Raw genomic sequence first — 56,536 nt, forward strand, 5'->3', positions numbered from 1 at the left:
CTAGCTGCCTTCAGCGACCGCCTGGAGCAGCGGCCCTCGTTTCGGAACTCGGTGCCCTATGCTCAGACCATCACCGACCGTGTGATGTAGGCCGGGCTACTGTTCGCGACCCCCTTTCGCTAGCCGGCAAAAAGGCGCTTCCGCCTCCCGATGAGTCGGCGATTTGGCTGGCGCCAAACTGGCGACCGATTGCCTTTCCGGTTTCCCGGAAGGGCACGCCTTCCTGGGCCGCAGCGTGGCAGGGCTCTCCGCGCGCTCCGCGTCTGAGGGCGGAGCGGTAGATGCGCGCTGCAGCGATACGGTGGGGCGAGGGCTACAGGTTTGCGCCGTCACCCAGCTGACCGGACATGCCGTTCTCGCATGCAATGGCCGCTCAGCGTCGGATTTCGATCCGACAAAATCGAATAGTCTTTATTCGAGCGTCCATCGCGTCGGACGTCAAAGCCCGACCATGTTCCGGAAAGCATGGGCAGCGTGGCGCTCAGGGAGGCGGTCGCCCGCGCCGAACAGCTTCCGCCGAAGCGATCCGGGCGCATACGCGGTCTTGTAGAGGCTGCGATCCTGAAGTTCGGGGATCACGAGGTCGATGAAGTCCGAAAAGCTCTCCGGCACGACGATCCGGCTGAGATTGAAGCCGTCCACCTCGCCTTCTTCGACCCAAGATTGCAGCTCATCGGCGACGGAAACGGCGTCGCCAGTCAACACGGCGTAGCGCCCGCCCAGGCCAAGTTCCGCCAGGAGGTCGCGCTTGGTCAACCCACGTTTCGCCGCTGCTGCCGTCGCCGACTGGATCGCGTTACCGGGACCATAGGGGATCGGCTCGTCGAGGCCGTAGCGGGCGAAGTCGATGCCTGTAGAGGCCGAGAAATGCGCGAGCCCGGCCTCGGCGCTGGCGTAGCGCATGTATTCGGCGCGCTTATCCTCGGCCTCCGCGCGGGTACGGCCGGGGATGACCGCGATGCCGATGAACACCTTCACGTCCTGCGGGTCGCGTCCGGCCGCGGTGGCCTCAGCGCGGATGGCGCGCACGGCCTCTCGGGCGGACGGCTTGTCCCGGGCCGAGATGAACACGCATTCGGCGTGCCGACCCGCGAAGGCACGGCCACGGCCGGAGGCGCCCGCTTGGTAAAGGACGGGCGTCCGCTGAAGTGAGGGCTGGCAGAGATGGGTTCCCTCGACCGCCAGGAACTCGCCGCGATGAGAAACCGGCCGGATCTTCGCCGGATCGCTGAAGACGCGTGCTGCGCGGTCACGGCGCACCGCCGCATCGTCCCAGCTTCCCTCCCAGAGCTTGTAGAGCACCTCCAGATACTCGTCGGCGTAATCGTAGCGGCGATCATGGGCCGGGAGCGCTTCGCCCCGGCCGCGATGGGCGCTTTCGAGGTAGCCGGTGACGATGTTCCAGCCGACCCGGCCGTCGGTGAGGTGGTCGAGGGTCGAGAACCGCCGGGCGAAGGTGTAGGGCGCCTCCGCGAAGACGTTGACAGTGACGCCGAAGCCCAGATGCTCCGTCACCGCCGCCATGGCCGGGACGATCAGCGTTGGGTCATTGACCGGCAATTGCACGGCCTCCCGCGCGGTCACGTCGATGCCGCCGCCGTAGATGTCGTAGACGCCGAGGATGTCGGCGATGAACATTCCGTCGAACAGGCCGCGTTCCAGAAGCTGCGCCTGATCGGTCCAATAGCGCAGCGTGTTGTAGGCGCCGGATTGGTCGCGCGGGTGGGTCCACAGGCCGTGGTGGATGTGTCCGACGCAGTTCATGTTGAACGCGTTGAGACGGATCTGCTTGCGGGGGGCCGTCATCGCGCCCGGAGCCTGCGCACCACGCTGTCGCCGGCGATCTGCACGAGACACACCAGGACGATCAGCATCGCGATCACCACGGACATCACCGGCGTGTCGAAGCGCTGGTAGCCGTAGCGGATGGCGACGTCACCGAGTCCGCCCGCACCGACCGCGCCGGCCACCGCCGAAGCGCCGATCATCGATACGACCGTGATGGTGAAGCCGCCGACGATCCCCGGCAGGGCCTCGGGCAGAAGCACGTGGAGGAGGATGTGGCGGCGGCGGCAGCCGATGGATTGCGCGGCCTCGATCAGCCCGGGATCGACCTCCCGTAGCGAGACCTCGGCGATCCGCGCGAAGAACGGCGTCGCGCTCACGGCGAGCGGGACGATCGCGGCCCAGACCCCGATGGTGGTGCCGACGACGAATCGGGTGAACGGAATCAGCGCTACGAGCAGCACGATGAAGGGCACGGCGCGGAAACCGTTCACCACCATGCCGACGAGACGGTTGGCCGGCGGCGCCGGAAAGATCCCGCCGGGCTCGGAGGTGACGAGGAACAGCGCGAGGGGAATGCCGGCGAGCACGGCGATCGCCCCGGACACGCCGACCATGAACAGGGTGTCGAACGCCGCCTGCCAGAGTCGGTCAATCATCTGCGGCGACATAGCCGATCCTTTCGACGGTTTCCCCGATGGCCCTCAGCCGGCCCTCTGCCTCGGTGCCGGCGGCGGCGATGAGCAGGTGGCCGACCGCGTGCCCCTGGATCCGCTCGATGCCGGCCTGCAGCAGGTGCACGGGCCCGCCCGTGGCCGCGACGAGAGTCGACAGGTCGGGCGGTGTCCGCCCGGAATAGGTGATCCGCAACACGGCCCTGCTGCCGGGTGTCGGGTAGGGCGTGAGCCGTCCCGCCAGATCCTCCGGCAGGTCGCGGGTCAGGGGGGCGAGCAGCGCCCGCGTCGCCGGGTGCTCCGGCGTGCCGAGAACCCGCCAGACCGGCCCGGACTCGGCGATCCGGCCCGCCTCCAGCACCACGACGTTAGTGCAGATCTCGCGGATCACGCTCATCTCGTGGGTGATGAGGATGATGGTGAGACCGAGCCGCCGGTTGATGTCGCGCAGCAGGCTCAGGATCGACACGGTGGTTTCCGGGTCAAGCGCCGAGGTCGCCTCGTCGCAGAGCAGGATCTCCGGGTCGCTCACCAGGGCGCGGGCGATGCCGACGCGCTGCTTCTGCCCGCCCGACAGGCGGGACGGATAGGTCTCAGCCTTGTCCTCAAGGCCGACGAGGCGCAGCGCCTCCTCCACCCGGTGGGCGATCTCCGCCTTGCCGACCCCCGCCACCGTGAGCGGCAGCGCCACGTTCTGGCGGACGGTCTTGGCCGAGAGCAGGTTGAAGTGCTGGAAGATCATGCCGATGCGGCGGCGCAGGGCCACGAGGCCGTCGGTCCCCAGAGCGGCGATCGGTTCGCCATCGACCAGCACCCGGCCCGATGTCGGCCGCTCCAGTCGGTTGACGGTGCGCAGCAGGGTCGATTTCCCGGCGCCGGAACGGCCGATGATGCCGAAGATCGCGCCACACGCGATGTCGAGGCAGACGTCGTCGAGCGCGAAGACCTCGCCGGCCGCAGAGCGGTATGTCTTCGAAACGTTCTCGAACCGCACGGTGCCGCGCAAGCCTGCTTCGACCCGGATGAGCGGGATCGCATCGGGACCTGCCGTTTCCCGTTGGGCCGGGCGTGCCGTCCCGAGACTGTCCAGAGCCAGGACCGCCATGGTCAATTCCGCCATGCGAGCAGATACAACTTGTCGCTGCCGGCGAAGGAGGTGTGGATCTGCTGCCTCACGGCCTCGGAGTTCTGGAAGAGGGCGACGAATTTCTTGATCGTCGGATCCTCCTTGCGCGACGCTTTGGCGACGAAGCTCACCGCGAACAGCTTGTCCTCGATTCCGGAATAGATCAGACCGCTCGTCGGATCGAAGGCGCCGGCGGCGACTATGAAATGCGGATAGCCTTGCGCGAGATCGACATCGCCGGTGATCCGCACGAGCTGCGGTCCCTCGACCTCGGTGAAGGTCAGCTTCTTCGGGTTCTCGGTGATGTCATCGACGGTGCCGAGGAAGCCGACGCCGTCCTTGAGCTTGATGAGGCCGGCTTTCTGGAGGAGCAGAAGGGCGCGCCCCTGATTCACCGGATCGTTGGCGATGGCGACCTTTCCGCCCGCCGGTATCCGATCCAGGCTCTTATGCCTGAGCGAAAACAGCCCGATATTCTGCAGGATGCCGAGCCCGACGATGTCGAACCGGTAGCCCTTCTGCTTCGCGGCGTTCTCCAGGAAGGGCCGATGCTGGAAGAAGTTCAGGTCGATATCGCCGGCATCAAGGGCGACGTTCGGCGTCGTCCAGTCGCTGAACTCGATCACCTTCAGCTCGATGTCCTGCGCCTTGGCTTCCTTGGCGACGGCGTTGAGCGCATCGCTGTAGGCGCCCGGCACGGTTCCGATCCTCAAGATCTCGGCCTCTGCCGCTATAGTGCCCAGGCACAACAGGGCGAGGGCGACGGTCTTCAGAAAGCGCATCGGTCGTGGACTCCGGTCGACCGGCTCAGGTGAGACACGGCAGGATGTCGAGGGTTCGAACTCAGTGCGGCGGCCGCGTCGCTCAGGACGGGCGGACCGGAAGGACCGAGCCGCGGTAGCGGGTGCGGATGAATGCCGCGACTTCGGCCGAAGTCAGCAACGTCCCGAGGCGCAGCACGCGGGGATCCTTCGCCAGGCCCTCGGTCGTGACGAGGACGTTCGCATACGGGTTGCCCTCGGCGCGTTCGAGCGCGAGCGCATCCCGCGCCGGCTCCAGCCCCGCTTCCAAAGCGTAATTTCCGTTGATCACCGCGAGGGCAACGTCATCGAGGGAGCGCGGTACTTGCGGTGGCGCGATCTCGACGAACCGGAGTTTCTTCGGATTCTCGATGACGTCATCAAGGGTTGCGAGTGCACCCGCGTCCTTCGTGCGCAGCCGGATCAACCCGTTGGCCTGCAGCAGCAACAGTCCGCGATTGGTGTTCGAAACGGTGTTCGACAGGGAGACGAGACCGCCGGTCGGCAGGGCATTGAGCGCTTTGACGCGGCGGCTGTACAATCCGAGCGGTTCGATATGCACCGCCGCGACGACCGCGAAGTGCACCCCCATGGCGGCCTCCTCGGTGCGAAGGAAGGGCACGTGCTGGAAGAAGTTGGCGTCGGCGTCGCCGTCCCGCAGCAGGGCGTTCGGACGAAGATCGCCCGAGATCTCAATGATCTTCAAAGGGAGGTCGGCAGCGAGCTTGTCCGCGACAAAATCGAGGATTTCCACGTGTGGAACGGACGAGGCCACGACCCGCAGCGGCGGCACTGCTGCACGTGCCGGTCCGAGGCTCAAGGCCACGGCGCCGGACAGAAATACACGACGAGTCGATGCAGGCACGGTATGCATTTTTTGAAGTCGTCTTGAAGATAAGCGTTCTTCTTCGTATCCCGAAACACAGCACTTCGTGCAAGAGTAGCAAATATCGAATTTCAACCTGTTTGAGGAGCATCGTTTCCGTGTTCCTCTGTTTGAAACGATCGATGTTCTCCCGCTCGCTGTCGTCATGGATTTCGGGCTTCGACATGAGTCGTTTCCGGGCGGCGGGCAAGTCGGGATCGTCCGCTTCGAAGGCTACCAAGCCAGCGACTGGAAAATCGGTTTTCCGTTAGTTCAGGCGCTGCCGCCGACAACATCCAATCGTGGAGCGGTAACGGCTGCGGCGGGGATTTGCGGCATGATCGGTGGGACGCCGCGCGTGGCCTCCTTGAGGAAGCCGCGATCCTCCCAACGAAATCCGGACGATCCAACGAAAAGGTCTGCCAAATATTGTGGTGCATGCAGAAGGACGTTGCGGATCGAGCCTTTGCGGGAGCAAACCATTTTTCCGCCCTCTGTCTTCGGGCGCATTTGCCGACGGATCGCGCGTCGACAGTTGTGATGGCGGTAACAATAAAATTTTTGATTGCGAGATCAAGAGACGTATAAATTACCCGATATGGTGTAGAATTGGCGGCATCATCCTTTTAATTTAAGTCGACAGCCAGAAAATACTTGGAATATCTAGCCCATGGCGGGTCGACGGGTGGTGATGAGAACATTATCTCCGGCGATTGCGATCCGGGCCGCCCGCCTTGCCGCAATTCCCTGTCCGCGTCGCGACGACACCCGGATCGCGCGGTTGAGGCGCGCGATCTTTGGAATGCCCCGCTGATTGACTTGACCGCCAGATCCTTTCCTGAGCTCTCCCATAGCCGCCGTTTCCGCAGGGCGGTGCTTCTCAAGGTATCGTTGATGTCCGCAACCCGCCGACTCGTCCTGGCCGCCGGCCTCGCCCTGGCGACCCTGCCGGGGTCGTTCGGGCAGATGGCCCGCGCCGAGGATCCGAAGGAGATCCGCCTCGATTGGGCGACCTACAATCCGGTCGGCCTGCTCCTGAAGGAGAAGGGTTTTCTGGAGGAGGCGCTGGCGCCGAAGGGCATCAAGGTCCGCTGGGTCCAATCGCTCGGATCCAACAAGGCGCTCGAGTACCTGAATGCCGGCGCGATCGACGTCGGCTCGGCGGCGGGCGCCGCGGCCCTCGTGGCGCGGATCAACGGCAATCCGATCCGCGCGATCTACGCCTTCTCGCGCCCGGAATGGACGGCCCTCGTCACCCGTAAGGACACCGGCATCGCCAAGCCCGCCGACTTGAAGGGGAAACGCGTCGCCGTCACCCGTGGTACCGATCCGCACATCTTCCTCATTCGCGCGCTCCAGGGTGCAGGCCTGACCGAGAAGGACGCCAAGCTCGTCCTGCTCCAGCATGCGGATGGCCGAACCGCCCTCGATCGCGGGGACGTCGACGCCTGGGCGGGGCTCGACCCAATGATGGCCGCGGCCGAGATCGAGAACGACGACGTGCTGTTCTACCGCGACGCGGCGGCTAACACTTGGGGCCTGCTCGATGTGCGCGAGGCGTTCGCGCAGGCCCATCCTGATCTCGTACAAGTGGTCATCGCGGCCTACGAGCGCGCCCGCGCCTACGCGCTGGCCAACCCGCAGGCGCTCAGCGCATCCCTGGTCGCCGCCACCAAGCTTCCCGAACCGGTGATCGCTCGCCAGTTGGAGCGCACCGACCTGTCGCAGCCGACGATCGGGTCGGCCCAGGCGGAAGCGATCAAAGCGGCTGGCCTTGCCCTTCAGCAGGCCGGCGTGATCCCGTCTAATACGGATGTCGCCGCCGCGGTCGATGCTCTGCTCGACTCGCGCTTCAATCCCGTCGCCGCCCGTTGAGGCGGGGATGCCGGTGTTGCGGCAGGGTGGCCGCTTCGGTCTCGGGGTCGGTCTCGCGCTCGCGCTCCCGATAGCCCTCGCGGTCGGATGGGAGATCGCGGTCGATACCGGTGCGGCATCCGGGCGCCTTTTGCCGCCGCCGAGCCGGATCGGCGCCACGCTTTTTGAACTCGCCGCGTCGGGCGATCTCCTGTCCCACGTCGAAGCGACGCTGATCCGGGTCGGCCTCGGTTTCCTCGGGGGTGCCGCCGCCGGGATCCTGATGGGCACCGCGGTCGCGATGCTGCCGCTGGTGCGCCGGATCTGCGATCCGAGCCTGCAGGCGCTGCGCGCGGTTCCGTCGCTCGCCTGGGTCCCGCTTTTCATCCTCTGGTTCGGCATCTTGGAGACGCCGAAGATCCTGCTGATCGCCGTCGGGGTGTTCTTCCCCGTCTATGTCGGCGTGTCCGGAGCGATCGCCTCGGTCGACCGCAAGCTCGTCGAGGTCGGGCGGATCTATCGGTTGTCGCGCCTCGCCATGGCCCGGCGCATCCTGCTCCCTGCAGTACTGCCCGCGACGCTGGTCGGGCTGCGCACCGGCCTCGGGCTCGGCTTCCTGTTCGTGGTCGCGGCCGAACTCATGGGGGCCTCCGAGGGCCTCGGCTACCTGCTCGTCGATGGCCAGCAACTCGGCAAGCCCGATCAGATCCTGGCCGCCATCATCGCCTTCGCGCTGGCCGGGAAGCTGGCCGACAAGCTCTTCGTCGTGCTGACGCGCCCCTTGACGCGCTGGCAGGATACGGTGCGGGAAAGCCTGTGACGGCCGAGCGCCAAGGTGGTGGCGTCTCGCGCGCTGAGATGTCCCGCTCGTTCCAGGGTTGCCTGTGCTGATCGTCGATTCCCTCTCGAAGACTTATGCGGACGGCACGCAGGCGCTTTCGGACATCGGCCTGTCGGCCGCGCCTGGCGAGATCGTCGCGCTGATCGGCGGATCCGGCTGCGGCAAGACGACCTTGCTCCGGCTGATTGCGGGACTCGATCGTGCCAGCGCCGGGGCCGTGGCGGTCGATGGCGAGACGATCCTTGAGCCGCATCCCCGTGTCGGCGTCGTTTTCCAGGAACCGCGGCTGCTGCCCTGGCTGACCGTCGCCGATAATGTCGGCTTCGGTCTGGGCGGTCTCGGGCGATCGGAGAACCGGGCGCGTGTGACCGAAGCCCTGGAGCGGGTCGGTCTGGCGGAGCATGGCCGGCGCTGGCCACGGGAGTTGTCCGGCGGTCAGCAGCAACGCGTGGCCATCGCCCGGGCGTTCGTCCCGCGACCACGGGTGCTGCTGCTCGATGAACCCTTCTCCGCGCTCGATGCCTTCACGCGCCGCGGCCTGCATGAGCAGCTGCTCGATCTCTGGGCCGCATCGAAACCCACGATCCTGATCGTCACGCATGACGTGGGTGAGGCCGTGACGCTGGCCGACCGGGTCGTGGTGATGCGGCCGAAGCCGGGCCGGCTCGAAGAGACCGTCGCGATTGATTTGCCGCGTCCGCGCGATCCGGTCTCGGCGCGCTACGAGGAGGCGGTACGCCGGGTCATGGCCGCCCTCGATCGCTCATTGCATCCCCCGATCGCGCGCCGTGACCCGGCACCAGAGATGCGGGCCGGCTGGTGGTAGAGGTCCTTCGTTGCGATCTCGAAGTCCAGACGACGATCGCGGATCAACCCGTCGGGATCGGATTGCGGCAATCGACCAAACGCCTCATCCCGGCGCGAGATCGAGGGCGTAGAGATGTTCCTTCGACGTGATGAACAGGCGGGCCTCGTCCGGGCCAAAGCAGCAGTTCGAGCAGACCTGCGGCGTCGGGATCAGCCCGAGCCGATGTCCCTCCGCCGAAAAGACCTGCACCCCGGCCTCTGAACTCGTCCAGATCCAGCCACGGCGATCCACGCAGAAGCCGTCCGGTACTCCGGGCTCGACCGTGGCGAAGACGGACGGCGCGCCGAGGCTCTGATCGTCTCCGACCGGGAAGGCGTAGATCGTGTGGCCGTCGCCGCCTTCCGTGCGCGAGGTGTCGCTGACATAGAGGGTGCGGCCATCCGGTGCGAAGGCCAGCCCGTTCGGCTGGCCGAGATCGGCCATGCGGCGCACGATCCCCGAAGTCGGATCGAAGCGGTAGACGCTGCGATGGTCGAGGTCGGGTTCTGCCAGCACCCCTTGTTTGGGTTGACGCAAACCGTATCCCGGATCGCTGAACCAGAGGGCGCCGTCGGCGGCGCAGATGACGTCGTTCGGCGCGTTGAAGCGGCGCCCCTCGTAGGTTTCAACCAGGGCGCCGTATCGGCCATCCGGAGTCGTCCGGGACAGGCGGCGATTCCCATGTTCGCAATGGATCAGGTCGCCGTTCCGGTCGACGGCGTTGCCGTTGATGAAGGGCGTCGCGTCGATGACGACGCGCACGCAGCCATCCGTATGCCAACCGAGCACGCGACGGCCTTCAATGTCCGACCACACCAAGATGTCCCGGGCCGGCCACCAAGTCGGGCCTTCGCAGAACGTGGCTTGGTCGTAGAGCGAAACCAGGCGCGCATGGTGCGGAACGGCCTCGGAGAAGCGCGGGTCCGAAGCGCGCGGGGGATCGATGTGAGATACGGGCGCCGGCGGGCCGGGCCGGCGCAGAAGGTTCGATGCGGATTGCGCGATCATGACTCCTCGGCAACGCAGCCATCCGGCGGCCGGAACGTGGCCGCCATCGGTCCGATAATCACCCGCACGCGCGGCTGTTCTGTCGCCGATCCGGATTTCCGCTGCAGGGCAAGCTCCGGTGCGAGCGTGCCAGTCGCGGTCACGGATGCGCGCGACGTATCGCCGGCGGAGTGTCCGCGGCGCGCTCCGCCCTATCGGCGCAGTCGATCGCCCCTTGATGGTTCCCGCGTCCGGTGGTCTCGTCAGGCCGTTCTGACGGCCTGCTCGGCGAGCAGGCGCAGGGCCGCGCGGTCGATCTTGTTGGTTGAGGCGAGCGGGAGCGCGTCGACGAACCAGACCCGGCGGGGATGCTGGTAGGCCGGCGCGTGGGCGAGTGCGTGCGCCTTGAGGGCGGCCTCGTCGACAAGGGCGCCGGGCCGGCGGACCACGAAGGCGACGGGCTTCGTGCCCTTGATGGCGTCGTCCACGGGCACCACGCAGGCCTGGAGCACCGCAGGGTGGCGCTCCAGCACGATCTCGACCTCGCCGGGAAAAATGTTTTCGCCGCCGGAGACGAACATGTCGTCGGTCCGGCCGACGAAATAGTAGAACCCGTCCGCGTCGCGGCGAAAAACGTCGCCGGTGTCGTAGAAGCCGTCCGCCGTGATCGGCACCGGCACGTCCGGCCGGTTGTGGTAGCCGAGCATGATCGCGGGGCTGCGCACCTGCAGGATGCCGATCTCCGGGGCGTCCGGCCAGAGGAGGCGCACTGCGACCTGGGGATGCGGCGCGCCGACCGACGCGACCGGCGTCGGCAGGCCGTCCGGATGGTCGCCGAACACGACCGGGCCGCCCTCGGTGGTGCCGTAGGCATTGAGGATGCGGGCGTTCGGCAGGAGGGCGCGGATCTGCCCGGCCAGGGCGTCGTTGACCGGCGCCGATCCCATTCGAACCGTGCGCACGCCGGTGAGGTCGGCCTCCGCGAGGAGATCCGCCTCCCGCAGCATCATGGCGATCATCGGCGGCACGGCGGTGAGCCACGTGCAGCGGTGCCGGTCGATCGCCGCGATGTAGGCCCGGGCCTCGAATTGCGGCAGCAGAACCATCGTTGCGCCGGCCGCGCAGACCAGGAGCGCCAGGGCCAGAGCGTTCATGTGATAGAGCGGCGCCGCCACGAGCAGCCGGTCGTCGCGCAGCTTCGTCTCCGCGGCGCGCGTCCGGGCCACCCAGAGATGGCTGGCATGGCTCAGCCGCACGCCCTTCGGTCGGCCCGTGGAGCCGGACGTGTAGAGGAACAGAGCCGCCTCGTCGGGCTCGGGCACGATCGGCACGAAGGGCCCGGGATCGAGCCAGGCCGCAAAACCGGCCGGCCCGCCCTCATCGAACACGGCGACGTGAATGTTGAGACCGAGCCCCGCCAGCATCGCCCAACGCGGGCCGTCGCAGAGCACGAGCTGTGCGCCGCAATCGTCGAGCACGGCGGCGATCGTGGCCGACGGAAACTTGTGATTGACCGGGACCGGGACCACGCCGGCCCGCATCGCGCCGAGAAGCGCCGCGATGGTGTCGGGCCGGTTGGCCGCGAGGATCGCGATTCGTGTCCCGCGGGCGATCCCGCCACGCGCGAGGCCGCGCGCGAAGGCGTTGGCTCGGTCGTCCAAGTCGGCGCGGGTCATCACCACGGGCTCGCCATCGGGGGCGACGCCGATGATCAGTGGCTTGTCCGGCGGCCCGGACCGGTCGACGAGGTCGCCGAGATTGGTCGCATCGGTGGCCGGGCGCATCATGGGGCTGCCCTGCACGGGAGTTGAAGGCCGAAGGCCGGCAGCGTCAGCTCGGCCTTGTCCGGCCCGTGCCGGACCCACGTTGCCGCTGGGAGGGCAGTCGCGCGGGCCTCAAGGGCATCGAGGCCGCGGAAGCGCAACGCCAAAGTGGCGAAGCGGGCCGCCGGCCCCGGCACGATCGCGATCCGCGTCGTCCCGAGCCGCAGGGTCCAGACGCCGCCCGCGGCCTCGGCCGGCGCGCCGCTCGCGGCCGCGTAGAGAGGGGCGTCAACCTCCGGTGCCGGGCTCTCGATCGTCAGCGCGTCGATGCCCGAAAAGCCGTTCGGATGGTCGAGCCATTCCGGGCGCCAGACGAGATCCGGGGTCAGGTGCTCGCAATGGTAGAGGCGACCCGCCGGAAACAAGTGTGCCGGAACCCGCACCGTGCGGAACCGGGCCGCTTCCTCGTGCCCATCGACTATCACCGGACGCGAGAAGGCGACGGGTGGGCCGGCCGCGAGCCCCAGAGCGGCAAGGCGGGCTTGGGTCACGTCCGCGTCCCGGCTTGCCACCACGAGCCCGTTCAGGCCGAACGGGCTGTCCAGAACGTCCTGTCGCTGCGCGCCGCTTTCGGGCACGCCGACGAGTTCCAGGTAGGGGCCCGGCGTCATCATCAGGTGGTTGATGGAGCCGAGCGAGTGGTGGCCGCGGGGCGTAAGCTGGAAGCCGAGGGCAGCGAACAGGTCCGCCGCCTCGTCCATCCGCCGCACCACGTTGATCACCACGTGGTCGAGGGCCCCGTCCGCCGGGGCGGCGGGGTGCGGCCCGCTCATTTGGCCGGCGCTGTCATGTAGACGCCGCGCCCGCTCGCGAGCAGGCGGCCTGAATCGTCGAGGATCTGGGCCTCGGCCACCGAGAGCTGGTTGCCGAACTTCACCACCGTGCCGCGGCAGGTGAGATCGCCCTGCATCGCGGCGCGGTGGTAATCGACGCGCAGGTCGACAGTCGGAACGCCTCGGCCGGTCCTGGAGACCAACGCCCAGTCGGCGGTGAGATCGACTAGGGTCGCCAGGATGCCGCCGTGCACGTAGCCGCGCTCGGCATTGACGACCCATTCCGGCCGCCACGTCGCCTTCAGCTCGATCGTGCCCTCGCCGACGGCGACCACGGAGAGACCGAGCCACTGGTGGAACGGGCCGCGCAGCAGCAGCGCCTCGACCTGCTCCTTGCTGAGGGGGGTGTCGGACATGGCTTCGGGATCTCCTCGGGCAGGACGCTCCTCCCCCCCTTGTGGGGAGGAGTTGGAGGTGGGGGTGGCTCAGAATGGGGCGCTGCGGTGCCTTCTGCACCACCCCCACCCCTGACCTCCCCGCAAGGGAGAGGGGAAAGCCCCGCGGTGCGAGGCGGCGGTACCGCAGCCGAAGGCGTGATCCCGGGCGGGCGTCAGGGGGTGACGACGATCTTGCCCATGACCTCGCGGTCGCGGATCATCCGCAAGCCTTCGGCGGCCTCTTCGAGGGGCAGGAGCTTGTCGATGGTCGGCTTCAGCGTGCCGGCTTGGATCATCTCCATCAGGGCCGACAGGTCGTCGTCGTAGAAGCTGTTGGAGCCGATCACCTTGAGCTCGAAGCTCCAGATGTAGCGGAGATCCTCCTTTGGATCGTGCCCGGCGGTCGCGCCGCAGACGAGCAGCGTGCCGCCGCGCTTCAGGCATTTGAGCGAGGGCACCCAGGTGTCGCCGCCGGTGAAGTTGATCACTACGTCGACGCCGCCCTCGTAGGTACGGCGCTGGGGCTTGCCGTAGTGCTGGATCGCCCACTTGGAGAAGTCGGTCTCGCGGTAGTTGACGACGTGGTCGGCCCCGAGCGCCTTGAGCGCCGCCATCTTCTCTTCGCTGCCCGCGCAGGCGATCACCTCGGCGCCGAGCTGCTTGGCCAGCATCACGCAGCCCGTCCCAACACCGCCGCTCGCGCCGAGGATCAGGACCGTGTCGCCGGCCTTCACCGTGTTGTGGGTGATCAGCATGCGGTGGGCCGTGCCGTATGCCACCGGCAGGGAGGCGGCATCCGCGTAGCTCACGTCCGGCGGCATCGCGATCAGCTGGCTCGTCGAGACCCGGCAATACTCGGCCATGCCGCCGTCGAGCATCTCACCCATCAGGCCCTTGGCCCGGTTGAGCGGGTTGACCAGCACCCGGTCGCCGACGTGCCAATCCGCAACGCCTTCGCCCAGCTCGACGATCTGCCCGGCCATGTCGAGGCCGATGACCACCGGCATCGGCACCTTGATGCCGGGCATGCCCTTCACGGTGAACACGTCATGGTAGTTGAACGAGGACGCGCCGACCCGGATGACGACTTCGCCCGCGCCGGGGGACGGCTTCGGATAGTCGGCCACCACCTTCAGCGTGTCGATATCACCATGCGCCTCCAGCACGAGCGCCTTCATGGTTTCAGCCATCGTGAAAACCTTCTTCTGCAGGTCGGGAAGGCTACGGGATCGTCTTCGACCGCTCGTAGGGGCCGGGAACCAGGGCCGCGTCGGGCAGGCTGCCCTGGACGACGCCAACGGCCTTGAACACATCGAACTCCCGCTTCAGCGAGGCGATGTCGGCGGGCTCCATGCTGACCGTGTAGATGCCGTCCCAGAGACTCCCGTAGGCTGCGGAGTCGGCATCGCTCAGGTTCGCGGCGGCCTTCAGGATCCCAGCCACGGCTGGCTTGTCAGCCTTACCGAAGGCGTAGGCCTTGCGCATCGCAGCCACGACCTTGGCGGGCGCGTCCGGGTTCTGCGCCATCCAGGCGTTGCGCATCAGGCCGACGCCGAGGACCGGCGGCGCGTCCTGCCGGGTGAGCTGCTTCCACTCGGCGCGGAAGCTGCCGAGCCGGCGCAGCTTCACGTCCGGCAGGAGCGCGAGGGTCACGGTGCGCAGAGCCGCCGCGTCGATGTCCTTCTGGACGAGGAATTGTGCCAGCCGAGAGTCGTTGCCGGGCACGGCCTGGTAATCCGCGGGCTTGAGGCCGTGATTGGTCTCCAGGATCGCCGCCGCGATGGCGGCGGTGCCGCTGCCCGCCGGCGAGGTGCCGATCTTCTTGCCCTTGAGGTCGGCCATCGTCCGGATCGGCGAGTCCGCGGGGACGACGAAGTCGAGATCAGCCACCTGCGTCGCCAGGACGATGCTCATCGGCAGGCCGTCGGCGGTGACGCTCAGCGCCGTTCCCGCGCTTGCCGCGATCGCGAAATCGATCGCCCCGGCGGCCATGGCCTTGGTCGGCGCGTTCACATCCGGGAACTTGATGTACTCGGCGGTCAGGCCCTCCTTCTCCATGAACTTGCCGGCCTCCAGCACGGCGCCGAAGCCGAGGCTGATGCCGGAGCTCCAGTAGCCGATGCGCACCGTCTCGGCGCGCGCGAGGCCGGGCAGGCCGAGTGTGCAGAGCGCGGCGACGGCGAGAATCCGTTTCAAGGCGTTCTCCGGGAGATACGATGGGCGGAACATGCGACGGGCGTGGCCCCGGGCGGTGTCGGCCGTCACGGCTGCGCCACCTTCTTCCAGGCGAACAGGCGCTGTTCCGCCGGTTTCAGGACGAGCGTCTCGACCCCGATCATCAGGGCGACGAGGGTCAGGGTCCAGGCGAAGACCTGATCGGTCTGGACGAGATCCGCCGCCTGCCGCAGGCGGTAGCCGATGCCGCTGCTCGCCCCCAGCGACTCGGCCACGAGGACGACACGCGCCCCGAAGCCGATGGCGAGGCGCGCGCCCGAGAAGAACGCGGGCAGGATCGTCGGCAGATAGATCTTGGTCAGCACCTTGTGGCGCGGCATGCGGAAGGTGCGGGCCAGCTCGAGATGCTCGGTGCTGACCGTGCGCGTGCCCTGCCAGACGTTGGTCAGGATCAGGGGCATCGCGGTCATGAACACCACGAAGATCGTGGTCCAGTTCGAGAGACCGAACCAGATCAGCGCGAAGATCGCCCAGATCGCCGACGAGACCGTGTTGGTCACTGTCAGCACCGGCTCGAAGAAGCGGCCGAGACGGGGGCTCGCGCCGAGCAGCAGGCCGAGCGGCAGCCCCACGAGGGCGGCGAACGCGAGGCCTGCGCCGATCCGGCCCAGCGTGATGCCGAGATCGGCGGCGAAACTGGGCGTGGCCACCAGCCCGAGCCAGGTGTGCCAGACCCGCGCGGGGCTCGGCAGGACGAAGCTCGGCGCCTGCAGCGATCCGATCTGCCACGCGGCCAGCGCCAGGCCGAGCAGGGCCAGCCGCTGCAGCAGCACGCCCGCCCGGCGTCCGACGCCGGAGGTCCGTGCCTGCCGGATCAGGCGCGGCGGGGTCTTTACGAGCATCGCGCGCTCGCGGCGGAGAGGCTGATGCGCAGGCGGCGGACCTCCTCGGCGACCTCCGCGGCAAGGGGGTCGCGGGGATAGGGCAGATCGATCGCCCGGACGGTGCCGATCCGGCCGGGCCGTGGGTGCAGGACGACCACTTGGCTGGCCAGCACGACCGCTTCCTCGACGTCGTGCGTGACGAAGACCAGGGTCATCGCCCGGAGACCCGCGATGCGCAGCAGTTCCGCGTGCATCTGCGCGCGGATCTCGGGATCGAGTTTCGAGAACGGCTCGTCGAGGAGCAGGATCCTGGGCTCGGTGACGAGGCTGCGCGCGAGCGCCACCCGGCTGCGCATGCCGCCGGACAATTCATGCGGGTAGGCGTCGCGGAAGGTGTCGAGCCCGACGAGGCGGAGGGTGTCATCGACCCGCCGCACCCGCTCCGCCCGGCTCATGGTCCCGGCTTCGAGCCCGAAGGCGACGTTCTGTGCGGCCGTGCGCCAAGGGAGCAGCCGGTCCTCCTGAAACATGTACGTCATGGCCCGCCAGTCACGGAAGGCGTGCGACGGGATGCCGTCGAGGAGGATGGCGCCCTCATCCGGTTCGACCAGCCCGGCGATCATGTTGAGGAGGGTGCTCTTGCCGCAGCCCGACGCGCCCAGGATCGCGACGATCGCGTGCTGCGGGATCGCGATGTCGATCATGTCGAGGACATGGAGCGGCCCGCCCTCGCGCCGGTCGAACCACTTGCTGACATGGTCGAGCTCGACGGCGTTCACGGCTCGCCTCCCTCGGCCAGGGGCCGACTCGATGGGGGCACCACGGCGGTGTCGCGCAGGCTTGCGATCACCTTCTCCATCGTCATCGCCCGGAAGGTCTCGACGTGGCGGCGCGCCACGAGCGCTGCACTGTCCGCGTCCCCGGCCACGAGATGCTCGATCAGCGCGGTGTGGTCGTTCTCGATGTTCGGCCGCACGCCCTGAACGCCGAAGCCGAGGGCGACGAGGCGGGTCATCTCGTCCAGCAGGCCCGACAGGGTTCGATACAGGCGACCGTTCCCGGCAGCCGCGGCGATCGCGAGGTGGAAGCCCCGATTGGCCTCGAGGAAAAAATCGATCTGGTTGCCCATCTCCACCGTGATCCGGCGGCGGCAGGCCTGCTCCAGGCGTTCCAGATGCGCCCGGTTCACCCGGCCGGCGGCGGCTCGGGCGGCCAGCGGTTCGAGCTCCATGCGCAGCGCGAACACCTCATCGACATCCTTCACGGTGACCGGGCTGACCCGATAGCCGTGCCGGGGCATCGAGCTGACGAAACCCTCCTGAGCCAGACGCTGAAGGGCGATCCGGCAGCTCGCCTTTCCGATCGCGAAGTGCTCCATCACCTCGGCCTCGGTGAACCGCGTGCCCGGAAGCAACCGGCAGGCGACGATCTCGCGCCGCAACAGGTCGTACGCTTGATTGCCCTTGCGCGTCGCGTCCGGGACGGCGAGCACCCCGACCGCCGGGCGCGTCGACCGAGGTGCAGAAGCGCTCGTCATCCCGTCACCTCGTCAGCGTCCTGTTGGGTCTCTCACAGCGCACTGTGAGCAGCTCACACCTCGCACGACATATGCCAAACGAGTTCGTGAGTGCCTCGCTCGCGCCTTCCCGGTCGATGGACCAGCCGTGGTTCACCGAGGTTCAGGCCGGTCAAGATGCTTCCGATCGGCTGCGTGATCAGCTCAGCACGTGCTGTGAGCATCTCATGCCATATTTATGGGCATTCGCTGCTGGTCATGTAAATGAAACGCGCACCCAATTGCGGCGACGTTTCTAGGAGATCGCTTCTCTCAGCCTCCCATATCGGGAAATAAGCTGTGTCTTGTTCGCCAAGGCGGTGCCTGTGTCCGGCGATCGACAAAAGAGCGATCCGATCTGAGCTGCCGGTCGATTCCCAGCTTATTCGGTCCGGAACGCCGAGGCTGACGCAGAATTGCGAGAGCGCCCGATGGCAGGACGATCGGGGGGATCCCAACGAGCCCTTCATTCTTTCGCGGACGCGCCGCGGGCCACGGAGGACGGCTCCACGGATCGTTGCGGCTTTGGGAGAGCTGCCCCAAGGCTTCCGTTGCGCTCCGGCACCTCGGGATTAGGAAGGTGGTTGGGATGACTGATGAGACACCTCTACTGTGCGTGTCGTGCAACGCGCGGCGAGACAATCCCATCCGCTCAAGCCACGGTGAGGTGCCGGTTCTCGTCGCCAAACCGGCGGCCAATCCCAAGAAACTTGCTCAGAGCTCGGAAGCGTCGTGCAGATGGGCGTCGCGCAGGACGGCTTGAACCTGCCCAGCCGCCACGGCCAGTGCAGTTTCCCCCGGAACAGCATCCGATTCGATTCGCGCAAGTGAGCCAAGCCGGTAGGCGATCCGGTGCTCCACCCCTTGGAGCAGCTCGCGCGCCGGCTCCGCCTCGATGCGCAGCAGCGTCTGCGCGAGATCGAGATAGGCACTCCGAAGGAGGCTGAATGCAAAACGCGTCGCGGCTTCATCCGCGATCGGTGTCATGGTGTTCATGGCGTGCTCCTGATCAAACACGCTCCCCAAGCCGATAGTCTTATAGGCGTCACCACCAAAATTGTAAAACCGGCCCAAGCAGGCCGGTAAAATCGATAATCTCACGCGCTTTTGCGGGCGAAGATTTAACATATGACAGATGCGTATGGTGCCGTCTGCTTATCGCGCGGCGCGCAGGATGCCCCAGCGCCCGACTGGATGACCCGGTCGTCGGCGACGGTCTCGGCGCGCCCGGCGGCACAATTTTTCTGACCTTGGGACGAAGAGTTTTTAAAAGGCGACGCGGCTCCATAATAGATTATCATGTTGGCGGAGACGACGGTCTTGCCGCAACGCCGCATGTATTGATGCGATGCAATAGAATGCGAATGAAAAACTCGAATGGTCTCGCGCCTGGATCCGTCCCGGCCGAGCGCAGTCGGCAGGTGACGATGTCAGGAACGGTCCGTCCTGCGAGCGGCGCCGCGATCGGAAGTCTGGAAGGATCACGGGCCCCATGAAGAAGAACAAGGTGATCTCGGCGCAGGAAGCGATCGCGCTGATTCGCGAGAACGACGTTCTCACCACCACGGGATTCGTTCAGAGCTGCATCCCGGAGGCGCTGCACGCCGCCCTTGAGACGCGGTTCGTCGAGACCGGCTCGCCCAGGGGCCTGACGCTGATCATGACGGCGGGCGCGGGCGACAGCAAAGGTCTCGGCACCGGCCGGCTGCACCATGACGGGTTGCTCACGCGGGTCATCGCGGCGAATTTCGGCCGCATGCCGAAGGTCGCCAAAGCCGCGCAGGACAACCTGATCCGCGGCTACAACCTGCCTCAAGGCGTGATCTCGCAGCTCTACCGGGCCTGCGCGGCCGGTCAGCCGGGCCTGTTTTCAAAGGTCGGCCTCAAGACCTACGTCGATCCGCGCCACGGCGGCGCCAAGGTCAACGAGCTGACCACGGAGGACATCGTCAAACTCGTGGAGGTCGATGGCGAGGAGTGGCTGTTCTATACTGCCACCAAGATCGACGTCGCCTTCATCCGCGCCACCTCGGCGGATCCGTCGGGCAACCTCTCCTACGAGAAGGAGGCGCTGACCCTCGATTGCCTCGCCCAGGCCATGGCGGCCCGCAACAACGGCGGCATCGTCATCGCGCAGGTCGAGCGCATCGTCGATGACGGCTACCTGCTGCCCAAGGATGTGCGCGTACCCGGCATCCTGGTCGACTGCGTCGTGCTGGCCGAGCCCGAGATGCACCGGATGAACTACGGCGTGGTGTACGACGCCGCGCTGGCCGGGGAGATCCGCGTGCCGGTCACCGGCATCAAGCGGATGGCGCTCAACGAGCGCAAGATCATCGCCCGCCGCGCCGCCTTCGAACTACCCCCGAATGGCGTGGTCAATCTCGGCGTCGGCGCGCCGGAGGGCATCTCGTCTGTGGCCAACGAGGAGAAGATCACCCCCTACATCACGTTGACCACCGAGGCCGGGGCGGTGGGCGGCGTGCTGGCCTCCGGTTCGAGCTTCGGCGCGGCCACGAACGCCGACTGCATCATCGACCAGAACCAGATGTTCGACTTCTACGACGGCGGCGGCCTCGACATGACCTGTCTGGGCATGGCCGAGTGCGATGCCGCCGGCAACGTCAACACCTCGAAGTTCGGCGGCAAGCTGAACGGTTGTGGCGGCTTCATCAACATCTCACAGAACGCCCGCACCGTCGTGTTCGCCGGCACCTTTACGGCCGGTGGGCTGGAGATCGCCGTCAACGATGGGCAGGTGCGCATCGTCACCGAGGGCAAGGCGCGGAAGTTCGTCACCCAGGTCCAGCAGAACACCTTCTCGGGTCCTTATGCGGTCGAGCGCTCGCAGCCCGTCCTCTACGTGACCGAGCGTTGCGTCTTCCAATTGACGCCCGACGGGCTGGAACTGATCGAGGTGGCGCCCGGCATCGACATCGAGCGGGATATCCTCGCCCACATGGATTTCGCCCCCGTGGTGCGGAACCCGGTGCCGATGGATCCGCGCATCTTCCGCGACGAGCCGATGGAGCTGATCTCGGACCTGCTCAACCTCGATCTGAAATCCCGCGTCAGCTACGACGCCGAGCGCAACATCCTCTTCATCAACCTGGAGGGCTGGTACTGCCGGGTGAAGGGCGACATGGACGAGTTGCGCATGACCATCGTCGAGGCGTGCCGGAAGGCCGGCCAGCGGGTCAACGCCGTGATCAACCACGACGGCTTCCGCCTGAACGAGAACTTGGTCGATGATTACGCCGGCGTGCTCCAGTATCTCCAGGCGAATTACTACGCGACCACGACCCGCTACGCGACCAGCGCCTTCCTGCGCCTGAAGATGGAAGAGGCGCTGACCAAGCGCGGGGTCGCCCCCCACGTCTTCGAGCGCAAGGAGGAAGCCCAGGCCTTCCTGAGCAGCACCGAGGACTTGAAGGCGCGCAAGCGGATCTCGCCGGCGGTAGCCTCGGCGGCCTGAGGCGATCGGGAGAGCCCGGATACGGCGGGGCGCTGTTCCGGTATACGGTCGAGGCCCGTCCCGTCACGGGCGACGCCGCTGGGCGTCGCCGGGAGCCTCGACCCTGCGCCAGGATGACCGCTTCGCGATGCCGCCCGTCGAGGGCCGAGGGCGCCACGACGGTTCCTGGGCCGAACACTTCGCGGCACGCGCGCATGCTGCGCTGATCGACGAGTTGGAGACCTTTCCGAAACCCGGCCTCGTCAGCCCGGTCGATTCGGGCAGCCACGACGATATGGATGCCGAGACCCTGCGGCGCAGCGCGGCGTCGCTCCGGCCCTTCTTCGCGGACCTTGCGGTGGCGGGCGGGCAGGGCGCCACGATGGCGGAACTCCGCGCGATCGGCATCCGGGCCGAGGCCGCGATGATGCGCGCCACCGGGGGGATCAATGCGCATCGCGGCGCGATCTTCTCGCTGGGCCTGATCTGCGCGGCGGCAGGTGTGATTGGCAGGACGCCTGTCCCCGCGGAGACTTACGCGGAGACGGTCGCGGCGCGCTGGGGCGCGGCGATCGCCGGCATGCCGGCATCCCCGGTGAGTCATGGAGGCCGGGTGGTCCGGCGATACGGGGTCGGTGGCGCGAGCGCCGAGGCGGCGGCGGGCTTTTCCACGATCCGGGCGATCGGGTTGCCTGCGCTGCGGTTGGGCCGCGGCCGCGCACCCGGCGACCCGGAGGCCGCGCGCGTCGATTGCTTTTTCGCCTTGCTCGCCGTGGTCGACGATACGAATCTCCTCCACCGCGGCGGTGTGGACGGTCTGGTGGCTGCGCGGGCGGAAGCCTCGGCCTTCACGGAGGCCGGCGGCGTCGGCACGCCCGGCTGGCGTGATCGCGCCATCGCAGTTCATCGCGCCTTCGTGGCGGCGCGGCTCAGCCCCGGCGGATGCGCCGATCTCCTCGCGGCGACGCTGCTGCTCGATGCCCTCGGGACTTCACAGGCCTGAACGGGCACGCCTCTTCGGTCGCATTCTCCGGGGGGCCGGCCATACCCAGATAGGGTGTCTCGCCGCCTTGCCTTGCCCTCCCCTGCCCTGGCCTCCCCGTGACCCTGATCCGGATCGCGCTCCTTGCGCTTGCTGCCCTCTTCATCGTGCCCGTCGCGATTTCCGCCACCCTCTACTGGCTGCGTGCCAGCGGGGATTGGCGGCTCGCCGACCGCTCCAGCGCGGGTCTTCTTCCGCAGGCCGAGCGCGAGCCGGGCGCGATCGTGCGGATCTTCTCCGCGCGCACGGTGAGCTGGCGCGGGATCGTGGCGACGCACAGCTGGATCGTCATCAAGGGACCGGGTGAGCGCGCCTATCGGCGCTTCGACTACACGGCCTGGGGACAGCCGATCTGGATCGACCGCTTCGTCCCCGACGGGCGGTGGTTCGGCAATCCGCCCGAAACTGTGTTCGCGGCGGACGGAGCGGCTGCCGAGGCGATGCTGCCGCGGATCCGAAAAGCTGTGGCCGAGTACCGCTATGCCCGCCCCGGCGACTACGTTGTCTGGCCGGGTCCGAACTCGAATACCTTCGTGGCCGCCGTCATGGCGGCCGTGCCGGAGATCCAGGCCAGCTTGCCGACCACGGCGATCGGCAAGGATTTTCCCTATGACGGCCGATGGATTGGCCGAACGCCCTCTGGCACGGGTGTGCGGCTCAATCTCGGCGGCTATGCCGGGCTGACGATCGGCTGGGTCGAGGGGATCGAGGTGAACCTGCTCGGCGGCGTCGCCGGCATCGACCTGCGCCGACCCGGGATCAAGCTGCCAGCCCTCGGACGCGTCGGGATCTAGGGCCGATCACGGCATTGCGCGTCCGGAGCGAGGCGTCAGAATCCGCTCCGGACGCAGATCGCACCGCTCAGGGCGCGAGGTCGTGAACCGGCTCCTTCACCGTGCCGGGATTGCTGTTGAGCACCGTGCTGCCGGTGGAAACCGGCTTCAGCACCGCACGGTCGATCTGCGGCGGCGCGGGCAGCTCCAACGCGGCGCTCGTGGCGGCCCATTCCTGCGCAACGCGATCCGGATCGTCATTCAGCTTCGTGCCGTAGCTCGGGACGATCTCGCGGATCTTGGCCTGCCATTCCGGCGTCGCCACGTTCTTGGCGAAGACCTTCTCGAGCACCTGCAGCATGATCGGTGCCGCCGTGGAGGCGCCCGGCGAGGCCCCGAGCAGGGCCGCGATGCTGCCATCCTTCGCGTTGACGATCTCGGTGCCGAGCTTCAGCACGCCGCCCTTCTGCGGATCGCGCTTGATGATCTGCACGCGCTGGCCCGCCTGCCAGAGACGCCACTCGTCCTTCTTGGCCTTCGGGAAGTATTCGCGCAGGGCCGCGATCCGGTCATCGTCCGAGAGCATCAGCTGCCCGGCGAGGTACTCGACCAGCGGGAACTCATCCAGGCCGACGCGCATCATCGGCCAGATGTTGCTGGTCGTGGTGGAGCTGAGGAGGTCGAGATACGACCCCTCCTTCAGGAACTTCGTCGAGAAGGTCGCGAACGGCCCGAACAGGATCACGCGCTTGCCGCCCAGCACCCGTGTGTCGAGGTGGGGCACCGACATCGGCGGCGAACCGACCGAGGCTTTGCCGTAGGCCTTGGCAAGGTGCAGCGTGGCGACATCCGGGTTGTCGTTGATCAGGAACGAGCCGCCCACCGGGAAGCCCGCGTAGTCGTCGCCCTCGGAGATGCCGGATTTCTGCAGCAGGTGCAGGGCGCCGCCGCCCGCGCCGATGAACACGAACTTGGCGTCGACGCTCTGGCGGGACCCGTCCTTGAGGTTCTTCGAGGTCACCCGCCAGGAGCCGTCCGCGTTCTTGACGATGCTCTCGACTTCCGTGGACAGGCGCAGCTTGAAGCTCGGCTGCTTCTGCAGGTAGGCGACGTATTGCCGGGTCACCTCGCCCCACTCGCAATCGGTGCCGAGCGGAGACCACGTGGCGGCGACCTTCTGCTTCGGGTCGCGGCCGTCCATCATCAGCGGCACCCATTTGCGCAGCTGCTCGGGATCCTCCGAGTATTCCATGCCGGCGAAGAGCGGGCTCGCCTTCAAGGCTTCCCAGCGCTTCTTCAGATAGGCGATGTTGTCGTCGCCCCAGACGAAGCTCATATGCGGCGTGTAATTGATGAAGGAGCGCGGGTTCGTCATCACGCCGTTCTTGACCTGATAGGCCAGGAACTGTCGCGTGACCTGAAAGGCCTCGTTGATCTCGACCGCCTTGGGGATCTCGACCTTGCCGTTCTTCTCAGGCGTGTAGTTCAGCTCCGCGAGGGCCGAGTGGCCCGTGCCGGCATTGTTCCAGCCGTTCGAGCTCTCCATCGCGACCTGATCCAGGCGCTCGACCATCTGGATCGACCAATTGGGCTCAAGCTCGTTCAGCCACACGCCGAGCGTGGCGCTCATGATGCCGCCGCCGATCAGCAGGACATCGACCTTGCTGTCGGCCGCGTCGGCCAGCGCGAGGGAGGTCGGCAGCGCAGCCGCTGCCAGCCCGACCGCGGCGGTGCCGAGGATCTGTCTGCGGTTCAGAGGCAGCGCGGCCTGCGGCTGACGGTGGCGGAAGGGCGCGGTCTCATCGTCGGCACGCATGGTCGGATCCCGATTGAAGGGCGGACGTGCTTGGCGAGCACACCCGCGGACTGACACGGACGAAATCGGCGACAGGGAATGTCCCGTGCCGGCCTTCCGGATCGTTTCCTCTGGATCGTCGCGCCACACCGGAACACCGCCCGGGGTTGGCCTGCCGCGCGCGTTGCTTCGGGACTACGCGGCACCGCCTTCAAAGGTGGATGGCCGCATTAACCCGTTTCCCTGCGCGCTGAATCGCTTGCTTTGTTATTGCCCGTACCGGACCGCGGTCCGACCAGCAGGACCGCTTCCGGGTCCGATCCGCTGGGCCGCACCGCGATCGACGACCATCGCAGGTGGCACGTTCTGGCCGGATCGGTACAGCCTCTGATGGGCGTCGTCATAGAGGATGAAGCGCGGCAGGACAATCACCGAAATTCCCCGGCTGTGGCCCGCCGATCGTTGCCCTGTTGAACGGCGATATCCGCTGATCCGGCAAGCTTGCCGCTGCAATGCGATTGCTTGCATCGACGCTGGACCACATGCCCACCCAGCGCGCAGTCACAATCTCGACCGACGCGGCCTTGCTTTGACTGAGCCTGCAGTCTCGGCGTTGGATAAAGGAGATTACGAGATTCGCTTGAATCGGATCAGGCTACGCGACGGGCGGCCCGAATTCCAGTTGGGCATGACGCGCCACGGGGTGGTGACGTCCGCGTAATCACCGTCGAGCCGGACGTCCCGCCGTTGCTCCGTGCCGACCCATTCGGGTGCCCACGCCGTCTCGACCGTCGTCACCCACTGGTCACCTTCGATTCGGTAGCGACCGATATAGGCGACCAAACTCTTCATCAGTTCGGCACGCTCGGTATCCGTCGCGGCCGGTTTCCGGTCACTGCCCTCCAGATTGAACGCCACCCAACCGTCCGGGGTGAAGATCACGCGTCCGCGGGGCGTGTTGCCCATCGCGTCGATGAGCTTGCCCGTTTCCTTGTCTTCGATCTTGTAGGAAACGAGTTCCCAGGTTCCAACGAGGCGCTCCGTCAGCGATGGGCCCGATCGATCGGCCTTGTGATCCTGCGCGTCGGCCTGTGGCGCCGCCAGCGGCAGTGCGAGGGCGGCGAGCGCCATCAGAGCGCAGCGCAAGCCTATCCGTAATTTCGTAGAACTCATGTCGACGACCAGCCTATCGTAGGAACATGGTCATCCTGCGCGGCGCGGCCGTGTTGGCAAGCCCGGTGCGTGACCATCGCGACGCCCCTGTAGCGCGCTGATGCGAAGACGGTGCTCGCGCCGCCACCCTTTCGAGATCAATTGCCGTTGCGCGCCATGCGCGTGCGGCCCCCGTCCGCCATCGCGGGCAGCGGATCCTGCGTGCCGGAGACTACGATGAGGCGCTGGACCTCACCGCGGAGGAAAGCCTGGAGGAACCGCTCGTAGTCGCGGAACGAGACGCAGCCGTTCGAATCACCGCGCGGTCCCAGCATGAACGTATGGGCCAGCAACCCGACACGGCCGTAGATCGACTCGCTGCCGCCCACGGGCGTCAGCCGGATGGCCCGCACGCCGTGAAACAATTGCTCGCGCTCGGTCAGGTCATAGGTCCCGGGCGGCGTCGGTCCACGCATCCGCACATTCACAAGCCGCGGATCGTCCAGACCCTCGCCGAGGCCCGAATGGGCTTCGAGACGCTCGCCGCTCGGCAGCGTCACGCTCCGGGCGGCGATGTTGTAGACCGCAACGCCCCCCGTCGGGCTCGGCTCACGCGACAGGGCAAGCGGCGGAGAGATCCGCCGCTGCGGGGCCACCACGATCGGCTTGCTCTCGAGCGCAGCGTAGGCCAGCGCCGGTGCGGGTGCTGGGGACTGCTTGAGGCCGAACAGTTTCTCCAGGAACGAGCGCTCGTCCGTCGGCGGTGCCGCGGGCTGAGTCAGCGGACCATCGCGCCGGGCCATGCGCCGCTCGGCCCTTCGCGCGAGGACGGGTGCCCCCGGGCTTCGAAATTCAGGGGGACGCGGAACCGGAAGCGGCACGGTCATGGCGATGCGCGGCGCTTTTTCTGGCCCGCTCTCCAATGGCGCTTCCGGATTCGGTACGGCAGGAACCGGCGCCATCGGCATCCAGGCCCAATGCGCCGGCGGGCCGTCGGCGGCTTCGGGGATCGCCTCAGCCGAAGCAAACGCGTCCGGTTCGGATGGGGATGTCCCGGCCTCCGATGCCGCGGCGGTATCGCGCGAAGGTACCGGCTGGTCGGCTACCGCGGTCGACATGCTCCGGCTTGCCGCCGCGCTATCGGGTGCGGATGGCCGCAGATCATGATCTCGGATGCCGGATCCGACCAGGGCCATGGCGAGCGCGCCGGTGAAAACCGTCAGCGGTGCGAGACACGAACGTCGCGACCGTCTGCTGTCCTGGCCGTCCGGCGGCACGGTATCGATCGCCATGCAGATGCCCATGCTCCTCGTCGGGCGGGGGCAGGCCGGTCCGGGATCGTCACGCTTCGACGCGTGGGACGTGCAACCAGACAACCTGCTCCGCTCGGGCCGAAACAGCGGGTCTGAACGGGCTTTTCTGCGGCAAGTCCATGGTCAATCCAGGATCGATCAGGGCCATTTTCAGGCACTATAGGTCTCATCAGCAAGTATTCGGCGTATGATGAGCGCTTCTGATGACTGCCTTCGCCCAGCATCTATTCCGGCACGCTGCGGCGATAGCATCGACGGTCGCTGTCAGGATGGATACCTTGAGGCGCTCTCCGCCGAACGGGATACCGGTTCGAAGTTGGAGAGCGCATCACGGTGACGTCCGGGTCAACAGGACCCGGACGTATGGCTGCGAGCTTGGTTTCAGTCGTTGTCGATCTGGCGCCCCAGGAGCGCGATGGCGCGCTCATAGACCGGCGCGGCGTTCCAACCCTGGATCGCGGCGAAGTTCGGTTCGCCGGGCTGGTAACCCGCACCGGCACGCCACCCGTGCGCCTTCAGGAAGTTGGCGGTGGACGATAGGGCTGCGTTGACATTGTTCAGGTCGCCGGTGCCGTAGGTCAGCACGTTCTTGGGCAGGAACTGCGTATGGCCGACCTCCCCGTGCGCCGCCCCGCGGGTGCTCGGCGTCAGCAGGCCGCGATCGACCAGGGTCAGCGCCGCGTAGAGCTGGTCCGTAAAATACTCAGAGCGGCGGCAATCGTAGGCGAGCGTTGCCACGGCCGAGAGGGTGTTGACGTTGCCGCGCACGGCGCCGAACCCGGTCTCCATGCCCCAGATTGCCAGGAGCGGCCCCGGCGGGACGCCGTAGCGCTGCTCGATCGAGTCGAACAACGCTGCGTTCTGCCGCTTCAGCACCCGCCCCTTGGAGACGATCGTCGGACCGCCGCGCTTGGCCAGGAACTGGTCGAGCGACAGCTTGAAGCTGTGCTGTCCCCGGTCGGCCGAGATCGTGGCGGTTGAATACGTTGTGTTCTGCAGCGCCGCGAGGCTCGCCGCGCTGGCCCGGCCGCGCGCTTCCTCGGAGAATTCCCGCTTCCAGGTCTCGAAGCCCGCGGCACTGTTGCCGCATTGCGCGGCCTGCGCCTGCCCGGCGCTCAAGGCGATCCCGGCGATGGCCGCTACCGCGAGAGTCTGACGCCGCATCATGTCGATCACGAAACACTCCTTCGGCGCGTGCTCGCGCCTCATCCGCCTGGCGATACCCTGCCACATCTCGGCGATATCAGGGCGAGAAGATGTCGAAGACGCGAACTCCCAAATCCTGCCTTCACACTTGCGCATTCGCTTAACGACTGTTGCATGCCGCGGGTGGCCTGGCCGCTCTTCCGGCAGCGCCGGGACGCGCGCCGATCGGATCGATGATCGCTTTGCCGGCAAGATCTTTACCCAATAGACGGCTCATCGATGCGATGACCTGCCGCGAGTTCGCGCCCTGTGAATTGATTTGCCGACGAAGAGCATTCGTTTCGAATAGTTCTTGCTGCCGTCACAACGTTGTCAAATCTCGGTCATAGCTTTGCCGGCGGAAAAATTGGTCTCCGGAGAAGCGGTGTGGGGCTCATCACGAACACGGCAGTTCGACGCCTAACGCTGCACCGCATCTCCTGATTCGCGTTCAGCGTACCGCAATGTCGGCGATCTCAACGGCGGTGCACCGGTCTCCCCGGCATGCCGGCGCGGTGTCGACGCGCTGTCCAGGGCAAGGAACCCTGCGATCGCGTCGGCTGGCCTGATCCGGAGCGAGGTCCGAGCTGGTCGGCCGCGGGCAAGCGCCGAAGACTCGATCCATCCACCTTCATCCCACCAGCTTTCGATCTGGCAGACAGCGAGACTGAACACTCATGGCTATCGGAATGCACGGCACCGGCTCATCGCGCGCAGGCGCGCTCGGCCCCGATCTCGACCGCGACGGTGTCGCCAAGGCCTACGGCCGCTGGGCGCCGGTCTACGATCTGGTGTTCGGGCCGGTCTTCGCCCAGGGGCGGACCCTGGCGGCAGCTGCGGCGGAAAAGGTGGGCGGGCGCATCCTCGAAGTCGGGGTCGGGACCGGGTTGTCGTTGCCGGCCTATCGCCGCGCCCGCAGCATCGTGGGCATCGATATCTCGGCACCGATGCTGGAGAAGGCGCGCCAGCGCGTGGCGCGGCTCGGCCTGCGCACTATCGAGCGCCTCGCCGTCATGGATGCCGAGCACCTCGACTTCCCGGACGCGTCCTTCGACGTGATCGTGGCGCAATACGTCGTCACGGCGGTCCCGAACCCCGAGGCGGCGCTCGACGAATTCGCCCGGGTTCTCCGCCCCGGCGGCGAGATCGTCATCACCACCCGCATCGGCGCCGAGGACGGCCTGCGCCGCACCATCGAGCATGCCCTGGCGCCGATCACGAGCCGCCTCGGTTGGCGGACCGAATTCGCCTGGAACCGCTACGCCGCCTGGGCGGCCGGCGCCCCGGTCGAGATCGTCGAGCGCCGGGCGCTGCCGCCGCTCGGCCATTTCTCCCTCGTCCGCCTGCGCAAGCACGACGCCTGAGTTCCCGCGACGGCACTCCCCCATCATCGTTTCACGAGGACGCACACCATGGCGAGCTTTCTGGAAGCTCTGCGCATCCAGCGCTGGGATGATCACCGGTACTACCACCACAATCGCGTCAACCAGAGCTTGCATGTGGTCAGTGCGATCAGCTTCCTGGTGGCCTACGCCCTGGCGTTCAAGGACCCGGCGACGGCTGCGCTCATCGGCTGGCTGATCGCCATGACGTCTCGGCAGGCCGGTCACTTGTTCTTCGAGCCGAAGGGCTACGACCACGTCAATGACGCCAGCCACGAGCACAAGGAAGAGATCAAGGTCGGCTACAATCTGCAGCGCAAGATCGTGCTACTCGCGATCTGGGCGCTGTCGCCGCTGCCGCTCTACGTCGATCCGAGCTTATTCGGCCTGATCTCGCCGCATCAGACCACGACGGACCTGATCCGCAACGTCGGCTGGATCTGGCTGTGGCTGGCGCTGGCGCTGGCGGGCCTGCTGTTCCGGATGGTGCAGCTGTTCGTCCTGCGCGACGTGCAGACCGGACTCGTTTGGGGCACCAAGATCCTCACGGGCCCGTTCCACGACATCAAGCTCTACCACAAGGCGCCGATTGCGCTGCTGCACGGTGAGTTGGTCGAAGAGCACGAGCCGCACGAGCACGGCGCCTGGGATTGCAGCGGACGCCGGGTGTGGACCCGTCCGGCGCTCCTGCGGCCGGATCAGCCTTGATCCGGTGCGCGCAGGCCGAGCCGGGCGCCGAACTTGCCGAGCCGCAAAGCCGCGACCTCCCGCAGGATCGCGCGCCGGATCGCCTTATCGCTCGGCGCACCCGCCTCCCACCAGCCATCGGCTTGCATCGCCGTGGCCGCCGCGACGAACCGCGCCGCCACGACCTCGAACGCGGCGTCGTCATAGGCGAGGCTGAAGATCAGGCGACCGGTCCCGACCCAGGACAGGGCCAGCCCCTCCGCGCGCAGGTAGAATTGCAGCATCCAGTTGTAGCGCGACGGCTTGGTGTACAGGACCGTCCAGACCGTGGACATGTTCGCGACCTGCACCGGCAGGCCGGCTTCCGCCAGCAGGGCGTTGAGGCGCGCCGCGCGCCGGTCCCAGGTCGCGTCGAGATCGGCGTAGAGGGCGGCGACCTCCGGCGTGTCGAGCCGGTCGAGGAACGCGCTCATGGCGCCCATCACGTAGGGATGGGCGTTGAAGGTCCCGCGGGCGAAGCAGATGTCGACCGGGCGGTCGTCCCGGTAGCGGCGCATCAGGTCGGCGCGCCCGCACAGCACGCCGACCGGCAGGCCGCCGCCGAGCGTCTTGCCGTAGGTGACCATGTCGGCCTGGACGCCGAAATACTCCTGGGCGCCGCCGCGGGCGAGGCGGAAACCGAGGAAGACCTCGTCGAGGATCAGCACGATACCCCGGGCAGTACATACCGCCCGCAGCTCGCGGAGCCATTGCGTGTAGGCGGCCCGGTCGAAGGCGGTTTTGCGCGCGCTGTCGACCAGGGCAGAATCGGCCGGCGCGCCCGCATTGGGGTGCATCGCCTGGAGCGGGTTGACCAGCACGCAGGCGACATCCCGGCGGGATGCGAGGACGCGCAGCGTCCGTTCAGACAAGTCGGCCAGGGTGAGCGTGTCGCGGGTCGGGACGGGGTTGCCGATGCCGGGCTGCACTTCGCCCCACCAGCCGTGATAGGCGCCGCACAGGCGCACGATCCGGCGGCGTCCGGTATGGTAGCGGGCGAGCCGCACCGCCTGCATCACCGCCTCGGTCCCGGACATGTGGAACGAGACCTCGTCGAGGCCGGAGAGCGCCTTCAGCCGCACGACGTTGCCGGTGACTACTGGGTGCACTGGGCCGAGCACCGGGCCGAGCGCAGCAACGCGCGCGGCCCCCTCCTCCAGGCAGGCCCGGTAGAAGTCGACGCCGAACAGGTTCACTCCGTAAGACCCGGCCAGATCGTAGGCGGTGTTGCCGTCGAGATCCGTGACGGTGACGCCCTCCGAGGCCGCCGCGAAGGCGCCGGTGGCGAGATGAGCGCGCACGTGCCGGGCGTATTGAAACGGCACCCGGTACAGGCCGGTGAATTGCAGATCCGACAAGCCGTCGCGCACGGCCTCGGTCTCGGCGCGGGTGCGCGCGTAGCGCGTCCGGAACAGGTCGGAGAGCTGCGCAAAGCCGGCCTCGCGCCGCTGCGCCACCGCTTCGTCCGGATCGTCCGAGCGGAAGAAGGCGCGCTCGGAATAGGCGTAATGCGGAATGAGCCCGGCGACGCGCCGGGCCATCCGGGCATGGCCCGTGAGCGAAGGATGTTTCGCCCGGGACAATCGCAGGCGCTCTGCAGCGCGCGGAAGAGCCAGAACCGCGGTGGCGGCAGTGGCGGACAGGGTGACGAGGAGCGCGGACATCGCCCCGCGCCCTATCGGAGGCAATTCACGGCATGATGACGGTTTCCGGATCGCCGCTGCGGCGGGCCCTGGCGCGGGTCGGCGCCCAGGAGGACCTGAACTTCTTGCTGACCAACCGGCTGCCGCGCCGGCTCGCGACCCGGTTCATGGGCTGGTTCGGCCGTATCGAGCAGCCGCTGGTGCGCGATGTCTCGATCGCCACCTGGCGCCTGTTCTGCGACGTGGACCTCAGTGATGCGCGTGACGCGCGCTTCCCGAGCCTCCACGCGGCGTTCATCCGGGCGCTCCGGCCCGGGGCCCGGCCGGTCGCGGCCGATCCCGCGATCCTCACCAGCCCGAGCGACGGGATCCTCGGTGCCCATGGCCGAATCGAGGCGGGGCGCCTGTTCCAGATCAAGGGGCTGTCCTATCGCCTGGTCGATTTGCTCGGGGGTGATGCGCAGCTCGCCGACGCGCATGAAGGCGGCACCTACGCCACCCTGCGCTTGACCGCCGGAATGTATCACCGCTTCCACGCGCCCCACGATGCGCGGGTCGAATCAGTCCGGCACATCTGGGGCGACACGTGGAACGTGAACCCGATCGCCCTGAAGCGCGTCGAAAACCTGTTCTGCCGCAACGAGCGCGCCGTTCTGCGGCTGCGCGTGAAAGAGGCGGGTCACGCGGTCACGCTGGTGCCGGTGGCGGCGATCCTGGTGGCAGGCCTACGCCTCGGCTTCCTGCCGGAGGGCACGGCCTTGCGCCGGACGGGCGGCCGGACCTTGCCCTGCACGGCCCGCCTCGCCAAGGGTGACGAGATGGGTTGGTTCGAGCACGGTTCGACCATCGTGGTGCTGGCACCGGAGGGATTCACGCTCCTGGCCGAGCTGACCGAGGGCCGAAGCCTGCGCATGGGCGAGCCGCTGATGCGCCTGCCCGCGGCAGCGGGGGCCGGTTGAGGGCCCCCATGGTCGTCAGGCTGCCTGAACGGTTGCGAGATAGTCCGTCACGGCGGCGCTCAGTGCATCCGATTGCCGCGACAGCTCGGTCGCGGCCGTCAGAACCTGGGACGCGGCGGTACCGGTCTTGGCAGCGGCATGCGTGACCGCGCCGATATTGACCGTCACCGCCTGCGTCCCATCGGCCGCCTCGCTGGCGCTGCGCACGATCTCCTGCGTGACGGTCCCCTGCTCTTCCATTGCAGCCGCCACGCCGACCGCGATGGTCCGCAGATCAAGGACCGTGGTGGTTATGGCCTGGATGGCGTCCACGGCGCGAATCGTTTCGCACTGAATGGCATTCACTTGGCCGGAGATCGTCTCGGTGGCCTTCGCGGTCTGGTCGGCCAGTTCCTTGACCTCCGCGGCGACCACGGCGAAGCCACGGCCGGCCTCGCCGGCCCGGGCCGCTTCGATCGTGGCGTTCAGTGCCAGCAGGTTCGTTTGAGCGGCGATACCCGAGATGAGGCCGATCACGGCTCCGATCCGCTCGGCCCCCTCGGCCAGACCCATGACCAGGGTGTTGGTCTCGTTGGCGGTCGTGGCAGCGCGTTCGGCCATCTCGGAGGAGCGCGTGATCTGACCGTTGATCTCGGCGATCGAGGTCGACAATTCCTCGCTCGCCGCCGCGACGGTCTGGACGTTGGCCGAAGTCTGCTCGGCCGCCGACGAGACCGTGGCGGATTGGGCGGCTGTCTGATCGGCGTTGCGGCTCATCGAACTGGCCGTCGCCTGCATCTCGTCCGCTGCGCTCGTCAGCGTCTGCGTCATGCGTTCGACCTGAGACCGGAACGCCCGTGTCGCCCCATCCAAGACCTCCGCCCGGTGGGCTTTGTCCGCAAGATCCTGCACGGCCGCCTTATCGGCCACGCGTTTGGCGATCAGCGCCTCCCGGAAGATTTCGAGCGCTTTTGCCATGGCACCGATCTCATCGCGCCGCTCGGCTCCGGTCACCTCCGTGTCGAGGTCGCCCGAGGCCAGGCGCATCATTGTCACCGTCGTCTCCTCGATCGGTCGTGTGACCTGAGCGAGGATCACTCTGACTCCATACGCGACCGCGACCACGGCAAGCAGCAGCGCGGCGAGTTGCAGGATGCGCAGGATGTCCGCCAAGGCTTCCGCGCGCTCGAACTCCGCGCGCGCCACGCCGACTTGCAAGTCGATGAGCTTCGTCACCCCCGCCATCGTCGGTGTCGTAGCCTGAAGCAACTCGGCCTTGGCGGACGCGGTGGCGGCGGTGTCCTGGGCCTTCAGAGCGCGGCTCAGATCGTGGACGATGACCGCGTCCCGAACAAGCCGCGGCTTGAGGGCTTCGACGAGGCGCTCCTCATCTGAAGTCAGGTAGGTGGCCAAGTATTCGGACCAGACCTGCATTGAGCGTGCAAGTTGCCGCTCCAGGATGGCAGCGGCCTCGCCCTTGTCCGTCGTTGGCTTATCGATGGATCGCAAGACGACGAGCATAGCATCGTAGGCGTCCCGGAACGTGCTGAACTGGCTGAGCGGTAAAATTCGGTCCTCGACAATCGTATGAAGGCTTCTGTTGCCGCTGCGAAGCGCAAAATTGCCGAGTGCCGCAGAGCCAAGAAGTAGAGTGCCGAGCATCACGAGCAGCGCGATGAGCCGCACTTTGATCGAGATCTTCATGTGAAGGGACAGGTCCTAGGATCCGTAATTTTTCCAAAAGCTTGGGCATCCTAGTGCCGAGCCAGGGAAACTCAAGTGTCCGACTTCGACGCTGCTAATAATTCGATATCTAAGATTTTATACGGATTGATTTAAGGCAAAAAGACTTCGTATCTATTGTTGGCACGCACCGCAGTGGTCGATAGGAGCTCTAGTTTTGCTGAGGATTTCTGATTCCGATCAAAGGCTCTCGAATTTTTGATCTGAGGTCGTCTTTTTCCGAAAACCGGTGACGCCGTTTCGGCAATGGTTCGACGACCTCTTCGTCCACGGCGGCGGCCTCGCGGGTCACGCTGCGCGCGTACGAGTGCGACTCGAAAACGCCACGAGCCGCCGAGCCCGTTTAGGGGCCGGCGGCTCGCTTGCTCGGCGCGGTCGGCGCCGGTCTACACGTCGAGGTTGGCGACGCTCAGGGCGTTCTCTTGGATGAACTCGCGCCGCGGTTCCACGACATCGCCCATCAGCTTGACGAACAGGTCATCGGCGTCGGTGACGTCCTTGACCTTGACCTGAAGCAACGAGCGGACTTCGCGGTCCAGCGTCGTTTCCCAGAGCTGCTGGGCGGTCATCTCGCCGAGGCCCTTGTAGCGCTGGAGCTGCAAGCCCTTGCGGCCGAAGGCCATCACCGCCTCGAACAGGGCGACCGGACCGTGCAGGACGGTCTCATCGGCCTTGCGCATCAGCGTGGCGGGCTCGCCGTAGATCTCGCGGAAGGCGTCCGCCCGCTCGGACAGGCGGCGGGCCTCCTGGGACGCGATGAGGCCGGCATCCAGCGTCGCCACCTGCCGGACACCGCGCAGCGTCCGGCTCAAGCGGTAGCCGCCCTCGAAGGCTTCACCCTGCCAGCCGCGCTCGGTCTCGTCCGCGATGGCATCGAGGCGGCGCGCGGTCACGTCGGCCAGCACCTCCGCTTCGCCCGGATTGTCCGCAACCTCGGCATCGAACGCACCGGCGAGCACCGCCTGCTCGACCACCGAACGATCGTAGCGCGTGTGAAGGCCCTGCAGGATGTTCCGGAAGGTGCGCGCCTCTTCGACGAGGCTCTTGAGTTGAGGGCCGGCGAATTCCGCGCCCGTGGAGAGCCGCAGGATCGCCCCGTCGGTGCCCTGATCGATCAGGTAATCCTCGAGGGCGCGCTCGTCCTTCAAGTAGATCGCCCGGCGCCCGCGTTCGGCTTTGTAGAGGGGCGGCTGCGCGATGTAGAGGTGGCCGCGATCGATTAGCTCCGGCATCTGCCGGAAGAAGAAGGTCAGCAGCAGGGTCCGGATGTGCGAGCCATCCACATCCGCATCGGTCATGATGATGATGCGGTGGTAGCGCAGCTTCTCAGGATTGAAGCCTTCGCGATCTGTGGAGGAGCGTCCGATCCCGGCGCCGAGCGCCGTGATCAGCGTCCCGATCTCGGCCGAGGACAGCATCCGGTCGGCACGCACACGCTCGACGTTCAGGATCTTGCCGCGGAGCGGCAGCACCGCCTGGAAGGTGCGGTCGCGGCCCTGCTTGGCTGAGCCGCCGGCGGAATCACCCTCGACCAGCAGGATCTCGCACTTGGTCGGATCGCGCTCTTGGCAATCGGCGAGCTTGCCGGGGAGCGAGGCGATGTCGAGCGCGCCCTTGCGGGTGACAGTCTCCCGCGCCTTGCGGGCCGCCTCGCGGGCCGAGGCCGCCAGCACCACCTTGCTCATCACCGAGCGGGCCTGCTGCGGATTCTCTTCAAGCCAAGTCGACAGGCCCTCGTTGAGGACGTTCTCCACCGCTGGCCGGACCTCGGAGGAGACGAGCTTGTCCTTGGTCTGCGAGGAGAATTTCGGGTCCGGCACCTGCACGGAGATGACCGCGGTCAAGCCCTCGCGGCAATCCTCGCCGGTGAGCGAGACCTTCTCCCGCTTGGACACGCCTGAGGAATCGGCGTAGCCGGTGATCTGGCGGGTCATCGCGGCCCGGAAACCCGCCATATGGGTGCCGCCATCCCGCTGCGGGATGTTGTTGGTGAAGGGCAGGACCGTCTCGTTGAACGAGTCGTTCCACCAGAACGCGACCTCGACGCGAATCCCGTCGCGTTCCGAGCAAACCACGATGGGATTGCTAATGCCGTCGATCGGCTTGCGGGAGCGATCGAGGTAACGCACGAAGGCTTCGATGCCGCCCTCGTAGTACAGTTCCTCGCGCTTCTTCTCGGCATGGCGACCATCGGTCAGAACGATGCGCACGCCAGAATTGAGGAAGGCGAGTTCGCGCAGGCGCTTCTCCAGCGTCCCGTAATCGAACTCGATCATCGTGAAGGTGTCGGTTGAGGGCAGGAAGGAGACTTCCGTGCCGCGCCGGCCGTTGCCGGGGCCGACCACCTCGAGCGGCGCCACGGCATCGCCATGGCGGAACTCCATCGCGTGCTCCTTGTCGTTGCGCCAGACGCGCAACTTCAGCCACGACGACAGGGCGTTCACGACCGAGACGCCGACGCCGTGCAGTCCGCCGGACACCTTGTAGGAATTCTGGTCGAACTTACCGCCCGCGTGCAGCTGGGTCATGATGACCTCGGCTGCCGAGACGCCCTCTTCCTTGTGGATGTCCACCGGGATGCCGCGGCCATTGTCGGAGACCGTGACGGACCCGTCCGCGTTGAGGGTGACGGTGACGAGATCGGCGTGGCCCGCGAGCGCCTCGTCGATGGCGTTGTCCACCACCTCGTAGACCATGTGGTGGAGACCCGAGCCGTCGTCGGTGTCGCCGATGTACATGCCGGGGCGCTTGCGGACGGCGTCGAGGCCCTTCAGCACGCGGATCGATTCCGCGCCGTAATCGGCGTGCTCGGATTGGGGGGTGTCGGCCATGTACTTCCTCGGGCAGGCGGGCCTTGACGCGACGGAGGGTCTCGCGCCGTTAGGCGCCCACGCCTGAACTCTCTTTCGGTCTGCACAATATAGGGGTTCCACCTTGAGTTTGCACGATTTTTGCGCGCTCGCGGTGGGACCGGTGCGTCTTTTCTGAGGCCACCGGCTTAACGCCGCGTTAGCCCTCGATCCCGCCCACGCTCGCCGCGTCGAGCCGGGCGACGGCCTCCGCCGACAGCGTCAGTCCGGCCGCGCCCAACAACTCGTCGAGTTGCGCCACGGAGGTGGCACTGGCGATCGGCGCGGTGATGCCCGGCCGGGCGATGATCCAGGCCAGCGCCACCTGGGCCGGGCTCGCCCCGTGCGCGGCTGCAACCGAATCGAGCGCATCGAGCAACGCGAAGCCCCGCGGGTTGAGGTACTTGGCGACCCGGTTCTCCCGGGCCCGGCCGGCAGCGTCCTGGGCCGACCGATACTTGCCGGTGAGGAAGCCCGCCGCCAGCGAGAAATAGCCGATCACGCCGACTTGCTCGGCCCGGCACAGCGGCTCCAGCTGGGCCTCGTAGCGGCGCTCGGCGAGGCTGTAATCGGGCTGGAGGCATTCGTATCGCGGCAGGCTCGCTGTGGCCGAGAGTGACAGCGCCTCCTTGAGCCGCTTGGCGCCGTAATTTGACGCCCCGATCGCCCGGACCTTGCCGTCCGCGATCAGGCGCTCGTAGGCGCGCAGGGTCTCGTCGAGCGGCACGTCGGCATCGTCGAGATGGGACTGATAGAGGTCGATTCGGTCGGTTTGCAGCCGCCGCAGGGACGCCTCGCAAGCCTGCTCGATATGCTGCGCCGACAGGCCTTTCCCGGCCTCGCCCATATCCATGCCGACTTTGGTGGCTAGCACGACCCGGTCCCGCACGCCCGGGCGGGCCGCGAACCAGCGCCCGATCACCGTCTCGGATTCACCGCCCACGTGGCCCGGCGCCCAGCGCGAATAGACGTTGGCGGTGTCGATGAAGTCGAAGCCGCGTTCGACGAACCGGTCGAGGATCGCGAAGGAGGTCGCTTCGTCGGCAGTCCAGCCGAAGACGTTCCCACCAAGGCAGAACGGCGCGACTGTCAGGTCAGAGCGGCCGATGCGGCGCTTATCCATCGCGGTCAATCCTGCAGAAACGGGTTGGAGACGCGCTCCTCGCCGAGCGTGCTGGTCGGGCCGTGGCCCGGGATGAACGCGATGTCGTCGCCGAGCGGCAGCACCTTTTCCTTGATCGCCCGGATTAGCTGATCGTGGTTGCCGCCCGGCAGGTCGGTGCGGCCGACCGAGCCCTTGAACACCACGTCGCCGACAAGGGCGAAGCGCGCGTCCCGGCTGACGAACACCACGCTGCCGGGGGAGTGGCCGGGGCAATGCAGGATGTCGAAACCGAGGCCGCCCACGGTCACGCCGTCGCCCTCGTCGAGCCAGCGGTCCGGCGTGACGGCTCGGGCTTCGCCAAGCCCGTAATTGGCCGCCGTCTCCGGCAGGGAATCGAGGAGGAACTTGTCGGCCAGATGCGGGCCCTCCACCGGCACGCCGAGGCGCTCGCGCAACTCGTCGGCGCCGGCCGCGTGATCGACATGGCCGTGGGTCAGCAGGATTTTCTCGACCTGCACGCCCTGCTCACGGATCGCCGCCTCGATCCGGTCGAGGTCGCCGCCGGGATCGACGACAGCGCCGATCTTGGTGGCTTCGTCCCAGATCAGGGTGCAATTCTGCTGGAAGGGCGTGACCGGGATGATCCCGGCGCGGGGCGTACCTGGCATGGAGTTCCGCGGGTTGGCCGCGCCGGCTTCGGCGCTCGTGAGGGCGTTCTAGCGCAGAAGACGCGCTGCGGCACCCTTGCCGCGCCCAGTATGATTGCAACGCCATCGCGCGCGGGGCCAAACCGGTGTTCCGACGTCAGCGCCCATGCAGGACCGGTCATCTCCGCTGTGTAGCGCCCGTCACCCGTTCGGACGGTAGCGCAGCCCGCTCATCGATAGTGCGCGCTGAGGACACTCAACCCAATCACCAACACCACCGCCAGGATAAGCGCGATCGCGATCGCGACCCGTTTCCGGTCTTCGGCGCGTTCTTCGGCATCTGGCCTGACACAGCCGCAGTGAGGGCAGGCCCTGACACCACCGATGACGGCGTCGCAGGAGTCGCGACGTTCGGGAATGCGGGGTATTTTCCGGCTTCCCATTTCCGTCGGTGACGCTGGTTTCCATCGGCTCGAGACGGCGTGACGCGGCGCTTGGCCCAAGCAGACGTGCGCTTTTTCAGGCGCGGATTCCACTGCATCGATGCCGGCCGTCTCCTTTGGCAACCGGCGTCGCGGCAGGTGACAGCCTTCAATGACCCTTCAACAGGGGTCTCAAGAAATGGGGCCGTCTCCGGCATCCGAGACCACGCGTTCGTCTGCCCCGCCATGCAGCCGGCGGAAGCCGTCCTGGAGCTTCAGCATCTCGGCCATGCCCAGCGCCCGGCTGCTCCACCACGTCTCGGCAGTGTTCGTCTGCGTGAAGCGGTTGTGGGACTTACCGCCATAGGCTCCGAACAGCACCCGTTCCGCATCATCGGAAGCCGGATCGGACCGGTCGATCCGATAGGAAGGCGGAGGGGCCTTGCCGGAAACGGCGATTCGGACCCAGGCGTCACCGTAATGCTTCTGGCACATCCGCATCGTGACCAGCACCTGCCGGAGATAGGACTCGCCGTCGGGCAGATCGGGCAGGATGTCCGCGATCGTCGCGTCCGGGGGATAGGGCTTCGTCCGGGCCATGGTTCACCTTGCTCCAGCGTGTCCTACCGGTTCGGCCGGCTGAGCGCGAGGCGTGATCGAACATCCTTCATGCCGGGCGGCGCTTCAGCAGCGCGTCGAGCCCGCCGACGCGAAACCAATGATAGCCGTATCCCTCCAGGAACAGGCAATGCGTGCCGTCGTCCCGGACCTCACTGCGCGAGCCGGTGAGCACGTCGACCAGCACGTCGTGCTCCGGATCCGGGTTGCCGGATGCAAGGGCGATCGCCACCGGCTCCGCCGCGAGATTGTGGATGCAGAGGACCGCGTTGCCGCGCCATTCGTAGCGCAGGGCCAGCACCGAGCTTCGGCCCGTCGGGACCGCGACGACGTCGCCCCAGCCGATCTCGGGGGTCTCCTTGCGCTGGCGGATGATGCTCTGCATCCAGTTGAGCAGCGAATCCTGCTCGTGGCGCTGGTCGGCGACGTTGACGTGGGCGTAGCCGTAGGGGCCGTGGTCGATCACCGGGAGCACGGTGGTGTCGGCCTGCGAGAAGCCGCCCTGGTGCTCACTGGTCCACTGCATCGGCGTGCGGGCGCAGTCGCGCTCCTTCAGGGTGAGGTCGTCGCCCATGCCGATCTCGTCGCCGTAGCGCAGCACCGGTGTCCCGGGGAGGGTGAACATCAGCGAGTAGGCCATTCGTATGCGCCGCGGGTCGCCGGACAGCATCGGCGCAAAGCGGCGGCGAATGCCCCGATCGTAGAGCTGCATGCCCTTCTCGGGACCGAACTCCGCGAACACGGCCTCCCGCTGCGCCTCGGTGAGGCGGCCGAGGTCGAGTTCGTCGTGGTTGCGCAGGAAGATGCCCCACTGGCACGAGAGCGGGCGGGGCTTCGTCTTCTCGATTGCCTTGGCAAGGGGACGCGCGTCATGGGCCGCCAGGGCGTAGAAGCTCGCCTGATTGACCTGGAAGTTGAACATCATGTGCATGCGGTCGGCGTCGTCGCCGAAATAGTCGAAATCCTGTTTCGGCAGGATGTTGGCCTCGGCCAGGATGATGGCGTCGCCCTGGCGCCATTGCAGGAATTCCCGGAAGTCACGCAGCATGTCGAACTGCTCGCGCGGCTTGCCGCCGACATCCGCGCCCTTCTCGGCAATGACGAACGGCACCGCGTCCATCCGGAAGCCCGAGACGCCGAGCTGGATCCAGAAGCCCATGATCTTCAGGATCTCGGCCAGCACCGCGGGGTTCGCGGTATTCAGATCCGGCTGGAAGTTGAAGAACCGGTGGAAGTACCAGGCCTTGGCCTTCGAATCGTAGGTCCAGGTCGTGTCCTGCACGCCCGGGAAGACCATACCCTCGTCGGCGGTGGCGGGCCGCTTGTCCGACCAGACGTACCAGTCCCGGAACGGCGAGTTCGGGTCGGATCGGGCCGCCTGGAACCAGGGGTGCTGGTCTGAGGTGTGATTGACCACGAGGTCGATCAGCACCCGCAGGCCACGCTGCTTGGCCGCATGCGTGAAGGCCACGAAGTCGCCGAGCGAGCCATAGGCGGGATCGACGCCGTAATAATCGGCGATGTCGTAGCCACCGTCCTTCTTCGGCGAGGGCTGGAACGGCATCAGCCAGACCGCGGTGGCGCCCAGGCCCTGGATATAATCGAGGCGGCGTTCCAGCCCGGCGAAGTCGCCGACACCGTCGCCGTTGGCATCCATGAAGGTGCCGACGGAGAGGCAGTAGATGACGGCGTTCTTGTACCACAGGTCGTTGATCATACTGCCCCCCGGCATCGTCGTGCCTTCAGAACGTGAGGCTGGCCCAAAGCGTTGCCGTAAGGCGCGTCCTTAAATCAGCCGCGTTGTGCACGCCCTGTTCGAGCGCGTGCCCGGACGGTCCGGCGCACCCGTTGCGTCCCCGAACCCAGCCTTCATGAACGCCATCCTGATCAAGCTGTTCGCGACTGCGCTGACGCTCAGCCAGGTCACGACCCACCCGGATGCGGTCCGTACCCGATTCGATCCGGCCACCGACGGACCGGAGGTCATACAGCTGCTGCGCGATGGCTGCGCCCACATGCGCAAGAGCTTCGACATCGAGGACATCAACCTCGAAGACCTGATCTCCACCGCGATGGAGGATCCGACGACGGTTGCCGGTCCCTCCGCGCCGAAGATCCTGCACGGTCTCGATATCAACGAGCTGAACGTCAGCTACAAGCAATTCTGCAAGGGCGAGAATCCGCCCAATTCCCCCTTCGACGCGAAGGCGGTGATCGAATTCTACGACAATGCCGTCAAGGACCTGCCGAGCGCCGAAACCCTGCGCGACAAGGCGCTGCCCGGCATGACCCGGATCCTCGACGGCGCGGGGAAACCCTTCGCCGAGGCGTCCGAGCCGAACGGGCGCCGCGTCGTGGTGCCGATCTCGGCAGTGCCGCCGCTCGTGCAGAAGGCCTTCATCGCCGCCGAGGACAAGCGCTTCGAGAGCCATCACGGCATCGACGAGCGCGGCGTGATCCGCGCCTTCATCGGCAACCTCGCCTCCCCGGGCCGGCCCGCCGGCGGCTCGACCATCACCCAGCAGGTGGTCAAGAACTTCTCCGTGGGCGACGACGTCACCTACGAGCGGAAGATCCGCGAGATGATCGTCGCCTCGCGGCTCGAGCGGATCCTCGCCAAGCCGCAGATCCTCGGTCTGTATCTCAACGGCATCTATCTCGGCCGCGGCGCCTACGGCATCGAAATGGCGGCGGAGAGCTATTTCGGAAAGCCGGTCGGCCAGCTCACCTTGCCGGAGGCAGCCCTGCTCGCCGGCATGCCCAAGGGCCCGAACTTCTACAGCCCCGACAAGTACCCCGAGCGGGCGCGGGAGCGCCGGGCCTACGTGCTGTCACGCCTGAAGGAAGAGGGCACGATCACCGAGGCCGAGATGAGCGCCGCGATCAAGTCGGATCTCGGTCTGAAGTCGATCGAGTCCGCGCGACGCGATTCCGGGTTCTACGCGGTCGATTTCCTCAATCGCGAGGCGCGGACTTTCGCGGGCGTCGATTCCCTGACAGCCGGCTCGTTCACAGTGCGCTCGACGATCAATGCCGGCCTGCAGCGGGCCGTCGAGGAGGCGCTGCAGGACGGTCTCGCCAACTACGAACGTTCCACCGGCCGCCAAGCCTTCACCGGCCCTGAGCTCAACCTCGCCGACAGCGTCCGCCGCATCCAGGCCGCGACGCCGGCCCCCGAGGCATCGCCGCAATCGGCCCCCTCGGTCACGGGGGCCCGGGCGGATGCCGTCAAGCCGGACGCCAAGACGCTTCGGTCTGCGAAGATCATCGCCACGCCGCAGCGGAAACCCGCTTGGCTGGTGGCGCTGGAGAGCGCGCGACCGGTTCTCTACGATGTCCGCTGGCCCATGGCGGTCGTGCTGGAGACGGGGCGCGGCGGCATCAAGGTCGGGCTCTCGGACGGGCGCACCGCCTCCCTCGACGCCGGTATCGCCCGCGGTAAGCTGCAGCCCTACGATGTGGTGCGTGTGAAGGTCACGCAGGGCAAGGGCGGCCCACACGCGCAGCTTCGCGTCCGGCCGACCGTCCAGGGGGCGGCTGTGGTCATCGAGAACCAGACCGGCCGCATCCTCGCCATGGCGGGCGGCTTCTCCTACCCGCTGAGCCAGCTCAACCGCGTCACGCAGACGGTGCGCCAGCCGGGTTCGACCCTGAAGCCGCTGACCTATCTGGCCGCCCTCAATGCCGGTCTGCAGCCGAACACGCTGGTGATGGACTCGCCCGTCACCCTTCCGCCGATCAACGGGACCGGCGATTCCTGGTCTCCGAAGAATTACGAGGGCGGCGGCTCTGGCCCCACGACGCTCCGGCGCGGGTTGGAATTCTCCAAGAATCTCGTGACCGCCCGCCTCCTGCAGGGTGGTATCGCCCCGAAGGCGCCGGCAAGCCTCAAGCGCGTCTGCGAGATCGCCCTCGAAGCGCAGATCTACGCCGAGTGCGAACCCTACTACCCCTTTGTCCTGGGCGCGCAGCCGGTGCGGATGCTCGACCTTGCGGCCTTCTACGCGGCGGTGGCCAACGAGGGGGCTCGGCCGACACCTTATGCCCTCGAATCGGTCGAGCGGGACGGTAAGCCGCTCTATACGCATGCGGCCCGCGAACCAGTCCGGATTGGCTCGGCCGACCGGGTATCATTCTACCAGCTCAAAACCATGCTCCAAGGCGTCACCCAGCACGGCACCGCTGCCGCGTTGTCGAAGGTCTCGGCCTTCGTGGCCGGCAAGACCGGTACGTCGGAGAACGAGAACGATGCGTGGTTCGCGGGTTTGACCAACGAGATTTCAGTGGTGGTCTGGGTTGGCTACGACAATGCCGACGGCAGCCGGAAAACGCTCGGCCGCGGCCAGACCGGCGGCCACGTCTCGGTTCCGATCGCCTCGTCCATCCTGCAGGCGGCCTGGGCCAACGGCGTGCCGAAGACGCCATTGAAGGGTCCCACGTCCGAGGCGCGGCCGTTCATTGCCGACTTGGCGATCGATCCCCGCAGCGGTGTCCGGGTCGCGGGCGGCGGATTTATCGAGCATTTCCGCACCAGCGGCGACGGCAGGATGGCCGACACCCAGTACCGCCTCGTCCCCCGCGAGACGCTCTACGCCATGCGACCGGACGCCGAGGATGGCGACCTGGGCGGTGCCGAGGACGGCGCGAGCGTGGCGGGCGACTACTACGGCACCATGACCGGCGAGCGTGCGCCCGCGGACCCGCTCGACCCGTTCGGAGATCGTCCGCCGCCGCGCAGCCGCCGTGCGCAGGGGGATCTGGATCCGTCCGGCCAGGACCCGTACAGGCCGTGGCCGGGCCAGGCCGCGCGCTCGCCGTTCGGGGATGACGGCGTGCGCAGACCGCGCCGCCGTGATCCGGACTACCTGTTCGGCGAAGATTCCGGCTTCTGACCGCCCCTCCCCGTAAGATGAGACACCCGTTGCGAATGCAGCTTCCCGCCGCCCGAGTTCCCGCGGCTTTTGCCCTTGCGCTGCTGGCCGCGATTCCGGCCCGCGCGCAGACGCCCGCCGCCAATACCGCGCCCGCCCCCGCGGCCGACCGGATCAAGGAGGTGCCGTCGGTCGCATCCGTCGATCCGGCGACGATCAAGCCGGGCCAGATCCTGTTCACCGACCATCGCGACAAGCCGACGACCCCGGAGAACGGGCTGATCCCGTATCTCGACTGGCAGAAGGTGCGTCCGGCCGAGGCGGCGGTGCTCGCCCCCTACCCCGGCTATAAGGAGCCCGACTACACCGTCACGGTGAACGGCGTGACCAAGCCGCGGCACGAGACCCTCAAGATCTACGTGGCGGAGGGCCGCTTCGTCGTTCCGCGGCCACCCGAGTCTATCGACAGCGCGTCCTACGCCAATCTCGCCTTCGTCCAGAAGATGGATCCGGCGATCAAGCACCGCGCCGTCTCCTCCGCCGAGGTGACGCCCAACAAGGATCCGGCCGCTGCTTTCGCCAAGCGGCCCGACCGACCCTGGTGCGAGGGCGCCGGCGCCTGCATCGAGTCGCGATACGATCTGGAAGGCAAGCTTCCGCTTGGCGTAAAGCTTGCCAACAAGCTTGAGGAAGGTTCGGCCAAGAAGATAGCCGAATTTGTCTCGTTCCAGAGCGAGTTGCGGATGCTCGGGCCCGACCAGGACGGGCCGCTCCGAGCCCTGACCAAGATCGACACGCCTGTGACTGGCGGGCTGGAGCAGACGATCTTCTGGGTCAACCAGATCCTGCGCTTCGGCAAGTTCCTGGCGGTGTTCCAGCCGATGCCGAATGACCCGGGCAAGACGGTCGTTACCACCTACATGGCGCTCGCCATCAAGGGCGATGTGCTCGACCGGAAGGCGGAATACGCCCGGGTGCCGGTGCTGAAGAACCTACTGCCCGCCCAGGTGCTGATGGGCAATTCGAGCTTCAACACCGGCACGTCGATCAGCGCCGGGCTGCCGATCTACGCTAGGAACCGGATCACCACCTTCGCGGACGCGCTGACGAAGCGCTGACGCGCTTCGATGGCCGGACGGTGAACGGATCGCCGCCGCATCCAAGCGGCGGCGACGCGCCATCACACTCACATGCCGCGGTTGCCGATCGTCGGCAGGGTCGGCTGCGTGTAGGCGCGATTCACATCCCGCCGGGTCTGGGTGCCGTTGGTGTTGCTGGAAGCCCGGTAATTGTCGAGGTTGAAGCTCTCGGCGAGACCGCTGCGGGAATCCGGCCCGTCGGTGGCGCAGGCGCACAGGCCGCCGATCGTGAGCGCGGAGAATGCCAGAAGGACGAGGCGCATGGGAGGTCCTGACGGGTTCGGCCGATGGTCGGCCCTGGATGCAGAAACGGCAGTGCCGCCATCGTCAGGCCCAGGCAGACCCCGTCAAGGGTGACCACCAACCGTGAATCGGTTCTGCAGCCTCCGATGCGCAGCGGCCACGGAAAATCCACCACGCCGTTCGTTTGCAGCGGATAGGGCTCGGCACCCTCTGGCCAATCCGGGGCCTTTCGGGCGACAACCACCGGCGATGAGCAACGTCTTGCCCTTCCGTCCCCGCGCAAACGTCGCGCGCCTCGCCCGCTGTGAGGTCGTCACCGTCGCGGGTGACCTTCTCGAGCTGCTCGACCAGCTTGAGGACGTGAGCGCGCGCGCCGCCGCCATGGGGCGTCCCGCGCGCGAGGTTGAACGCACCGTCCAGCACCTTCTGGATGCGGTAAGTGCGGTTGAACGGGCTCTGGATTGCATCGGCGAAGGTGAGCAGTCCGCTCCCGCCTGATGAACCGCACCGCGGCCCCGGCCCGATCGGTCACACGTAACAATAGCCTCGACCGAAACCTCGAATACCTCCTATTTCAAACATCACGACTTGACTCCGCGGAGTGCGGCAATCTCGGAACCCAATCGCACAGCTTGCGGTTGAGGGTCAGATGCTCACGTCGAGGATCGGTTCAGAGGGCGCTATGACGCTTCGCACGTGTTGCATGCTGGCTGTCGTCGCGGCCGCGGGGCTGGTCGCCGGAAGTGGGACACGGGCCGAAGCTGCCGAAATCGGCTTCCTGGAAATGCTGTTCGGTGCACGCCCGGCGCCGCAAGCGGTGCAGCCGGCTCCATCTTATGAGCCCCAGACCACCCGGCACGCCTACCCGCGCCTCGGCGCGGCCCGCCGCCGTCTGCAGACCCGCTACAGCGCGTTGCCGGTGAGGATCCGCGTGAAAGAGGCGGATATCTCGCCGCGTCAGGCTTCGATCGACATGAAGGCGGGGGCGACCGCGGCCTTGCTGAAGGACGAAACCCTCCGGCCCGGCGACATCGTCGTCCTGAACACGGGAGCCAAGGTCTTCGCCGGCGATCCCGACAAACGCCATACCGTCCGGGATTTCGAGCCGGCGCAAAGCTCGCGCTTCGTCAGCAAGGGAACGCGCAAGATTCTGGCAGGGCTGTTCACGCCCGTAGGCCTGCGGCCGGCCCAGGAGGCCGGGCGCATGGTGGCGCGCGCCAACGTGCCGATGCCGATAACCGCGACACCGATCCCGACCGAGAAGACCGCGATGCGGGTGATCAACCCATGGCGGGATGGAAAGTGATCGGGCGGCTCAGAAGAACCGCTCCTTGACCACGATCGTGTCGCCGGGTCGGACCGAGTAGGTCATCGGGACGATGCCGGAGACCAGCTTGTCGCCGCCCGTGTCACGGGTCAGGACAGCGTAGTCCCGTGCCGCGCGCGGGCCGAAGCCTGCCGCGATCGCCACCGCCGTCTCGACCGTCATCCCGTTCACGAATGGGTATTGGCCGGAGGTCGTAACCTCGCCGAGGATGTAGAACGGCCGGTAGGCGTCGACCTCCACGGTGACGTGCGGCTCGCGCACGAAGCCGGAGGCAAGCTTGGCCTCGACCGAGCGGGCTGCCTGCCCGGTCGTCTGTCCGCCGACCTGCACGACGCCGATCAGCGGCATCGCGATCCGACCGGCCCCATCGACCGCGTAAATATTCGACAGGTTGTCCTGCCCGAAGACGATCACCCGCAGCTTGTCGCCTGCTGCCAGGGTGTAGCGGGCGGCAATCGACCCGGTTCCGGTCGCATCGAGCTGATCGGTCCGGAAGGTCGGACGCAGGCATCCGCCGAGCGCCAGGGTCGTGCCGAGGGAGAGGAGAAGAGCACGCCGGTTCATCACCATCGCCGTCATGGATGCGGTAGAGGCCAGGACTAAGGTATTAAGGTTAACGAAGTCTGATCGAGTGGCGGCCCTCAGCGTCTTGCCAAGGAAGGCCCGGCCTTAACTCTTGAGCAACCTTAATATCCGCTAATAGCCGGTGGGCGGCTTTACGTGCTGCCGGTCCGCCTCCGTGCCCAGAGCGTCCGCATGTCTCGTATTCGTCAACGCTCGATCGAAGCCCAACCGAGCACGCTGTCCGGCGCTCAGGACGGTCTCGGCCTTGCGCAGGTGCCGCGCATCCTGCGCCGCTCGCTCGGCTGGATCGTCGGCCCGACGCTCGTCGTCGCCTTGGGTGCCACGGTCTTCGTCAACGTCGTCAGCCCCCGCTACACCGGCGAGTCGAAGCTCATTCTCGAGAGCCGTGACCCGGCCTTCGCCCGCACCGCGCAGGAGCGGGGCGATCAGCTCGCGCCGATCGACGAGCAGGCGGTGGCGAGCCAAGTGCAGGTCGTGATGTCGCGCGATCTCGCCCGGGAGGCGATTCGCCGCCTCAAGCTGGTCGGCAATCCGGAATTCGATCCCGGCGCGGCCAGCATCGGACCGGTCCAGCGCGTGTTGATGATGCTCGGCATCGGCGCCAACCCCCTCGACCGCCCGGCCGAGGATCGGGTGCTCGACGCCTATTTCGAGCACCTGCTCGTATACCCCGCCGGCAAGTCGCGCATCCTCACGATCGAATTCCGCGCGAAGGATGCGGCGCTCGCCGCCGAAGCGGCCAACACCATCGCGAAGCTCTACATCGCGTCACTCGAAGCGGACAAAGTCGATACCGCTCGCTACGCGTCCACATGGCTCGGCGGCAATATCGATGGGCTGCGCAAGCGCGTCGCGGAGGCCGAGGCCAAGGTCGAGGTGTTCCGCGCCAAGAACGGCCTCGTCGGCAGCGCCGGGGGCCGGCCGCTCAACGCACAGCAGCTCGGCGAGCTGTCCAGCCAGCTCTCCTCGGCCCGGATCCTCAAGGCGGATCTCAGCGGCAAGGTGAAGGCCATCAAGGACCTGATCAAGGACGGGCGGTCCTTCGAGATCCCGGATGTCGCCAACAACGAGGTCATCCGGCGCATCGTCGAGAACCGCATCGCCGTGCGGGCGCAGCTCGCCCTCGAATCGCGGACGCTCCTGCCGGCCCACCCGCGCATCAAGGAGCTGAAGGCGCAGCTCGAGGATCTCGACGCCCAGATCAAGGCTTCGGCCGAACGCATCGTGCGCACGATGGAGAACGACTCCAAGATCGCGGAAGCCCGAGTCGAGAGCCTGCAGGCCGCGGTGGATGGCCAGCAGGACGTTGTGGTCCGCGGCAATTCCAGCGAGATCCAGCTGCGCGCGCTGGAGCGCGAGGCCAAGGCGCAGCGCGAGCAGCTCGAATCGTACCTGTCGCGCTACCGCGAGGCATCGGCCCGCGATGACGAAGCCGCAACCCCGGCGGATGCGCGCATCGTGTCCCGTGCGGTCACGCCGGAGGTGCCGTCCTTCCCCAAGAAGCTGCCGATCGTCGCGTTCGCGACCCTGATCACGCTGCTGCTCTCGGTCGGTGCCGTCATCGCCCGCGCGTTGCTGACGGATGCCGCCCGACCCATTTCCGATCGGAACGAGACCTTCGATTTCGCTGAGGATCGCCAGCGCCGTGAGCCGGTTCTGGAGCGCCCGCTCTTCGCCTTCCCGGAGGCCATGTCGCCGACCGGTTGGTCCGATGCGGCCGAGGCTGAAGACGAGCCCACGGCGGCGGTTCCGGAAACAGCGCCCGCGGTCGCCGTGGAGGCGTTCGACCTGGCGCCGCTGATCGCCCGCATCACGGCCGCTCCGCGCGCCGCCGACGCGCCGTCTGGCCGCCGCGTCCTGATCCTGGAGACCAGCCGGACCAACGGTGTGGCGGGGCTCTCGACCGCCCTGACGCGGGCGCTCGGCGGTGCCGGAACCCTCGTCGCCGTCGCGCTGAACGGCGGACCTGGAGACGGTAAGCTCGGCTTCACAGATCTGGTGGCTGGCGAGGCCGCCTTCCTCGACGTGATCCAGGCCGATCGCACCAGCGGCCTGCACGTGATCGAGGCCGGGCGGCACGCGACCTCCATAATGTCCGACGAGCCGGACGCTCTGACCCTGACCTTCGAGGCGATGGCGGAAGCCTACGACTGGGTGGTCTGCTGCCTCAAGGCCACCCCGGATGCCGACAACCTTCTCGACCTTGTCGGCGGCTACATGGATACGGTGGTGATCGCCTCGAACGCCTCGGCGGAGGATCCGGCTCTGGCCGATCTCTACGCCGCCGCGCAGGAAGCGGGCGCCAAACAGATCCTCGTGGCTCAGGACCGGCCGGCGGCCGGCGCTGCGATCGACACCGATCTGCGCCTGAACGCCGCGTAATCGCGGAGCGCGTTCCCGGGCCGTCGGCGGCCCGGGCGGTGGGGATCGCGGACGAGCCGGCCACGGGATACTGCCGTGCACCGCGAGCGAGCCAACGCGAATGCGGTCAGGTCCGCCGCAACTTCCGCAGCCGCTGAAACGCAGCGTACAGGCGCGGGTCACCCTTGATCCCGCGCTTGGCGCGCACGAGACCCTGCCGGACCGCACCGTAGGTTCGGCCCACCAGCGTCACCGGGATGATCGCCTCGACGAGTTCGATGGTCTCGTCGCAGATGCTGGCCTTGTACCGGGCTTCGCCAACCCCGAGATCGAAACCGAGACGTCCACGCGTCGCCTGCTCGCGCACGAGATGTTGCAGCAGCAGATCCCCGGGGCTGTACCGGGCGATTTCGGGATCCGGATCGAACGCCGTCATCATACCGCTGTAGCGTCGCGCATTGACCGCGCCGCCGAACGTTGCCAGCACCCGGCCACTCTCGGCGATGCACAGCGCATGGATCTCCAGCGCCGAATCCGGACCGGCTGCGGCCGCCGCTTGAAAGGCCCGGATCGACGGATCGGCGTAAGGGTCGGCGATGCCCATCGCGGCAAACCGGACGGCTTTATGGGCATAGAAAGCCACCAGGAACCGGTTCGCCTCCTCGGCCGTCTCGGCGCGGCGATAGACGACGGGTCCGTGCGCCTCGATCAGACGCTTCTCCTTCGAGCGCAGCTTCTTGCGGGCATCGGCGCTGAAGACCCGGCGCATCGTGGCTTCGGGATCGGGTTCGAGGGTCACCCCGTAGCCATTGCTGGCCTCCGGCTCGCCGCCGGTCGCGAACGGGTTCGCCGTGCCGTCCCAGGATCGCGGTTGATGCTGCAGCGCGTAGACGTCGATCCCGGCCGAACGCGCGGCGCGCGTCAGAGCTGCTGATATCTCTCCGGCCCGGATCGACGCCGCGTCGCGGCTCGCGAACAGGGGCAGATGATAATTCGCGTGGGTGTCGCCCACCGTCCGGGCGACGCGCAGGCCGAACCGTCGCTCGACAACTAGCGGCAGGAGGATCTGGGGACGACCGTCCCGATCACGGAGCACCAGGATCCGCGCCTTGCCGACCTGACTGCACGCGCGCAGATAGGCCATGGTCCAGTCGAACCGCTGATAGGGCGTCTGAATGCTGTCGGGATCGCACTCGATCTGGCGCCAGACGGCTTCCGCGGCGGCCGGGTCCGCGATGATTTCCGCCGCGAGGGCTCCGACCGACGGAGCATCGACCCTATCCGCATCCGTGACTTGAAGGGCGACCGCCATTGCCTCTGACCTTTGCTGGACCGCGCCCGGTCGCCCGTCGCGGCGGGACCTTCGCCGCCGGCGACTGAACAAGCCGTGGAATTCTCGGCCCGGTAAGACACTTCACGGGTCGGCGGGGGCTCAAAAACTTGATTTGGCTAACGCTCTGTTGCGTACATATCGGCCGCCATACAGTCTTCGAACTTTGTTTACCGCGACGCGCGCAGGGTGCCGGCTGCGGGCCGATCGGCCTGATCGGTGTGAGATCATGCTGTCGTCGGATACCAAGCATCACGTCTTCGCGACCGGGTTTCGCGCGATCCAGGCGATTGGGGCGGATCGCTGGATGGCTCCGACGTCTCGTGGGCTCGGCGTGATCCTCACCTTCCACCACGTCAGTCCGGACGCGCCGCCGGCCTTCGCGCCGAACCGCCTGCTGTCCATCACCCCGGACTTCCTCGACCTGACCCTCCGGGAGCTCGATGCCCGCGGCTTCGAGGTGATCAGCCTCGACGCCGTACCGGAACGCCTCGCCGAACCCGACTATGGCCCACCCTTCGCCGTCCTGACCTTCGATGATGGCTATCGGGACAATGTCGCGCACGCGCGACCGGTCCTGGCCCGCCATAACGCCCCTTGGACGCTATTCGCCACCAGCGCATTCGCGGATCAGACAGGTCGGCTCTGGTGGATCGAATTGGAGCGCGCCATCGCGCGGCTCGATCGCATCCGCATCGACTTCGGCGCGCGCAGCGTCGATCTGCCGGCGCGCAGCCCCGGCGAGAAGGCGCTCGCCTTCGACGCGATCTATCGCGACCTGCGCGGCGGTGGTGAGGCCGAGCTCCTCGCCCGGATCGCGGTGCTGTGTCGTCAAGCTGGTTTCGAGCCGGGGCAGATCGCGTCGGAATTGTGCCTGTCCTGGGCGGACCTGCGCGATCTGGCCAAGGATCCCGTCGTCACGATCGGGGCGCACACGGTGAGCCACCCGATGCTGGCCAAGCACCCGGAGGCGTTCGCTGCCCAAGAGATCGCCGAGGGGCGTGCGCGGATCGAGGCGGCGCTCGACCGGCCCGTGCGGCACCTGTCGTACCCGGTCGGCGATCCCGGCTCGGCCGGGCCGCGGGAGTTCGCGCTAGCCCGGATTCAGGGCTTCGCCACCGCGGTGACGACCCGGCCCGGCCATCTCTTCGCGGGCCACGCTAGGCATCTCCACGCGCTGCCCCGCGTCTCGATCAACGGCTGCCATCAAACGCGGGCAGCCCTGGGCGGCCTGCTCTCCGGCGTGCCGTTCCTGGCCTGGAACCGAGGTCGCCGCCTCAACGTGGCTTAGAGGACGCTAACGCCGCCGCCGGTGCCGATACCCGCTCGAGAACGAGGCATATTGCCGGCCGCGATGCCCACGGTAGCGCCGCCGTCCACTCGTCGCGGGCTCGGCCGTCTCTTCCAGCTGCGGAATGGCTTCCGCCATCGCGGCGGCGGGCGTCGGGGCGGTGTCGGAGGATGCGAAGCCGCCGGCCACGTTCTTGGCGGCAGGACCGAACATAGCCAGGCACTGATTGTAGGCGAGATCGTTCTTCAGCCGCTCGCATTCGCCGATCGAACGCGGGGTTCCCTGGGCCAGGGCCGGCAGGGGCGCGAGCAGCACGATCAGGACTGCCAGAGGCGTGAGGCGCATGGGGGGACGGAGCACGAAGCAGCGATCTCGGACGAGGACGCATCGCTTCTGATCTTCGAGTGCGGCGAAATCGAGGGGTCGCGTCAGCGATCCGGCCGTTCCATCCAACGGATCAGCGGCATCAGCGGGAAGATCCAAGCGATTCCCAGGATCGAGTAGAGCACGGCCTGCACCGCAGCTGGCGTCTCCGCGATGCGGCTGTCCGCCAAGGTCATCGCCAGGGGACCGTAGACGCAGACGAAGGCCAGGATCGCGAGAGTGCCGATCAGGGTCCGGGTTCGGCGGCGCATGGCGTCTCGTGGCGGTTCTGCTTGGAGCCTCTGCAAAGGGGCTAGCGCTCACGCGCGGGCTTGGCAACGCGCAGCCTGCAGCGGGCTGCGGCGCCGCCGACGTTGCTGCGGGCTCATCCATCTTTTAACCCGGCAGCCAGGATCGGCACATCCCGGTTCTAGGCCGAAGGACTGCAGATGGTTGTCAACGATGCGGGCGAGCCGCGCTCCGGCGCGGTCCGGACCTGGCTCTACGTGGTCGCCGCACTCGTGGTCGCCATGGTGGCTGTCGGCGGCGCGACGCGTCTCACGGGGTCGGGTTTGTCGATCACCGAGTGGCGACCGGTCACTGGGATCATTCCACCCCTCTCCGACACGGATTGGGCGACGGAATTCGCCAAGTACAAGGACACGCCGCAATACAGCATCCTCAACCAGGGAATGGGGCTCTCCGCCTTCAAGGTCCTGTACGGTTGGGAATGGGGTCACCGGGTGCTCGGCCGGCTGATCGGTCTCGTGTTCTTCCTCCCGCTGATCGTGTTCTGGAGGCAAGGCCGGATCAGCCGCAATCTGGGGCTCGGCCTGCTCGGCCTCGGCGTCTTGGGCGGGCTGCAGGGCGCCATTGGCTGGATCATGGTGGCGTCCGGCCTCCAACCCGGGATGACCGCGGTGGCCCCGCTCAAGCTCGCGCTTCATCTGACCACCGCGAGCCTCATCCTGGCGGGCTTGGTCTGGCTCGCGGCGGGTGAACGCGGCCGTGCGCTGGAGCCGGTACCGGCTCGCCTGCGCGCGATCGCGGTACTGCTTCCGGTGCTGGTCCTCTTGCAGATCTTCTTGGGCGGGCTCGTCGCAGGCTCGCATGCGGGCTTGGTCTACAACACGTGGCCGACGATGGACGGCGCCCTCGTCCCGCCGGCCGATACCCTGTTCGCCATCCGGCCCTGGATCGAGAACTTCGTGGACAATCACGCCCTGGTTCAGTTCGACCATCGGATGACTGCCTACCTCGTGATCATCGTGGCGATCCTTCATGCGGTGGATGCCAAAATCAGCGGACCGGCCGGTGCAGCGGGGCGCGCGGCAGGCGTGGCCGTTCTGGCATCAGCCCAAGCGGCGCTCGGTGTCGCGACACTGCTGCTCGCAATCCCGCTCTGGGCAGCGCTGGCCCATCAGGTTCTGGCGATGGCGGTCCTGATCATGGCGACGGTCCACGCCCGCCTCAGCCGCGCGGTCGGATTGGGAATCGCCCGGGTGCGATTTGTGCCGTCAGATCCACCGATCGGCTTCGAGGGGCTCGCTGGACGCGGCGTTTAGTCTTTCCTGCAATGCGGCGATGCTGCTGCATTGCACGAGAGCTATAGGGTCTCATGTGAATCCTCGGGATAACTCCCGCTCAGCACTCTGCACATGGAACGATCAAGACGTTTTCAGCTTTAGACTGCAGGCGTGGCAGGAGGCTGGATGATGTCTCTCGCGGAGGATGGTCGCCCACTCTCTCTGACGTGGCATTACACGCCCCGCGAGATCGTGGCGGATGGCGTGATCCACGGTCTCGGCGTTGTCCTCGGGCTGGCCGGCGCCGCCGCGATGGTGGCGACGGCACTCACCGCGCATCTCGGTGTTGGCGAGCGTGTCGCCGTTGTCGTGTACGCGACCGCACTCGTGCTGATGCTCGGCGTTTCGGCCCTGTACAATCTGTATCCGGTCAGCCCACGCAAATGGCTGCTGCGCCGGGCCGATCACGCCCTGATCTACCTGATGATCGCCGGCACCTACACGCCGCTCGTCGCCCTCGTGGGATCCGGACCGCGCGCCTACCTGCTGCTGGCGATGATCTGGGCGGTCGCCCTCATCGGGATCGGCGTCAAGCTGTTCCTGCCCGGGCGGTTCGATCGGCTGTCCATCGGTCTCTACCTGATGCTCGGCTGGAGCGGCCTGTTCGCCTACGAGTCGGTGATCGCCAGTCTGCAGCCGACCGCGCTCTGGCTCTTGGCCATCGGCGGCGCGCTCTACTCGATCGGTGTGGTGTTCCACATCTGGCGGACATTGCCCTTCCAGAACGCGATCTGGCACGGCTTCGTGCTAGCCGCCACCGCCTGCCATTACGGCACGATCTGGGAAAGCCTGAACGGTCTACCGTTGACGTGACTTGTTTCCAGGGCAGTAAAACTCTGCTTACCGTGTCGATGAAAAGGATGCAGCGGAGGAGCTTCGCTTAAGAGCCCCACGACCATTGGCGCTCCATAAATCCCGGAACAGTTTTCACCGGGAGCGATACCGTGGTCGCCAAGTCGAACGATGCTCGAGCCGCAGAGCGTTACCGGATCCTACACATCTTCCGGGCTCCCGTCGGCGGGCTCTTCCGGCATGTGATGGATCTGGCCCGCCTCCAGGCCGCGGCGGGACACGCGGTGGGGATCATCTGCGACTCGACGACCGGCGGCGAGCGCGGCGAGCGGGCGCTGGCCGACCTCCTGCCCTGCCTCGAACTCGGCCTCGTCCGGATCCCGATGCGGCGCAATCCGGATCGCTCCGATTGGGGATGCCTGAAGGCGGTCGGCC

The 56,536-nt window shown here is 67.2% G+C and carries 51 protein-coding genes (1 of these 51 cut by a window edge); 19 read left to right on the forward strand and 32 right to left on the reverse strand.

Translation table 11 applies throughout. The annotated features are described in order from the left end of the window. Positions 1-438 precede the first annotated feature (438 nt). The 6 genes from OXS27_RS05410 to OXS27_RS05435 all read right to left on the reverse strand — a co-directional run bounded on the left by OXS27_RS05410 (position 439) and on the right by OXS27_RS05435 (position 5,760). Positions 439-1,806 carry an LLM class flavin-dependent oxidoreductase gene (locus tag OXS27_RS05410; protein WP_267354818.1) on the reverse strand — a complete coding sequence of 456 codons (1,368 nt, stop codon included), beginning with the start codon at positions 1,804-1,806 and terminating at the stop codon, positions 439-441. Further along, positions 1,803-2,456 (reverse strand): methionine ABC transporter permease, encoded by a 654-nt coding sequence (locus OXS27_RS05415; RefSeq protein WP_267354820.1) that lies wholly within the window; start codon positions 2,454-2,456, stop codon positions 1,803-1,805. Before OXS27_RS05415 ends, OXS27_RS05410 begins: the two co-directional genes overlap by 4 nt. After that, on the reverse strand, positions 2,437-3,564 hold the full coding sequence (locus tag OXS27_RS05420; protein WP_267354822.1) for an ATP-binding cassette domain-containing protein: 1,128 nt from the start codon (positions 3,562-3,564) through the stop codon (positions 2,437-2,439). The genes OXS27_RS05415 and OXS27_RS05420 overlap by 20 nt, the downstream gene beginning before the upstream one ends. Positions 3,565-3,566: 2 nt before the next feature. Next, entirely contained in the window at positions 3,567-4,367 is an 801-nt protein-coding gene (locus OXS27_RS05425; protein ID WP_267354824.1) for a MetQ/NlpA family ABC transporter substrate-binding protein, read from the reverse strand. An 82-nt stretch (positions 4,368-4,449) separates the two neighbouring features. Further along, positions 4,450-5,346, reverse strand: a complete 897-nt coding sequence (locus OXS27_RS05430; RefSeq protein WP_267354826.1) for a MetQ/NlpA family ABC transporter substrate-binding protein — start codon at positions 5,344-5,346, stop codon at positions 4,450-4,452. A 177-nt stretch (positions 5,347-5,523) separates the two neighbouring features. Next, positions 5,524-5,760 carry a hypothetical protein gene (locus tag OXS27_RS05435; RefSeq protein ID WP_267354828.1) on the reverse strand — a complete coding sequence of 79 codons (237 nt, stop codon included), beginning with the start codon at positions 5,758-5,760 and terminating at the stop codon, positions 5,524-5,526. A 384-nt stretch (positions 5,761-6,144) separates the two neighbouring features. Here OXS27_RS05435 and OXS27_RS05440 point away from each other — a divergent pair, with 384 nt between their 5' ends. From OXS27_RS05440 to OXS27_RS05450, 3 genes are all read left to right on the forward strand, one after another. Next, the gene (locus OXS27_RS05440; RefSeq protein WP_267354830.1) at positions 6,145-7,125 is read left to right on the forward strand and encodes an aliphatic sulfonate ABC transporter substrate-binding protein; all 981 of its coding nucleotides are present in this window, start codon (positions 6,145-6,147) and stop codon (positions 7,123-7,125) included. Positions 7,126-7,132: 7 nt separating this feature from the next. Then, positions 7,133-7,924, forward strand: a complete 792-nt coding sequence (locus OXS27_RS05445) for an ABC transporter permease (RefSeq protein ID WP_267354832.1) — start codon at positions 7,133-7,135, stop codon at positions 7,922-7,924. 64 nt (positions 7,925-7,988) lie between these two features. Further along, on the forward strand, positions 7,989-8,771 hold the full coding sequence (locus OXS27_RS05450; protein ID WP_267355297.1) for an ABC transporter ATP-binding protein: 783 nt from the start codon (positions 7,989-7,991) through the stop codon (positions 8,769-8,771). Between the two features lie 84 nt (positions 8,772-8,855). On the opposite strand, the gene OXS27_RS05455 is transcribed toward OXS27_RS05450, so the two are convergent. The 10 genes from OXS27_RS05455 to OXS27_RS05500 all read right to left on the reverse strand — a co-directional run bounded on the left by OXS27_RS05455 (position 8,856) and on the right by OXS27_RS05500 (position 18,422). After that, entirely contained in the window at positions 8,856-9,800 is a 945-nt protein-coding gene (locus OXS27_RS05455) for an SMP-30/gluconolactonase/LRE family protein (RefSeq protein ID WP_267354834.1), read from the reverse strand. A gap of 242 nt (positions 9,801-10,042) precedes the next feature. Continuing rightward, positions 10,043-11,566: a class I adenylate-forming enzyme family protein gene (locus OXS27_RS05460; protein ID WP_267354836.1), complete on the reverse strand. Its 1,524-nt coding sequence runs from the start codon at positions 11,564-11,566 to the stop codon at positions 10,043-10,045. Next, positions 11,563-12,375, reverse strand: a complete 813-nt coding sequence (locus OXS27_RS05465) for a VOC family protein (protein WP_267354838.1) — start codon at positions 12,373-12,375, stop codon at positions 11,563-11,565. The genes OXS27_RS05460 and OXS27_RS05465 overlap by 4 nt, the downstream gene beginning before the upstream one ends. Beyond that, positions 12,372-12,791 (reverse strand): PaaI family thioesterase, encoded by a 420-nt coding sequence (locus OXS27_RS05470; RefSeq protein WP_267354840.1) that lies wholly within the window; start codon positions 12,789-12,791, stop codon positions 12,372-12,374. Before OXS27_RS05470 ends, OXS27_RS05465 begins: the two co-directional genes overlap by 4 nt. Positions 12,792-12,985: 194 nt before the next feature. Further along, the gene (locus OXS27_RS05475) at positions 12,986-14,002 is read right to left on the reverse strand and encodes a zinc-binding dehydrogenase (protein ID WP_267354842.1); all 1,017 of its coding nucleotides are present in this window, start codon (positions 14,000-14,002) and stop codon (positions 12,986-12,988) included. A 31-nt stretch (positions 14,003-14,033) separates the two neighbouring features. Further along, on the reverse strand, positions 14,034-15,008 hold the full coding sequence (locus tag OXS27_RS05480) for an ABC transporter substrate-binding protein (protein ID WP_243919368.1): 975 nt from the start codon (positions 15,006-15,008) through the stop codon (positions 14,034-14,036). A 65-nt stretch (positions 15,009-15,073) separates the two neighbouring features. Beyond that, positions 15,074-15,889, reverse strand: a complete 816-nt coding sequence (locus OXS27_RS05485; protein WP_267354846.1) for an ABC transporter permease — start codon at positions 15,887-15,889, stop codon at positions 15,074-15,076. After that, a complete protein-coding gene (locus OXS27_RS05490) occupies positions 15,880-16,650 on the reverse strand; it encodes an ABC transporter ATP-binding protein (protein WP_267354848.1) in 771 nt (256 codons plus the stop codon). Before OXS27_RS05490 ends, OXS27_RS05485 begins: the two co-directional genes overlap by 10 nt. Continuing rightward, positions 16,647-17,408: a GntR family transcriptional regulator gene (locus OXS27_RS05495; protein ID WP_267354850.1), complete on the reverse strand. Its 762-nt coding sequence runs from the start codon at positions 17,406-17,408 to the stop codon at positions 16,647-16,649. The genes OXS27_RS05490 and OXS27_RS05495 overlap by 4 nt, the downstream gene beginning before the upstream one ends. Before the next feature lie 732 nt (positions 17,409-18,140). Further along, on the reverse strand, positions 18,141-18,422 hold the full coding sequence (locus OXS27_RS05500) for a hypothetical protein (RefSeq protein ID WP_267354852.1): 282 nt from the start codon (positions 18,420-18,422) through the stop codon (positions 18,141-18,143). A 496-nt stretch (positions 18,423-18,918) separates the two neighbouring features. On the opposite strand from OXS27_RS05500, the gene OXS27_RS05505 reads away from it, so the two are divergent. The 3 genes from OXS27_RS05505 to OXS27_RS05515 all read left to right on the forward strand — a co-directional run bounded on the left by OXS27_RS05505 (position 18,919) and on the right by OXS27_RS05515 (position 22,716). Next, a complete protein-coding gene (locus OXS27_RS05505; RefSeq protein ID WP_267354854.1) occupies positions 18,919-20,901 on the forward strand; it encodes a CoA-transferase in 1,983 nt (660 codons plus the stop codon). A 127-nt stretch (positions 20,902-21,028) separates the two neighbouring features. Next, the gene (gene mdcB, locus OXS27_RS05510; RefSeq protein WP_267354856.1) at positions 21,029-21,883 is read left to right on the forward strand and encodes a triphosphoribosyl-dephospho-CoA synthase MdcB; all 855 of its coding nucleotides are present in this window, start codon (positions 21,029-21,031) and stop codon (positions 21,881-21,883) included. A gap of 98 nt (positions 21,884-21,981) precedes the next feature. Continuing rightward, positions 21,982-22,716 carry a DUF3750 domain-containing protein gene (locus OXS27_RS05515; protein WP_267354858.1) on the forward strand — a complete coding sequence of 245 codons (735 nt, stop codon included), beginning with the start codon at positions 21,982-21,984 and terminating at the stop codon, positions 22,714-22,716. 67 nt (positions 22,717-22,783) lie between these two features. Here the strand turns inward: OXS27_RS05515 and mqo are convergent, their stop codons facing one another. The 3 genes from mqo to OXS27_RS05530 all read right to left on the reverse strand — a co-directional run bounded on the left by mqo (position 22,784) and on the right by OXS27_RS05530 (position 26,934). Continuing rightward, positions 22,784-24,511: a malate dehydrogenase (quinone) gene (gene mqo, locus OXS27_RS05520; RefSeq protein WP_267354860.1), complete on the reverse strand. Its 1,728-nt coding sequence runs from the start codon at positions 24,509-24,511 to the stop codon at positions 22,784-22,786. 606 nt (positions 24,512-25,117) lie between these two features. Continuing rightward, positions 25,118-25,621 carry a lipocalin-like domain-containing protein gene (locus OXS27_RS05525; RefSeq protein WP_267354862.1) on the reverse strand — a complete coding sequence of 168 codons (504 nt, stop codon included), beginning with the start codon at positions 25,619-25,621 and terminating at the stop codon, positions 25,118-25,120. A 179-nt stretch (positions 25,622-25,800) separates the two neighbouring features. Continuing rightward, entirely contained in the window at positions 25,801-26,934 is a 1,134-nt protein-coding gene (locus tag OXS27_RS05530; protein WP_267354864.1) for a tlde1 domain-containing protein, read from the reverse strand. On the opposite strand from OXS27_RS05530, the gene OXS27_RS05535 reads away from it, so the two are divergent. Continuing rightward, positions 26,816-27,118 (forward strand): hypothetical protein, encoded by a 303-nt coding sequence (locus tag OXS27_RS05535; RefSeq protein WP_267355339.1) that lies wholly within the window; start codon positions 26,816-26,818, stop codon positions 27,116-27,118. The genes OXS27_RS05530 and OXS27_RS05535 overlap by 119 nt on opposite strands. Before the next feature lie 218 nt (positions 27,119-27,336). Here the strand turns inward: OXS27_RS05535 and OXS27_RS05540 are convergent, their stop codons facing one another. Beyond that, positions 27,337-28,122 carry a lytic transglycosylase domain-containing protein gene (locus OXS27_RS05540; protein WP_267355299.1) on the reverse strand — a complete coding sequence of 262 codons (786 nt, stop codon included), beginning with the start codon at positions 28,120-28,122 and terminating at the stop codon, positions 27,337-27,339. Between the two features lie 695 nt (positions 28,123-28,817). Between OXS27_RS05540 and OXS27_RS05545 the strand changes: the two genes are divergently transcribed. Both OXS27_RS05545 and OXS27_RS05550 read left to right on the forward strand, forming a co-directional pair. Next, positions 28,818-29,504, forward strand: a complete 687-nt coding sequence (locus OXS27_RS05545; protein WP_243919384.1) for a methyltransferase domain-containing protein — start codon at positions 28,818-28,820, stop codon at positions 29,502-29,504. A gap of 48 nt (positions 29,505-29,552) precedes the next feature. After that, positions 29,553-30,230, forward strand: coding sequence for a hypothetical protein (locus OXS27_RS05550; RefSeq protein ID WP_267354867.1), 678 nt, complete (start codon positions 29,553-29,555; stop codon positions 30,228-30,230). Here the strand turns inward: OXS27_RS05550 and OXS27_RS05555 are convergent. Further along, positions 30,221-31,912, reverse strand: coding sequence for an aminotransferase class III-fold pyridoxal phosphate-dependent enzyme (locus OXS27_RS05555; protein ID WP_267354869.1), 1,692 nt, complete (start codon positions 31,910-31,912; stop codon positions 30,221-30,223). The genes OXS27_RS05550 and OXS27_RS05555 overlap by 10 nt on opposite strands. A gap of 32 nt (positions 31,913-31,944) precedes the next feature. Between OXS27_RS05555 and asd the strand changes: the two genes are divergently transcribed. After that, positions 31,945-32,850 carry an archaetidylserine decarboxylase gene (gene asd / locus OXS27_RS05560; protein ID WP_267354871.1) on the forward strand — a complete coding sequence of 302 codons (906 nt, stop codon included), beginning with the start codon at positions 31,945-31,947 and terminating at the stop codon, positions 32,848-32,850. Between the two features lie 15 nt (positions 32,851-32,865). Here the strand turns inward: asd and OXS27_RS05565 are convergent, their stop codons facing one another. From OXS27_RS05565 to OXS27_RS05590, 6 genes are all read right to left on the reverse strand, one after another. Continuing rightward, entirely contained in the window at positions 32,866-34,533 is a 1,668-nt protein-coding gene (locus OXS27_RS05565) for a methyl-accepting chemotaxis protein (protein ID WP_267354873.1), read from the reverse strand. Between the two features lie 425 nt (positions 34,534-34,958). Then, on the reverse strand, positions 34,959-37,403 hold the full coding sequence (gene gyrB, locus OXS27_RS05570) for a DNA topoisomerase (ATP-hydrolyzing) subunit B (protein ID WP_243919401.1): 2,445 nt from the start codon (positions 37,401-37,403) through the stop codon (positions 34,959-34,961). 178 nt (positions 37,404-37,581) lie between these two features. Beyond that, a complete protein-coding gene (locus OXS27_RS05575; RefSeq protein ID WP_267354876.1) occupies positions 37,582-38,544 on the reverse strand; it encodes an aldo/keto reductase in 963 nt (320 codons plus the stop codon). 5 nt (positions 38,545-38,549) lie between these two features. Continuing rightward, positions 38,550-39,194: an MBL fold metallo-hydrolase gene (locus OXS27_RS05580; RefSeq protein WP_243919405.1), complete on the reverse strand. Its 645-nt coding sequence runs from the start codon at positions 39,192-39,194 to the stop codon at positions 38,550-38,552. Between the two features lie 593 nt (positions 39,195-39,787). Beyond that, positions 39,788-40,195 carry a hypothetical protein gene (locus tag OXS27_RS05585; RefSeq protein ID WP_267354878.1) on the reverse strand — a complete coding sequence of 136 codons (408 nt, stop codon included), beginning with the start codon at positions 40,193-40,195 and terminating at the stop codon, positions 39,788-39,790. A gap of 67 nt (positions 40,196-40,262) precedes the next feature. Beyond that, positions 40,263-41,930: an alpha-amylase family protein gene (locus tag OXS27_RS05590; protein ID WP_267354880.1), complete on the reverse strand. Its 1,668-nt coding sequence runs from the start codon at positions 41,928-41,930 to the stop codon at positions 40,263-40,265. 154 nt (positions 41,931-42,084) lie between these two features. Between OXS27_RS05590 and OXS27_RS05595 the strand changes: the two genes are divergently transcribed. Together OXS27_RS05595 and OXS27_RS05600 are read left to right on the forward strand one after the other, a co-directional pair. Next, positions 42,085-45,105, forward strand: a complete 3,021-nt coding sequence (locus OXS27_RS05595; protein ID WP_267354882.1) for a transglycosylase domain-containing protein — start codon at positions 42,085-42,087, stop codon at positions 45,103-45,105. 17 nt (positions 45,106-45,122) lie between these two features. Next, positions 45,123-46,202: a hypothetical protein gene (locus OXS27_RS05600; protein ID WP_267354884.1), complete on the forward strand. Its 1,080-nt coding sequence runs from the start codon at positions 45,123-45,125 to the stop codon at positions 46,200-46,202. Positions 46,203-46,270: 68 nt separating this feature from the next. Here the strand turns inward: OXS27_RS05600 and OXS27_RS05605 are convergent, their stop codons facing one another. Beyond that, on the reverse strand, positions 46,271-46,486 hold the full coding sequence (locus OXS27_RS05605) for a hypothetical protein (protein ID WP_243919415.1): 216 nt from the start codon (positions 46,484-46,486) through the stop codon (positions 46,271-46,273). 229 nt (positions 46,487-46,715) lie between these two features. Here OXS27_RS05605 and OXS27_RS05610 point away from each other — a divergent pair, with 229 nt between their 5' ends. Both OXS27_RS05610 and OXS27_RS05615 read left to right on the forward strand, forming a co-directional pair. Continuing rightward, the gene (locus tag OXS27_RS05610) at positions 46,716-46,964 is read left to right on the forward strand and encodes a hypothetical protein (RefSeq protein WP_243919417.1); all 249 of its coding nucleotides are present in this window, start codon (positions 46,716-46,718) and stop codon (positions 46,962-46,964) included. Between the two features lie 205 nt (positions 46,965-47,169). Next, a complete protein-coding gene (locus OXS27_RS05615) occupies positions 47,170-47,772 on the forward strand; it encodes a hypothetical protein (RefSeq protein WP_267354887.1) in 603 nt (200 codons plus the stop codon). Between the two features lie 9 nt (positions 47,773-47,781). Here the strand turns inward: OXS27_RS05615 and OXS27_RS05620 are convergent, their stop codons facing one another. Further along, positions 47,782-48,363 (reverse strand): polysaccharide biosynthesis/export family protein, encoded by a 582-nt coding sequence (locus OXS27_RS05620; RefSeq protein WP_267355301.1) that lies wholly within the window; start codon positions 48,361-48,363, stop codon positions 47,782-47,784. A 186-nt stretch (positions 48,364-48,549) separates the two neighbouring features. Between OXS27_RS05620 and OXS27_RS05625 the strand changes: the two genes are divergently transcribed. Continuing rightward, positions 48,550-50,760, forward strand: coding sequence for a GumC family protein (locus tag OXS27_RS05625; RefSeq protein ID WP_267354889.1), 2,211 nt, complete (start codon positions 48,550-48,552; stop codon positions 50,758-50,760). A gap of 106 nt (positions 50,761-50,866) precedes the next feature. Here OXS27_RS05625 and OXS27_RS05630 read toward each other — a convergent pair whose 3' ends face one another. Next, on the reverse strand, positions 50,867-52,051 hold the full coding sequence (locus OXS27_RS05630) for a GNAT family N-acetyltransferase (protein WP_267354890.1): 1,185 nt from the start codon (positions 52,049-52,051) through the stop codon (positions 50,867-50,869). Positions 52,052-52,298: 247 nt separating this feature from the next. Here OXS27_RS05630 and OXS27_RS05635 point away from each other — a divergent pair, with 247 nt between their 5' ends. After that, entirely contained in the window at positions 52,299-53,360 is a 1,062-nt protein-coding gene (locus tag OXS27_RS05635; RefSeq protein WP_267354892.1) for a polysaccharide deacetylase family protein, read from the forward strand. A gap of 6 nt (positions 53,361-53,366) precedes the next feature. Here OXS27_RS05635 and OXS27_RS05640 read toward each other — a convergent pair whose 3' ends face one another. Both OXS27_RS05640 and OXS27_RS05645 read right to left on the reverse strand, forming a co-directional pair. Beyond that, complete coding sequence (locus OXS27_RS05640) at positions 53,367-53,705, reverse strand: hypothetical protein (protein ID WP_243919434.1); 339 nt, start codon at positions 53,703-53,705, stop codon at positions 53,367-53,369. 83 nt (positions 53,706-53,788) lie between these two features. Then, positions 53,789-53,995 carry a DUF2842 domain-containing protein gene (locus OXS27_RS05645; protein ID WP_243919435.1) on the reverse strand — a complete coding sequence of 69 codons (207 nt, stop codon included), beginning with the start codon at positions 53,993-53,995 and terminating at the stop codon, positions 53,789-53,791. Positions 53,996-54,172: 177 nt separating this feature from the next. Between OXS27_RS05645 and OXS27_RS05650 the strand changes: the two genes are divergently transcribed. The 3 genes from OXS27_RS05650 to OXS27_RS05660 form a co-directional block, all read left to right on the forward strand. Next, positions 54,173-55,288 carry a COX15/CtaA family protein gene (locus OXS27_RS05650; RefSeq protein ID WP_267354895.1) on the forward strand — a complete coding sequence of 372 codons (1,116 nt, stop codon included), beginning with the start codon at positions 54,173-54,175 and terminating at the stop codon, positions 55,286-55,288. A 150-nt stretch (positions 55,289-55,438) separates the two neighbouring features. Then, positions 55,439-56,122, forward strand: coding sequence for a hemolysin III family protein (locus OXS27_RS05655; protein WP_267355303.1), 684 nt, complete (start codon positions 55,439-55,441; stop codon positions 56,120-56,122). Positions 56,123-56,253: 131 nt separating this feature from the next. After that, a protein-coding gene (locus OXS27_RS05660) for a glycosyltransferase family 4 protein (protein WP_267354896.1) crosses the window boundary here: on the forward strand, positions 56,254-56,536 show its 5' portion. It continues 917 nt past the right edge of the window; only the first 283 of its 1,200 coding nucleotides appear in the window; it begins with the start codon at positions 56,254-56,256; its stop codon lies off the right edge, out of view.

This window comes from Methylobacterium sp. GC_Met_3, from assembly GCF_026540775.1.
Lineage (GTDB): Bacteria > Pseudomonadota > Alphaproteobacteria > Rhizobiales > Beijerinckiaceae > Methylobacterium.

Bases quoted from the DNA above. Each gene is read 5' to 3' on its own strand.
- OXS27_RS05410 (WP_267354818.1), bottom strand. From the start codon at position 1,806: ATGACGGCCCCCCGCAAGCAGATCCGTCTCAACGCGTTCAACATGAAC.
- OXS27_RS05415 (WP_267354820.1), bottom strand. From the start codon at position 2,456: ATGTCGCCGCAGATGATTGACCGACTCTGGCAGGCGGCGTTCGACACC.
- OXS27_RS05420 (WP_267354822.1), bottom strand. From the start codon at position 3,564: ATGGCGGTCCTGGCTCTGGACAGTCTCGGGACGGCACGCCCGGCCCAA.
- OXS27_RS05425 (WP_267354824.1), bottom strand. From the start codon at position 4,367: ATGCGCTTTCTGAAGACCGTCGCCCTCGCCCTGTTGTGCCTGGGCACT.
- OXS27_RS05435 (WP_267354828.1), bottom strand. From the start codon at position 5,760: ATGCGCCCGAAGACAGAGGGCGGAAAAATGGTTTGCTCCCGCAAAGGC.
- OXS27_RS05440 (WP_267354830.1), top strand. From the start codon at position 6,145: ATGTCCGCAACCCGCCGACTCGTCCTGGCCGCCGGCCTCGCCCTGGCG.
- OXS27_RS05445 (WP_267354832.1), top strand. From the start codon at position 7,133: ATGCCGGTGTTGCGGCAGGGTGGCCGCTTCGGTCTCGGGGTCGGTCTC.
- OXS27_RS05455 (WP_267354834.1), bottom strand. From the start codon at position 9,800: ATGATCGCGCAATCCGCATCGAACCTTCTGCGCCGGCCCGGCCCGCCG.
- OXS27_RS05460 (WP_267354836.1), bottom strand. From the start codon at position 11,566: ATGATGCGCCCGGCCACCGATGCGACCAATCTCGGCGACCTCGTCGAC.
- OXS27_RS05465 (WP_267354838.1), bottom strand. From the start codon at position 12,375: ATGAGCGGGCCGCACCCCGCCGCCCCGGCGGACGGGGCCCTCGACCAC.
- OXS27_RS05470 (WP_267354840.1), bottom strand. From the start codon at position 12,791: ATGTCCGACACCCCCCTCAGCAAGGAGCAGGTCGAGGCGCTGCTGCTG.
- OXS27_RS05475 (WP_267354842.1), bottom strand. From the start codon at position 14,002: ATGGCTGAAACCATGAAGGCGCTCGTGCTGGAGGCGCATGGTGATATC.
- OXS27_RS05485 (WP_267354846.1), bottom strand. From the start codon at position 15,889: ATGCTCGTAAAGACCCCGCCGCGCCTGATCCGGCAGGCACGGACCTCC.
- OXS27_RS05495 (WP_267354850.1), bottom strand. From the start codon at position 17,408: ATGACGAGCGCTTCTGCACCTCGGTCGACGCGCCCGGCGGTCGGGGTG.
- OXS27_RS05500 (WP_267354852.1), bottom strand. From the start codon at position 18,422: ATGAACACCATGACACCGATCGCGGATGAAGCCGCGACGCGTTTTGCA.
- OXS27_RS05505 (WP_267354854.1), top strand. From the start codon at position 18,919: ATGAAGAAGAACAAGGTGATCTCGGCGCAGGAAGCGATCGCGCTGATT.
- mdcB (WP_267354856.1), top strand. From the start codon at position 21,029: ATGCCGCCCGTCGAGGGCCGAGGGCGCCACGACGGTTCCTGGGCCGAA.
- mqo (WP_267354860.1), bottom strand. From the start codon at position 24,511: ATGCGTGCCGACGATGAGACCGCGCCCTTCCGCCACCGTCAGCCGCAG.
- OXS27_RS05525 (WP_267354862.1), bottom strand. From the start codon at position 25,621: ATGGCGCTCGCCGCCCTCGCACTGCCGCTGGCGGCGCCACAGGCCGAC.
- OXS27_RS05535 (WP_267355339.1), top strand. From the start codon at position 26,816: ATGCCGGATCCGACCAGGGCCATGGCGAGCGCGCCGGTGAAAACCGTC.
- OXS27_RS05530 (WP_267354864.1), bottom strand. From the start codon at position 26,934: ATGGCGATCGATACCGTGCCGCCGGACGGCCAGGACAGCAGACGGTCG.
- OXS27_RS05540 (WP_267355299.1), bottom strand. From the start codon at position 28,122: ATGATGCGGCGTCAGACTCTCGCGGTAGCGGCCATCGCCGGGATCGCC.
- OXS27_RS05545 (WP_243919384.1), top strand. From the start codon at position 28,818: ATGGCTATCGGAATGCACGGCACCGGCTCATCGCGCGCAGGCGCGCTC.
- OXS27_RS05550 (WP_267354867.1), top strand. From the start codon at position 29,553: ATGGCGAGCTTTCTGGAAGCTCTGCGCATCCAGCGCTGGGATGATCAC.
- OXS27_RS05555 (WP_267354869.1), bottom strand. From the start codon at position 31,912: ATGTCCGCGCTCCTCGTCACCCTGTCCGCCACTGCCGCCACCGCGGTT.
- asd (WP_267354871.1), top strand. From the start codon at position 31,945: ATGATGACGGTTTCCGGATCGCCGCTGCGGCGGGCCCTGGCGCGGGTC.
- OXS27_RS05565 (WP_267354873.1), bottom strand. From the start codon at position 34,533: ATGAAGATCTCGATCAAAGTGCGGCTCATCGCGCTGCTCGTGATGCTC.
- gyrB (WP_243919401.1), bottom strand. From the start codon at position 37,403: ATGGCCGACACCCCCCAATCCGAGCACGCCGATTACGGCGCGGAATCG.
- OXS27_RS05575 (WP_267354876.1), bottom strand. From the start codon at position 38,544: ATGGATAAGCGCCGCATCGGCCGCTCTGACCTGACAGTCGCGCCGTTC.
- OXS27_RS05580 (WP_243919405.1), bottom strand. From the start codon at position 39,194: ATGCCAGGTACGCCCCGCGCCGGGATCATCCCGGTCACGCCCTTCCAG.
- OXS27_RS05585 (WP_267354878.1), bottom strand. From the start codon at position 40,195: ATGGCCCGGACGAAGCCCTATCCCCCGGACGCGACGATCGCGGACATC.
- OXS27_RS05590 (WP_267354880.1), bottom strand. From the start codon at position 41,930: ATGATCAACGACCTGTGGTACAAGAACGCCGTCATCTACTGCCTCTCC.
- OXS27_RS05595 (WP_267354882.1), top strand. From the start codon at position 42,085: ATGAACGCCATCCTGATCAAGCTGTTCGCGACTGCGCTGACGCTCAGC.
- OXS27_RS05600 (WP_267354884.1), top strand. From the start codon at position 45,123: ATGAGACACCCGTTGCGAATGCAGCTTCCCGCCGCCCGAGTTCCCGCG.
- OXS27_RS05605 (WP_243919415.1), bottom strand. From the start codon at position 46,486: ATGCGCCTCGTCCTTCTGGCATTCTCCGCGCTCACGATCGGCGGCCTG.
- OXS27_RS05610 (WP_243919417.1), top strand. From the start codon at position 46,716: ATGAGCAACGTCTTGCCCTTCCGTCCCCGCGCAAACGTCGCGCGCCTC.
- OXS27_RS05615 (WP_267354887.1), top strand. From the start codon at position 47,170: ATGCTGGCTGTCGTCGCGGCCGCGGGGCTGGTCGCCGGAAGTGGGACA.
- OXS27_RS05620 (WP_267355301.1), bottom strand. From the start codon at position 48,363: ATGGTGATGAACCGGCGTGCTCTTCTCCTCTCCCTCGGCACGACCCTG.
- OXS27_RS05625 (WP_267354889.1), top strand. From the start codon at position 48,550: ATGTCTCGTATTCGTCAACGCTCGATCGAAGCCCAACCGAGCACGCTG.
- OXS27_RS05630 (WP_267354890.1), bottom strand. From the start codon at position 52,051: ATGGCGGTCGCCCTTCAAGTCACGGATGCGGATAGGGTCGATGCTCCG.
- OXS27_RS05635 (WP_267354892.1), top strand. From the start codon at position 52,299: ATGCTGTCGTCGGATACCAAGCATCACGTCTTCGCGACCGGGTTTCGC.
- OXS27_RS05640 (WP_243919434.1), bottom strand. From the start codon at position 53,705: ATGCGCCTCACGCCTCTGGCAGTCCTGATCGTGCTGCTCGCGCCCCTG.
- OXS27_RS05645 (WP_243919435.1), bottom strand. From the start codon at position 53,995: ATGCGCCGCCGAACCCGGACCCTGATCGGCACTCTCGCGATCCTGGCC.
- OXS27_RS05650 (WP_267354895.1), top strand. From the start codon at position 54,173: ATGGTTGTCAACGATGCGGGCGAGCCGCGCTCCGGCGCGGTCCGGACC.
- OXS27_RS05655 (WP_267355303.1), top strand. From the start codon at position 55,439: ATGTCTCTCGCGGAGGATGGTCGCCCACTCTCTCTGACGTGGCATTAC.